This window comes from Streptomyces sp. NPDC005799 (assembly GCF_040630525.1).
Classification (GTDB): Bacteria; Actinomycetota; Actinomycetes; order Streptomycetales; family Streptomycetaceae; genus Streptomyces; species Streptomyces griseorubiginosus_B.
Map to the genome: position 1 here is coordinate 1 of NZ_JBEXXQ010000069.1, position 49,944 is coordinate 49,944.

The window sequence follows — 49,944 nt, forward strand, 5'->3', positions numbered from 1 at the left end:
GCCGGTACCTGGCGGCCCAGATCGAGCTCAAAGACCAGAGTCATCCGGCGAGCCGGGTGGCCCGCCGGGTCAAGGGGCGACTGACCGCCTTCTTCTGCGCCGAGGCCGAGCGGGGCGGGGTGAGCGACCCGGACCTGCTGGCCCGGCAGCTGATTCTGGTCTTCGACGGCGCCAGCGCCCGCGCGGGAATCAAGGCCGAGACGACAGCTGGGCTTGTCGTCCCCACGGTGGCCACGCTGCTGGACGCGGCGGACGTGCGCTGACGTATTGCGCTCGGGACGCCTTCGGCGGCCGGGATGTCTGGCGATGATGCTTTCGACCTGCGGGAACACCGACGAGTGCGCGCTCCTGCGGAGCATGCCTGACCGACTTCTGTCGAGAGCGGCGGTCGTCCGCGGACTTGCGCGTGAAAACCGAACGGTTTACCGTGGTGAAACTGATCGGTTTCTCGGCCGTGGTGCCGAGCCTCGCACCCGCATCCTCAGGAGCACGGATGACTGCCGCGCGCGACGCCGAGGACCGGCCCACTCGTCCCCCGCTTCCAACGAGACTGGCGGCCCACCCGTCAGTACAGGCCGTGCTCGCTCGGCGCGGGACGGATGCCGCGGTGAGCCCGCCGGCGGTGATCGACGCGCAATGGCTGCGCGAGCTGTGCCTGGCGGCCGGGGCGGACGACGTCGCCGCGGTCAGCCTGGACCATCCCGACCTGGCCGGCGAGCGTGCGTACGCGCAGTCCGCGCTGCCCGGCACCCGCACCCTGATCGCGATGGCGGTCCGGATGAACCGCGACAACTGCCGCTCCCCCGCCCGCAGCGTGGCCAACCAGGAGTTCCACCAGACCGACGAACAGGCCAACCACGCCGCCCGCAGCGTCACCCGGGCGCTCCAGGACGCCGGGTACCGGGCACTCAACCCGTCCGTCGGCTTCCCCCAGGAGATGGACCGCTTCCCCCGTGAGCGGATCTGGGTGGTGGCGCACAAGACGGTCGCGGTGGCCGCCGGGCTCGGCGTGATGGGTCTGCACCGCAACGTCATCCACCCGAAGTTCGGCAGCTTCATCCTGCTGGTCACGGTCCTGGTGGACGCGGAGGTCAGCGCGTACGGACAGCCGCTGGACTACAACCCGTGCATCGTCGCGGCCTGCCCGGTCGGCGCCATCGCCAAGGACGGCGCCTTCGACGCCCTGGCCTGCACCACGCACAACTACCGGGAGTTCATGAGCGGGTTCACCGACTGGGCGCAGACCGTGGCCGACAGCGAGGACGCCGCCGACTACCGCTCCCGGGTCAGCGACTCCGAGAACGCCTCGATGTGGCAGAGCCTGTCCTCGCCGCCCGGCTACAAGTCGGGCTACTGCGTTGCCGTCTGCCCCGCCGGCGAGGATGTCCTGGGCCCGTACTTGGACGACCGCAGGACCTTCATGGACACCGTGCTGCGACCGCTCCAGGACAAGAAGGAGGCCCTGTACGTCCTACCGGGCTCCCACGCGCAGGAGTACGCCCGGCGGCGATTCCCGCACAAGCCCGTCAAGGAAGTCACCGGTGGTTGGCATCCCCCGTCGAAGCGCTCCACGTCCGGCGACCGGGAGACACGTACGTCATGAGCGGCGCACAACCCCTTCCCTTCCGCGTCGTGCGCGCCAGGCCTCCGTAAATCGCCATCGGCGTAATCGCCTCCGTACTCGTGCGTCGTGCGCTCGTGCCGGGCGTCGCGACGCTGCGGAGATCCATCAGAAGGGCCCTGGCGTGGACGCCCTCTTCGGCTTCGGTGTACTCGTTTGGTACGACCGTGAGCGACTGCACCGGCGGAAACGACGTCAACAATCCAGCCGTTTCGGCGTAGCGGTAGGTCACCCAGGACGGGCCATTGCTCGGAGTGGCCCTGGTGTGTGTCCGCCCTGTTGGGACGACAGGCGCGCACACCGCAATGGCTCGGCGACGGCCCTTCCCCCGGGCCGTAGCCGAGCCTATGTCTCACACCGCGGAAACCGATCGGTTTTCCTTTTCTTCGCTTCGGGTTAACCTCGCGGTATGACCACCGAAGTGAAACTCAGCCCCAGGGAGCGACTGCTGGAGGCGGCGGCCGCCCTCACCTATCGAGCCGGTGTCAACATCGGCGTCGAGGCGCTGTGCAAGGCGGCGGGAGTGTCGAAGCGCTCCATGTACCAGCTGTTCGAGAGCAAGGACGAACTCCTGGCGGCAAGCCTGAAGGGGCGCGCCGCCGCCTACGCGGCGACTCTCCTGCCCGCGCCGGATGACGGCCGCTCACCCCGCGAGCGGATCCTGCATGTCTTCGCGCAGGTGGAATCGCAAGCAGGGGTGCCCGAGTTCCACGGCTGCCGGTACCTGGCGGCGCAGGTCGAACTCAAGGATCAGAGTCACCCCGCGAGCCGGGTCGCCCGCCAGGTCAAGGAGAATCTGACCGCCTTCTTCCGCACCGAGGCCGAGAAGGGCAAGGCGGTCGACCCCGATCTGCTGGCCCGGCAGCTGAGCATCGTCTTCGACGGCGCCAGTGCCCGCGCAGGAATCGGCGCCGACAGCCTGACCGGGATCATCACGCCCACCGTCGCCACCCTGCTCGACGCGGCGGGCGTGCGCTGACGTATCGCCCGCCCGAACGCTCCCTCACCTCCCGGCGTCCCGGGAAAGCCGGATGGCCGTAAGCGTGTTGCCGAGCATGCCGCACGCGAAGAAGCTCGCGGTCGCGACGGCATCGGCACCCAGCGACAGGTGCACGATGTCCCAGACCCTCATCCAGCCGGCCCGGACGACCTCGCCGATCCGGCCATCGCCCTGCGCCTCGGAAGCCGCCACGGTGACGTATCCCTGCATCTGCATCAGGAGCGTTTCTGGGCGCGTGGAGATCATCTGCTCGTAAGCGGTCCGTCATGGCCTGGAAGGCCCGCTCGTCCCCCTCGATCCTGCCGGCGGCCCTCTCGAAAGCCAGGCGGTGTCGTCCATGCTCCGCACCAGCGCGGCGACGAAGATCGCCCTCTTGTCCGGGAAGAGCCGGAAGACATACGGCTGTGTGACGCCGACCCGGTTGGCGATCGCCGCGGTGGAGGTGCCGTGGTAGCCGGTGCGCGCGAATTCGGCGATCGCCGCGCGGATGACGGCCTCACGCCCCTCCTGTGCGCTGATCCTGCCCATGAGGCCATTCCTCCTGTGGGAACTCGCGGATGGAAACCGATCGGTTTGCCGTAGCGGAAACTAATCGGTTTCGATCGGGTTCGGGAGTCCATGATGACGACAGAGCGGCCGGTGGCACTCGCGATGGGTGCGTCATCGGACATCGGGCAGGAAGCCGCGCTCGCGCTGGGCGCAGCCGGATTCCGGGTGGTTCGGCACAAGCCGTGACACCTCACGCGTCACCCCGCTCGGCGGCGTGACGTTCCTCGACCTCGACGTCGCCAGTGACACGACAGCCGCCACGGCGGTCCAGAAAGTGATCGAGCGGTTCGGGCGGATCGACGTCCTGGTCAACAACGCCGGTGTCGGTTCGATGGGCGCCGCCGAGGAAACCTCCCTCGCGCAGGCCCGGTCCGTCTTCGACACCAACGTCTTCGGACTCATGCGCATGGTGAACGAGGTCCTGCCGCACATGCGCGATCAGCGACGCGGGCGCGTCATCAACATCTCGTCCGTGCTCGGGTTCCTGCCTCAGCCCTACATGGCCGTCTACGCTGCCTCCAGGCACGCGATCGAGGGCTACACCGAGTCCCTGGACCACGAGGTCCGTGACCACGGCGTCCGGGCACTCATCGTCGAACCCGCCTACACCAGGACCGGGTTCGAGACGAACAGCGCGAAGCCCGACACGCCCCTGCACGCGTACGCGAAGCAGCGGCAGACCGTCGACCGCGTCATGGCGCAGGCCGTCAGGGACGGCGACGCCCCCGCCGTCGTCGCCCGGGCGATCCTCACGGCCGTGACCGACCCTAAGCCGAAGCCGCGCTACACCGCCGGCCCCCTGGCCGGACGCGCACGCGTACTGCGCCGCCTCGGCGGAGGCGTTTGTGCAGCCCTGGTTCCAGCGGCTGATCAGGTAGGGCCGCCAGGCGTCCAGTCGGGTCGTGCGGATGGCTTGATCGGCGAGGGCCTCGGGGTTCTCGCAGCGTGCGTAGCGGCGGGCGGTGTGCCGGGAAGGTCATCGCGGTCCCGGACGGAACCCTGCTGTGGTTCTCACGCGCGACACTGGGACGGACTCACGACCTCACCGCGGCCCGCGCCCACGGCATCGTCCAAGCCTGCCTGACCCGGCAGACCCTCGTGCTCGCCGACCGGGCCTACCAGGGTGCCGGCGCCACCGTCCGCACCCCCTACTACCACCACGAACAGCCCGAGCACTACCAGCAGTTCAACCGTGACCACGCCCGGCTGCGGGCTCCCGGCGAGCGCGCCTTCGCACAGCTGAAGTCCTGGCGACTGTTACGGCGAGCCCGATGTTCAACCCGGCGTATCGGCACCGTCGTCCAAGCCATCCACACACTCCTGACCTGCGACTATTCAGGATGAAAGAGGCCCACTGGCCCCGGCTTCGATCAGGTCAGCGGCAGCGAGCCGGACTTGCTCACGCCGAGCCCGTTCCTCGGCCGTCAATCCATCGCCATCGGGATACCTCATTCCCCCGGCAAAGCGCGGCCCACGACAACCGTCACGACCCGACGTAACCCGCACCGTTAAAGATCTCTAGAGCATTCCGATTGATGGTCAGGATGGCGTTGAGACCTGGCCTCTGGATACTCCCACAGGGGATTTCCGTTCGATGACACGACCGTATCAAGCGCCTGCAATTCGCCGCCATAGATCTTCGCAAGGTCATAAAAAGGTCGCACGCCTTCAAGGAGGCGGCAACGTCCGTCGAACCGACTGAACGAACCCCCCACTGAAACTCCTCGGGATGACGCAATCTCGTTCCAGTACCCCCTGAAAAATGAGATGGAACTTACATTCCGTGCCGGGTATTTTCCTCAGATCTTGCCCCGAGACCAGCTCAGCGCGCCTACGCTTTCAGCAGGCAAATTCTTTGAGTTCTGACGTTGCGTGTAGGCGTTGACTGGTGGCTACCTGGCCTGCCACGGTGGGCGTTCGTCATGTCAGTTTGGGGGTGCGCTGAGAGCAGTTGATGGACTTGATGCTGCGGAGCTCTCAGGTGGCGAAAACAGGTGAGCATGGCCACGCACGGGGCGGGGTCGTGCGGTGCCAACTCCGATGCCCTACGACTGGACTCGATGGCGCTGTTGAGTCCGGCCACGTCAGACATGGAGTGAGAGTTAGGCAGATGGGCGTACGCGTCGAGCGTGAGCGCATCGGCGCTTCGCGGATCGCGGGCCATCCAGTGCCGGGCGAGGCCTGGGCGTCCGGCACTGCACTGATGACCCGTAGGCGGTGTATCCGGCGGTTCCAGTGCCGGCCGGCGCTGGTCAGAAGACGTTCTATCGGATAAGTAAGAGCTCCTTTGTTGCTTACCTGGCCGAGAATGTCACTCTGCTTCTCGATCTGCGCCGCGAGGTGTCTCAGGGTGCGAGTGAGATCTTGGTCGTCCAGCTCTGGCCGCAGGCGCTTTGGGGCGTTGCCTCGGGTGAACCGCATGGCGTACAGCTGTTTCCCCGGGAAAGGTTCTATCTGCTTTCGGCTCCAAACGAGGCGATCAGAGCCGCGCCGAGCAGGCCTGCGTGCCCACCCAAGGATGAAATTTCTATGACGGGTGACTGACGCCAGGTCAGTCCATGGGCGACTTGTTCCCGGACTGGCTCCAGTAGATTCGCACCTGCTCCAGTGACCCCGCCCGCCAGCACGACTTTTTGATGGTCCAGCAGAGCTGTCGACATGGTGATGGCATGAGCCAGCGCGTCTGTTCCAGCTCTCCATACCTTGGCTGCCAGGGGATCGGACGGAAGACGCGAGGCTATGTCGGCGGCATGTCTCGCATTCCCTCCTTCTCTGTTGTAACGGCGGGTCATGCCGCCGGCTGACGCGTACACTTCGACGCATCCCCGCTGCCCGCATGGGCAGGACTCTCCATCGGGACGGACAACCACGTGTCCGAACTCGCCCGCATATCCCTGAGCGCCGCGAACGATCTGGCCATTGCTGACGATCCCGGCACCGATTCCGGTACCGATGACCACGACAATGAAGTCAGTGCAGTCTTCGTGTCTGCTGAACTCGCGCTCGGCGATGCAGGCGGCTCTGACATCGTGCTCAAGTTCGACAGGGACGCCGAGCCTGTCGACCAGTTGCTGTACGAGTGGGACGTCGCGGAGACCAAGGTTGGGTGACAGGACGACGTGCCCCCTCGATATGTCCAGCAGCCCGGCGGCACATAGGCCGATCCGTTTTGTTGACGGACGGCACAGGCTCTCGGCAACGCCCAGAACGGCCTCGATGACACCGTTCTGGCCCTTGGTGACGGGGGTAGGCAGCGAAACAGTCTCTTCAGCTACTCCATCGGCGTCGAAACGTGCCGCTTTGATGGCTGTGCCACCGAGGTCAATTGCGACGACATCGCAAGGTCGCTTCATGGGGTTCTCCGTCTGTCAGCAGCTGAACATCATCTACGCGGCGTCTGGATCAGAGAGCGCATTCGGGAAATTGGGAGGCGGATTTTTCGGCTCGTTCTCGACCGGGGGTACGTAGGTTCCACTTGCGAGTGGCGTAATGGAACAGTACGTGATAGACGATGGCGTAGGCGGCTCCGATCGGCAGGAGGAGCCATGGTTCAGTAGCCCTGCCCCAGTTGGGTACGTAGTCAATCAGGTCGACAGAGAACGAGAATCCTGTAACGAGACTAGTCAGGGCCGCCGACATCATGATGCTCCCGTTATAATTCCGGTTCTCCGGCCTGGCTTCGTGCCAAATGGCGGCGGCAGCCGCCGGCAGAGCGAACATCATGATGGGGAAGAACCCTGTCATGAAAGTTCCAGCGCTTGGGTCGTCGGCGAAGATCCTGTTGAGAGCGCCTTGCGTGCCGTTGTCATCGCCGAAGACGGACCAGGCCATCGAGTCGAGTATGTGGTGCAGTCCGAGTGGGATGAGCAGCCTGTTCATCACACCGAAGATGCCGCCGCCTATGACGGTGTTGGACGTGATCAGGTCCCCGAGACCGATGAGGCCGCGGTTGAAAACCGGGTAGGCCAGGCTCAGGGTGACACCGATGACGACCGCGACGAACGCCCTGAGGATCGGGACGAGGCGTCGCCTGCTGAAGAACCCGAGATAGGTGGGGAGCTGTGTTCGGTGGAAGTGCTGCCAGAGGACAGCGGCCATCAGGCCGATGATGATCCCTCCGAGGACTCCGTAGTCGATTGTGTCGGTTGCTTCTGAGGCACCGGTTCGGCCGTCGACGACGACGGGCGACATGGCGGTGAGGACACCGTCGAGAACGAGGTAACTGACAAGGGTGGCCAGCGCAGTGGATCCGTCGGACTTCTTGGCGAAGCCAATGGCGATTCTGACGGCGAAGATGAGCGGCAGATTGCTGAACAAGGCGCCGCCGACTGCGGAGATGACGGATACCACGTCGTGCAGGCCATCGAAACGACCGAGTCTTTGCAGTGCGGCCATGCCTGGGCGAGCGGTGGTGGTGAGGGTGGCGGTACTCATTGCTGCCTTTTGCGGTGAAAGTGAGTGAAAGCCGTGCCGGAACGGTTGGCGGCGGACGTGGGCGCGCGGGATTGGCAGGCTTTCGCTGGGATGCGCGGGGTTGGACGAGAGGGTCGCCTGGCCTACGGTCGTCGTTCGGTCAGGCGGTGGGCGCCTGGCGACCGTGGTGTTCGACGAGTCGGCCTGCGAGTACGGTGGCGTGGCATCGGCCGGTGTCGTCGAGAATGGCCAGATCGGCGACATGACCGGGGACGAGAGAACCCACCTCGTGTGCGATGCCGAGGATGCGTGCGGGAAGGGTGGCCGCTGCATGCGCGGCACGGGAGGGATCAATCCCGAGGGACATGCATCGGCTGACCGCGGCGTCCATGGTCAGTGAGCTGCCGGCAAGAGTGTCGCTGTCGGGCACGGTGATGAGACCGCCGGGTCGTGTCAGTGTGGGCATGGCACCGATACGGGAGTGATGGCCCGGCTCGGTGCCGGCGGCGGGCGCGGCGTCGGTGACGAGCGCGATCCGGCCGGGGGCTGCAGCGAAGGTGAGGGCGACGACGTTGTCGTGAACGTGGACGCCGTCGGCGATCAGTTCAGCCGTCGCGCGGGGGTCGGCGAAGGCGGCGCCGATGATGCCGGGCCGGCGGTGGTGGAGATTGGGCATGGCATTGTGCAGATGCGTGACGACGCGGGCGCCGAGGTCGAAGGCCCGGGTGACGGTCTCCAGGTCGGCCGTGCTGTGTCCGACGGCGGCCACGGCGCCGTGAGCTGTCACGGTCTCGATGAGGTCGAGGCCGCCGCTGAGTTCTGGTGCGAGCGTGATCATCCGGATGACGCCGGGACCGACTGTTTGGTACAGCTCGAGGAAGTAGGCGGGATCCGGAGGGCGTAGTTCCGGGATGTTGTGGCAACCGGGGCGTTCAGGACTGAGAAAGGGACCTTCGAGGTGTGCGCCCTCGAGGTGGCCGTGAAGACCGGGTCCTTCGGCCTGTACCTGTGCGATTGCTTTGAGGGCGGCGGCGGTGGAGTCGGGGCTGTCGGTGACAAGGCTCGCCAGTGTGCGGGTGGTGCCGTGCTGGTGGTGGAAGGCGGCTGCGGCACGAATCTCGTCCGGGTCCGCGCTGTTGAACGATGCGCCCGCGCCGCCGTGGACGTGCAGGTCGATGAATCCCGGGAAGACCCAGTGGCCGCCCAAGTCGATGACTTCGGCGTATTGATCGAAGGGCGGTCGTCCACTGCCGAGTGCTTTGATGCGGCTGCCGTAGACGGTGAGCCATCCCGGTTCGAGTACTTGATCGGGGGTGACAACACGCGCGTTAGTGAGGTGCAGGAGAGTCGGGGTTGGGTTGAGGGCGGTCACTTCACGGCTCCTGCGGTCAGTCCGCTCACGAGGTGGCGTTCGATCACGGCGAACAGCGCGACGACGGGAATGATGGCAACTAGGGATGCGACGAATATGTACTGGTAGTGGACCTGGTACTGCCCGATGAAGTCGTTGATGCCGACAGTGAGCGGCTTGGTGTCGGTGGTGCTGGTAATGGTCAGGGCGACCACGAACTCATTCCAGACGGCGATGAACGTGAAGATGGTCGCGGTCACCAGTCCCGGTCGTGCCAGCGGCAGGACGACCCGCCAGAGCACCTGCAGGTCGGGCAGCCCGTCCATGCGGGCCGCTTCGTCGATTTCCTGGGGAATGCTGGAGAAGAAGGTGTTGAGGATCCACACCGCGAAGGCCAGGTTGAACCCTGCGTCGGTGAGGATCAGTGCGGTGAGCGTGTTCGACATCCCGAGCTGCTGCCATTCCCGGTAGATACCGATGACCAGCGAAATCGGCGCGAACATCTGCGTGATGAGCACCAGCTTCAGGAACGCGCCGCGGCCTTTGAAGCGGTTGCGTGAGGTGTAGTAGGCGGCGGGGATGGCGACGGCCAGGACGAGCAGCGTGCTGCCGACGGACACGATCAGGCTGTTCCGGAAGTAGGTGAGCAGGTCTCCCTGCCGGAAGGCGGCCGGCCAGTTGTCCCACAGCCAGTGCGAAGGCAGATATCGGGCGGGTGAGGAGAAGAGGTCTTGGTCGCTCTTCAGGGAGGACAGGAACATGACGAGGTAGGGCATCAGGAAGATCAACCCCACCAGCACGCCGACGACCGGCAGGAGGAAGCGGCGGGCAGCGGGCCACCATGCGGGGATGGTGACGTCCCACACTGGCCGGTGGGCGCGCTGTCGCGTCCGGGAGGGACGCGCTACCACCGGAGCCACTCGCTTGATGGCCCGGCGCAGCCGGCCCTTCCCTGCGGTCGGTGCCTCCGTCTCGGACTCCGTGAGACGCAGGCTCAGCAACGCGAGCCCGAGAGTAAAGGCGAGATTGAAGACTGCCAGCGCAGACGACTCGCCTATGTCCAGGTTGGTCTTGAAGGCCAGCTTGTACATGAAGGTGATCAGGGTGTCCGCGCCGTAGCCCGGCTGATTGCCCGTGAGGACCCAGATGATCGGAAACGAGCTGAAGACGTAGATGGTGTTGAGGACGATGGCGATGGACAGCGCCGGGCGCAGCATGGGGAGCGTGATCCGCAGGTACGTCTGGACCGGGCCGGCCCCGTCGAGGGAGGCCGCTTCGTAGACCTCATGGCCTATGGACTGGAGCCCAGCCAGCAACACATAAGTGGTGAACGGGACCGAGACCACGACACCGACCAGGGCCAGAGACCAGGGCCGCAGCTGCGGGTCGATGGTCCAGGCGACGGGAGCATCGATGAGATGCAGATCGAGCAGCACCCTGTTGAGGTAGCCGTAGAGCTCGTCATAGACGTACCGCCACACCACAGATGTCATGACCAAAGACGCTGCCCAGGGCAGCAGAAGGATCCATCTGACGAGCCGTCGGCCGGTGAAGTGGCTGGAGAGAAACTTGGCCAGGAACAGGGAGATGATGACGGTCCCGCCGACGACGACCGCCACCCACCGCATGGTGTTCCAGATGACGGAGCCCAGTGCCGGCTCGTCGAAGAGCCGTTGGAAATTGTCGAGGGCTGCAAAACCCTTTGGTAGCCCGAACCCGTTGTAGCGGGTCAGGGACGACTGGATCAGCGCGATGACCGGGTAGAGAACCACGGCTGCCATCAGCACCAGGCTGGGCCCCAGCCACAGCAGGGCGCGGAATCCGCGCAGCCGCTGACGGGCCGGCAGCCTGCGAGGGGAAGCCTTGGTGGTGGGATGCTGCTGGGGGCGCAGGCCAGTTGCCGTATTCATGCCGGCTCACTTTCATGGTTGGGACGCAAAGACCAGCCGCTGGCGTCGAGCACCGACGGCGCTCCCCTTCCCCTGTTTTGCGGGGGAGCGCTGTCGCGGCGCCTACGGATGGGTTCGCAGCGTGGAACGAGCGGTCCAGGGGCCTACCGGTTCGCGGCTTCCTCGGCCCGCTTCTGAATGTCGCCCAGTACCTGGGCGGGGGAGTGTCCAGGCTGCACGGCCAGGCCGATCGTCTGCTTCGTGGCATCGGCGACCTGGGTCCACGACTTGTCACTGGTGGGCGCGAAGCGCGCGTTGGGCAGCAGATCGATGTAGGGACCGAGCACCTTGTCATTGCGCAGCGCCTGTGCGCCGCTGACGGTCGTGGGCAGGAACTTCTCCTGCGTCAAGAAGCCCTGGTAGTTGTCGGCCTTGTAGAAGTAGTCGAGGAAGTCGCGGATGACTTCGACCTTCTTGTCGTTGGGTGACTTGAAAGCCATCAGGACATCCTGGACACCGAGCGTTGCCGACTTCTGGCCGGCAGCCTTCACGGGAGCGGGAGCCACCGCGTAGTCGCTGTCGGCCTTGAGCCCGCCCTTGGCCAGCATGGAGTCGAAAGTGCCGGGGAATCCCATCACCATGCCGACCTTGCCCTGCGCGAACTGCTGCCAGGCGCCATCCGTGCGGTTGGTCGTACCGGGGTTGCTCTGTGTCACCTTGTCGACGGTGGAAAGCTTCCGCAGGAACTCCACTGCCTGGACGTTGGCCGGGCTGTTGACAGCCCACTCGCCGGCGGAGTCCTTCCACCCGCCGCCGCCGTTGAACATCCAGAGCGACAGCTCGCCCTGAGCTTCCTCCGTGCCCAGTGGCAAGGCGTAGCCCGTGTAGCCCGCTTCCTTGATCTTCTCGGCAGCGGCTTCGAACTCCGCCCACGTGGTGGGCGGCTTACTCAGCCCTGCTTCGGCGAAGATCTTCTTGTTGTAGTACATAGCCCTGGCGCTGGCGATGAAGGGCAGGGCGTACTGGGTGCCCTTGTATGTGTCGTCCTTGGTGAAGGCCGGCAGGAAATCCTTGCGTACCGAGCTCGAGACCACCTTGTCGACCGGGTACAGGAGGTCCTCGGCGGCGTAGCCGGCGTACGTGTTGTAGTTGAGGATGTCCGGCTGCTGGTGATTTGCCAGCATCGTGGAGACCTTCTGGTCGTAGTCGTTCCAGCTGACGACGGACAGGTTGACCTTCTCGCCCGGGTGCTCCTTCTCGAACCTGGAGATCAGGTCTTCCCAGTACGCCTGGGACTTGTCGCTGTAGGCGGCGGCCATGAACGTGATCGACGAGGAGTCGCCCTCATCGGCACCCGCTGAACAGCCGGCCAGTACGAGGACAGCGCTCACGGCGGTGGCGGAAATGCATCGGACTCTGAATGACATGGCCGACTCCTGTTGATGATCAGGGACCCTCTGCGGACCAGCTCGGCGAGGGTGGTACGTACCGGTACGGCTGTACGTACCGGTCGGGGGGTGCGTTCAGAGTGAGGCGTGTCCTTGTGTGTGTCAAGTGCCGACGGAGCCGAACATTGGCGGATGCGCGCAAATCCTCTGGGCGCCGTGGAGAGCCGGGTCGGAACATGGCTGGCCGCCCGCGCTGACCTCTGGGGCCCGGCGGGCGGCAGATGGTTCGGAACAGTGCGAGCGGTGCTGGATAACGTTGTCAGGGTGAGGCCAGGAGGCCGCAGTGCGGCTGGGGGCCGGATGAGAACCTGGCGCGGCACGCGTTGATCAACTCGGTGGGCAGAGCCGCCGACGCCAGGTATGTGTGGTGATCCGCATGCGAAGACTGCCGCCGAGCATGGGTGTTGCGGCCTTGCGCCGATATGTCAGCAGTTGGCGGAGTCAGGGTCCGCTCGGCGCTGGAGCCGAAATCTGGGGCCGGATCGTCACCCCTGTCACTTGGCGCCTCCAGTCGCCTGCGCGGTCGGGGTGGAGCCGGCCGCGACCCCGGGGCGGTTGAGCGTGATCGACAGCTCGTAGCGGTCCGGACGGTAGGAGGTGATGCAGTACTCCACCACCTGTTCCTGGTGATGGGCGCGTTGCCGGATGGTGAGCAAAGGAGACCCGGGGGCCACTTCGAGGGCTGTGGCAGCGTCCTGGTCAGCGGATGTCGCATTGATCTGCTGTTCCGACCAGTTGGGTCGCAAACTGTAGTGCTGGGCCAGCAGCCCGTACAGCGACCGGTCCTCCCACTTCTCGATCAGCCCCGGCAGCAGGCGGGCCGGCATATGGGACCGCTCGACACACACTGCCCTGCCGTCGGCGCACCTGATCCGCTCCAGCAGATACATGGGATCGCCCTCGGGAATCTGAAGATGGTGCGCCAGATATGCCGGAGCGGGCATCTCCTCAAGGCGCAAGGTCCGCTGTGTGGGCCGCATCCCGCGCGCGATCATGTCCTCGCTGAAGGAGCTCAGCCGCAGCTGCACGTTGGCCTTGGTCGACGAGACGAACGTTCCACGCCCGGCTACTCGATAGAGAGCGCCGTCAGCCACCAATTGGTCCACCGTCTTGCGCACCGTCATGCGGGAGAGACCGAACCGCTCCTGCAGCTCCCGCTCCGAGGGGATCGGATCGTCCACCTCAAGTTCGGTCGCCAGCATCTCCAGGAGGATGCCCCGAAGCTGGGTGTACTTGGGCAGCGGGCTGTGCGGATTGATACCTGTCACGGAATCTATGCCTCCGGAAGATGATAAGGCGGTCCTGCCGCCGCGAATGGTCACCGCAGACCTCCAGACTACGGTGATACGGACAGGTCGATGACCGTACGTTCACAGCGAACAGTGGCTCCGGTGAGCGCGCTCTCACGTGCAGCTTTGGCAACCTCCAGCACGTGGACGACCTCGTCGAGTGAGACCGGCATAGGCAGGCCGGGCTGTCGTATCGAGCGAGCGACGGCCGGGTAGAAGTCGTCCCATCGGCCAGGCTGCGTCTCCACCCGGGAACTGCGGGTGCCGTCGAACAGGGTGCCCCACCCGTCGGGGTCCTCCCGGGACCAGTCCCCAGCCGGAGGCGTTCCCTCTCGCAGAGCCGCCTCCTGGCAGTCCATCCCTGACTTGACATAGGCGCCCTTGGAACCGCTGACCCGAAACCGCGGCCCGTGATCAGCGGCCATGGCGGATGCCCAGAGGTGAGACCGCACGCCACCCTCGTGTTGCAGCGCCAAGAAGACATCGTCGTCGGCTGTCACCGCGTCCCTGCGCGAGTCGAGTTCGGCATAGACCGTCCGGACCGGCCCGAACAGATGGACGGCCTGGTCGATCAGGTGGCTCCCGAGGTCGTGGAGAGACCCACCGCCTTCTTCGACCGGGCGGGTCTCCCTCCAGGCGCCGGCTCTCGGCTCGGGCCGCCAGCGGTCGAAGCGCGACTCGAAACGGTGAACCCTGCCCAGGGTGTAGTCGGCAACGAGACGGGCCACGGTCAGGAAGTCCCCGTCCCAGCGGCGGTTGTGGAACACGGTGGCCATGCCCCCTGTCCCAGACACGTGGTCCGCGAACCTGCGCGCCTCGGTCGCAGAGAGGGCCAGCGGCTTATCGATGACGACTGGGAGCCCTGCTTCGATGGCTTTGGCGGCGAGCGGAAGGTGCGATTCGTGCGGCGTGGCGATGACCACGAGATCGTAGCTATTGGCATTAGCAAAGATCTCATCTGCCGAGTCGCACAGTTGAGCGAGCGGGTAGGCCTCACTCACGGCGCGTCGGCGAGCCGGATCACGCGTTACGACGCCCGCCAGGGTCAAGTCCTGGCAGGCCTGGATGAGCGGAGCGTGGAATACCGAGCCGGCGGTTCCGAACCCCACCAGCGCCGTACGCAAGGGCTGTCTCATGCTCTCTCTCCTGTGGCTTCGCGTGGTTTGCGCTTCGAGCTTTCCGGTTGCACTTGGCAGGAAGTCGGAGTGCTAGCGAGTGGGTGGTACGTACCGGTACAGCCTACCGTACAGGTATGTACCGAAGTGGTTGCTGTCCAGCAATCACGCGCTCTGGTCGCCCCAGAAGCCGCTATGAGCCCTACTCTCGCGACAGCGATCCCCACCGCGGACTGCAGCCTCAGCCGCTCGCCGACGACGGCCACCGCACCCTGCTGTCCTGGGCCGAGATAGACCCCGACTTCGGCTGCGCCCTCGTCCTTCTCGCGGCCACCCTGGACGACACCTCGCTGGATCGCGCGGGCGCCCAGCTCGTCCTGCCCCGGGACCGCTGCGGCGCCCGCTACGTCAGCGGCATCGAGGCGATCAACGTGGACGGTGGCTACACCGCGTGGACCTGACGGCGACAGGAACAGCATGGTGCAGCAAGATTCGGTGACGTGGAGGCCGTGGTCCTGGAACACACGCCGCACGAGGGGGCCGTACGCCGTCGGTACGGCGCTGGAGGCGGCCGGGCGACGGCTGCCGACACACCGTACCCGGGCGGGCGACCCGGTGCAGCGAATCCTGGACGGGACCGCAGCCCTGGTGGTCATGGGCGGCGCGGCGGTGGCCTACGACGACTTTCCCGGCCGTTGCGACGAATTGGCCCTGCTGCGGGTCGCGCTGGAGGCCGAGGTGCCGGTGCATGAACTGTGCCCGGGCGCGGAGGTGCTCCACCAAGGAGTGGATCGGCTGCCTCCGCCACGCGCACCTTGCCCCCTGCCGCCCTGCGCCCGGTTCCCGGACAGGCCGTCCCGCCTGCCCGCACCGCCAGAGACCGGTACGAAGGTCACCGGCTGCACCCCGCGGGAGTCGACCGGGCGTCGGGGCTGACCGAGGCTGTGATCATCGTCTCTGGCGGCCGCGTCGTCAACGTCGCCGAGGACTTCGCCATCATCGAGGACCTCGCCTGGGGATCCCTATGTCCTTGTCCTTCGTCAAGCTGTTGTGATGATGGCTGGCATGAGGGATGAGGTTGAGGGCCTGGAGCGTGAGGGCCGTCGAGGGTGGACGCCGCTGCACTTCGCGGCCGATGAGCAGGATGTTGCTGCTGTCGGTCTCGGTTGGACGCGGGTGCGCGGGTGGATGCCTCGGACGAGCAGGGCAACACGCCCTGGTGGCAAGCGGTGTTCACGTATCGAGGGGATGGCGCGGTGCTGTCCGCACTGGTGTCTCTGCAGGTCAGGTCACCTTCGCGGGTTGGGGTTTGTGGAAGTTGCCGTCGCGGAGCATTGCGAAGAGAACATCGGCCCGTCGTCGTGCGAGGCAGAGCAGGGCCTGGGCGTGGTGCTTGCTCTGGGCGGTTTTCCTGTCGTAGCCGCTCGGGACGCCGGGTCGCCCAGGAGGCGAACGCATCCGAAAGGGATAGGGCGGTCCGTCTGGGACCGCCCTATCCCTTTCGGTTGACCTGATGGCGGTGTGGAAGGGGACGGCGCCGCCGGTCAGCTGATGGTCTCTGCCTGGTGGGCTGGGGTGGGGTGGGGCACTGGGATTTTCTGTGCGAGCTTGTCGCCTTCGACGTCGAGGTCGGGCAGCAGGCGGTTCAGCCGGGCGGGGATCCACCAGGCTTTCTCCTGGGCGAGTGCCATGGTGGCCGGGATGAAGGTCATGCGGATGACGAAGGCGTCGATGAGGATGCCTACGGCCAGTGCGAAGCCGGCCTGTTTGATCATGGGCTGGGCGTTGAAGACGAAGCCGGCGAAGACGGAGACCATGATGGTGGCCGCCGCCAGGACGACGGAGCTGGCACGGGCGAAGCCGGTGACGGTGGCGTTCAGGGCGGTGGCGCCGTGGACGTGTGCTTCGCGTATGGAGGTCACCAGGAACATCTGGTAGTCCATGGCGAGCCCGTAGAGGACGCCGGTGATGATGATGGGCAGCAGGCTCACGACCGGTGCGGTGGCGTCGAGTCCGATCACGCTCTGCAGCCAGCCCCACTGGAAGACGGCCGTGGTGAGTCCGAAGGTGGCGGCGATGCTCAGCAGGAAGCCGAGGGTGGCTGTCAGCGGGACCAGGAGGGAGCGGAAGACCAGGAGCAGGACGATGAGGGACAGCCCGAGGACGGTGGCCACGTAGAGGGGCAGGACGTCGCCGAGCCGGTCGGAGACGTCGATCGCGAGGGTGGTGAAACCGGCGATGCCGATGTCGGCGCCGTGGGTCGCACGGATCTGCGCGCTCTTGTTCCGTAGGGCGGTGGCGAGATCCTTGGTGGCGTCGTCGTTCGGGCCGCTCCCGGGGATCAGGCTGAGGATGGCGGTGGTTCCGGTCTGGTTCATCCCGGCCAGGGATACCGCCGTGGCTCCCTTGACGCTTCGCAGGTCCGAGGTCACCGCGGCAAGGGTCGCGGGGGTGAGGGGCTGTCCCTTGGTGGTGGAGCCGACGGCGATCAGGAGGGGGCCGTTGTAACCAGGCCCGTACTCGTCGCTGACCAGGTCGTAGCTGCGTCGCTGCCCGGTGTCGGGATTGTAGCTGGCGCCGGAGGGCAGGCCCAGTTTCATGCCGGCGGCAGGCACCGCCAGGATCGCCGGGATCAGGATCGAGGCGGCGAGGGCGGCGTACCGGTGGCGGACCAGCAGTGCTCCCCAGCGGACGGCCCGGGTGCGCTGGGCACCTCCGGTCCGCTCCTGTTCCCTCCGCCGGGTACGAGTGGAGCAGATGCGTTCCTTGACCAGGCCCAGCAGGGCGGGCAACAGGGTCAGCGCGAGCAGGACAGCGATCGCGATCGTGCCGGCTGCGACGATGGCCATGGTGCTGAGCAGCGTGATGCCGATGACCAGGAGCCCGGCCAGAGCGATGATGACGGTGCTTCCGGCGAAGAAGACCGCGCTCCCGGCGGTGCCGAGCGCACGGCCGGTCGCTTCATGGGGGTCCATGCCCTGGTCGAGGATCAGCCGTCGTTCCCGGTTGACGATGAACAGCGCGTAGTCGATGCCGACGGCCAGCCCCAGCATCAGCGCCAGCACCGCGGCCAGTGAGTGGATCTCGAACACGGTGGAGAGGGTGAAGGCGCCGCCGACTCCCACCGTGACACCGGCCAGGGCGATGATCAGTGGCAGACCCGCCGCGATGACCGACCCCAGGGTGATCAGCAGGACAACGGCCGCCACAACGACGCCGACGATCTCCCCGACACCGATGATCTCGGGGATCTCCATCATCGCTGCCGACGGCAGGACTTCCAGGCCGCCGGATGCGGCCTGCTGCTCGGCGGCCCGGATGGTGCTGTCGATCGTCCCGGCAGGAAGTTCGAAGGTCTGCTCGTCGAACTGGAACTGCATCAGCGCCGTTGAGCCGTCGGCGGAGACGACGACGCCCGGCACCGGCTGACCACCCTGCTGCAAGGGGACGGGTGTCTTGCCGGAGGACGGCCGTCCGGCGGCTTGGGCAACCGCTGCCTGCGCCCGCAGCAGTGGGCTGTTCTCGCCCTTGGCGGCCTCCCGGGCCAGCACTTTCCTCGCATCGATGACGTGGTCATGGCGGTACACGGCGTCCACGGCTGCCACCAGCGCGGACCGCGCCTTCTCGTCGTCGATCCGGGCACCCTTCGGAGCCGTGAAGAGCAGCATGCCCTGGCCGCCGGACGCCTCCGGCAGGGAGGTGGCCAAGCCGTCGATGACCTTCTGGGACGGGGTGCCGTCGATGCGGACCTCGTTGCTGAGCTTGACCGGATTGGTCACGAGCAGAAGGACGACCGCCGCCAGCACGGCGAGCCATCCTCCGATGACGTACCAGGGCCTGCCGTAGGCGAACCTGCCCAGCCGGTACAGCAGAACGGACACAGAGTTCTCCCTCTGATCCAGGCAGCCCGACGGTCCGGACCGCACCAAGAAGTGAGAGGGTACTACCGAAGTGATAGTCAACTATCGATGCGGTAGGGTGCTATCGAAGGCAGCGGCCTCATCGGAGATCGGGGAAGTACTCACAGATGGCAACGATGGACAGCCGCGTGCCCCGGCGCCGGGTCGACGCCCGCTCCAGCAGGGAGCGCATCACCGCCGCGGGACGGACGGTGCTGGGCAGAGGCGAAGCCTCCCTGGAACAGATCGCGGCAGAAGCCGGCGTGGGCATCGCCACGCTCTACCGCCACTTCCCCAACCGGGAGGCCATCGTCCGGGCCGTCCTGGAGGACATCCTCGAAACCGACCTCCTCCCCCTCATCGAGCGAGCCGCCGACTCCCCCCACACCCGCAAGGCACTTCAGGACATCGCGACGCATCTGCTCGACCTGATCACCGAGGAGCGGGGACTGGTCACCTTCGCCGGTAACTTCGCCGACGTCGCAGTGGAAGTCCTCCAGCGCTTCAGTGCCTCCCTCCACCCCCTCCTGGTGCGCGCACAGCAGGCCGGTGAGATCCGCCCCGACCTCACCGCCGAGGACATCCCCCACTTCCTCGTCATGGCCGTTGCCGGTCTTGCGCTCCCTGGCGCCACACCCTCACTGCGCGCCCGCTTCATCGCCTTGCTCTTCGACTCGCTCAACCCGGCTGACGCGACGCCCCTGCCACCGCTGCTCGCCGGCGAGAACGACCTGCGCGCCTCGCTCGGCAATGTCGCACGCACGTGATCCAGGCCACCTGACCTGCCAGGTCACCGAAGCCTGCCCCGCATGGGACCCGTGACCGCTGTCCCGCTGAGTAGACGGCGGGGACTCGGGGGGCACGGCGGCTCCGGTCGTGGGGCACCGGCAGAGTAAAACCACCGGTGCGGAGCGCCCGCGCGTGCGGACGTGTTCCTGTACTCGCCGGTTGGATCGGCCGTTGGCCGAATGCCATGCGTTCCCTCAGTTGACGGCGTTGGCCTTCGTCGTCGACGACTGGGTTGATCCGAACGCTTCCATACCCCCGGCGGCGGGGCTCAATGTGTCGACACGAAAGTGATCCGACACGCAGTGCGACTTTCCCTACCAGTCCGGAAGCCCGGGCGAGAGGGACATGTGATGCATGGCACCGAGTGCGTTGCGACGATGGGGGGTCCCGGATGTATGCGAAGTCTCGGCGGACCCCCAGGACGCGTACCAGAGCTAGTCGCCCCCTCTGAACGACCCCCTGTTGGGGGCAGGTACGCGAGCAACAAGGGGCGCAAGATTCTGCGGTGTGCCCGTCGGCATGTGCACGTGTGAGAACGCGGTTCCGAACACCGTGACCGTGATCTCCTCGACGGCGAGGGGTGGGTGGGCGTAGGTGTCCCACGTCTCGGAGAACTTGGCGTGCCGGGAGAGCGCCTGCACGGTCTTCGGGTCGTGCTTGCCGGAACCGCCGAGCGTGGTGGTGTAGAAGTGCTTGAGGTCGTGGAAACGGGTTCTTTCCGGAAGTCCGGCTTGCTTCACTGCCCGTCGCCACTTTTGATGGAAATCGGTGTGCAGCACAGGCCGGCCGAAACGGTTCGTGACGATCAGGCCCTCGTCCGGTGGCTCGACGTAGCCGCGTGCCTGGCGTCGGCGCTCGGCAGCTGGCGAGACGAGTTCCGGCTCGGAGAAGCGTGACGTGTGCTGTGTCAGCCGCTCGATCAGGAAGTGATCCACGGGCAAGGTGGCGTAGCTGGACTTGGTCTTGAGGCGCACGGCTTTGCCGCGCTGCCGTTGCTCTTCGATGTGAAGCAGGCCGTGGTTCCAGGCGACCTGGCTTCGCTTCAGTCCGAAGGCCTCGCCCTGGCGCAGCCCGGCGCAGGCTCCGAGCCAGATCAGGACCTCATAGCGCGGCGCCACCTTTCGCATCGCGGCTGCGACTGCCGCGACCTGCCCAGGAGACAGGGCGACCTTGACGCGTGGCGTCACGTCCGGGAGATCGATCCGCGCCACGATGTTGGGAGGGAGCGGGACGTCCTCGTCCAGCATGTAATGCATGAGGATGCGCCAGGTCTTGAAGATCTGTACGACGGTGCAGGCCGAGTCGAGGCCTTGCTTGTCGAGGAGGTAGTCGACGAAGGCCATGGAATCGGGGCGGCGCAGGCTGCTTGCGATGCGGTGGCCGGCGAACGGCAGGATGTGACTGCGGAGATGGCTTTCGTAGGTGTCACAGGTATTGGCGTTCTTCTTCCGCTTGCGCCTCCTTTCCATCATCTCGGTTGCGAACTTTTCAACCTCCAGTCTGCCCGGATTACTGTCGCGCGATGTCTGCGCTTCGACCTCAGTGAGTACCTTGTCCAGGAAGTCGCGGGCTTCCTGCCAGGTGGAAAAGGCTGGCCGCTTCTCTTTTCCTGAGCAGTCGGTGTACCGGGCCTGCCAGCGATGGCCTCGGCCGTGGTCCGCAGATGGATACAGAGGCTGCTGTGGCGTACCGCAGCGGCACGGTGTGTCGCCGAGTTGTGGTTTCGGGTATCTCTTGTGCCAGCGGTCGAACGGCTCGATTGGCTTGCTCATGCGCCCTGCCCACGAAACTTATCTCCACGCTGGCTCTGTCACCGGCCCTTTCGGACTGGGTCGGCGACGTACGCGACGGCGTTGTTCCTGTCCTCCAGGGCGATACTGTCCACTACAACCAGTAGTTATGCACAGCTGTTCATGGTGCACGCAAAGGTGTGACGGTCGAGTCGCGGTGTGCCAGCACGTGAACCGTCACCCGACCCGCGACTCCTGTCCCTGGGTATGCAAATCCGTCGACTCAGGGAGGAGCGGGGATACAGCTTGGAAGAACTTGCAGAACGCAGCGGGCTGAGCTTTCGCGGCCTCATTTATATCGAGCACGGGCAGCGCAGCCCCAGCGTTCTTACTCTCTTGGATATCGCTTCAGGGCTCGAAGTCGAACCGGGGGAGCTCGTCAATCACATCGCCCAGGAAGAATCCGGTAAATCTGCCCCTGATGGTTTGATGTGACAATCCGAGAATCCTGATTTCATTAGGCGGTGCTGGGTCGCGGCCTGTCCTCGCTGTCTCGCGGTTCTTCCAGAAGCTTGCAGATGTGGTGTACAGGAACCCGTCGAGGTGCCCAGGCCTCTAACTGCCACTGCCACTGCCACTGCCACTGCCACTGCCACTGCCGCGCCGACCGGCCTGTTGTCGGGCTGGCCGTGGGCGCTCCCCCTCCGTCGCCTTTCAGGCACGCCCGGGTGACCTGGCAGACGAGCCCCGGCCCGGGAGGCGGCCGCCGCGATTCGGTGTGCCCATTTCCAGCAGTGGGGACGTATTTCATTCGCGGGGCGCAAGTGGAGGGTTCAATCGTATGATGCGTCAGAACCGCGTGCGGGTGGGGAACTTGAGGCGGTTGCAATCGCCTGTGTCGTCGAGGGCGCGGGCCTCAGGCTCTCGGGGGCGTCGTTGTACTTGGCTTGTCTGTACGCGGAGAATTTCCGGATCTTCGGTTCGCTGCCGCAGAAGGACGGCGACCCGGACGCCAGCCTGTGTCTGGAGTTCGGTCCCGCTACGAACGTCCTCGTCGGTGAGAACGACAGCGGTAAGACGGCCATCATCGATGCGATCCGCCTGTGCCTGCTGACGACGGCGGCTGACTTCTACCGGATCACGCGTGACGACTTCCACGTCGGACCGGGCGGCCGAGCCGGCGCCTTCAAGATCACTTGCGGTTTCAAGGATCTGACGACGGAAGAGCAAGGGGTCTTCCTGGAACTGCTCACCACCGACGACGACGGCGACGTCGCCCTTTATGTCACCGTCAAAGCGGAGCTGATGGAGCCGCTGCCTCCCCACAGGGTCTCAGTTACCACGCGTACCGGACGCGACGGGCAGGGACCCGCTCTGGACGGTGCTGCACGCGAACTGCTGAAGGCCACCTACCTGCGCCCGTTGCGGGATGCCGAGGCCGAACTGCGTTCCGGCCGGGGATCGCGGCTGTCGCAGATACTCGCCGGCTACCCGGCCATGCGCGCACAAGGCGAGGACGACTTCGACGAAGATAGCGACAGCGCCACCACCCTGGTCGGCATCCTGCGCCGCGCGGAACGCCACATCGGCGACAACGCGGCGGTGGCTGCGGCCCGGAAAGACATCAACACCGGCTACCTGAACAAGTTCTCCATCGGCTCCGACGTCCTGCGCGCCGAGATCGGCGTCGCCGGTGACGCCACTCTGGCCCGTGCGCTGGAGCGGCTTGAACTGACGCTGTTCGCGGGAACGGGGGAGTGGACCAGGCATGGTCTGGGCTACAACAACGCTCTGTTCATGGCTGCCGAACTGCTGCTGCTCGGCAACAGCGCCTTCGCCCCGCTGCTGCTGATCGAGGAACCCGAAGCCCACCTCCATCCGCAGTTGCAGACCCGCATCATGGACCTCCTGCGGGATCGTGCCGAGGCCGCCCAGACGGCGGGGACGCCGCCGGTCCAGGTCATCCTCACCACCCACAGCCCGAACCTGGCCTCGGCCATCCCAGTGGAACACCTCACGCTCGTCGCCCGCGGATCAGCCTTTCGCCTGGCCCCGGGACTGACCTGTCTGGACGAGGGCGACTATGCCTTCCTCACCCGCTTCCTCGACGTGACCAAGGCGAACCTGTTCTTCGCTCGCAGCGTCGCCATCGTCGAAGGCGACGCCGAAGCCATCCTCCTGCCCGCTCTCGCGCAGACTGTCGGCCGGTCGTTCAGCGAATGCGGCGTCAGTGTCGTCAATGTCGGCGGCGTCGGTCTCTTCCGCTACAGCCGGATCTTCCAGCGCGAGGGCGAGCAGATACCGGTCGCAGTTGCCTGCATCCGGGACCGGGACCTGGTGCCCGCCGGCACTTCGGAGGAGGTGCGCAAGCATCTGAAGTGCTCGGCGGAGATGACCGGGCAGCAGATCGCTGAGCATGTTGCAGCACTGAAGGAAAAGGACAGCGGCCACGTACGCACCTTCGTCTCCGACCACTGGACGTTGGAGTACGACCTGGCCGCAGCCTCCTGGACCATGGCGACCCTCATGCACCAGGCCGTCCGCGCTGCTGTCGCCTCCAAGACCACCTGGCCCACCGCGGACAGGCTCGCCGAACTGGACCGCCTGGCGCAGGAGGAGGTCAAGAAGTGGCGAGAGAGCAACGTCCCCCTGGAGAAGGCGGCCTTGGACATTTATGAGCCGCTGCGGATGGGCCGGGGCAACAAGCCGATCGCCGCCCAACACGCGGCCCGCCTCCTGCAGACCACCTCGGTGACCGATGGCGATCTGCCGCCCTACCTCGTGGCCGCCTTCACGTATCTGTGCAGCGAGGTCTGAGCAATGATGAACCTCTACGCCCCTGACGTCTTCATCAAGGACAAGGTCGAGGCACTCGCCCAGCAACTCGGCCTCGAACTGCCGCACCAGGAGCAGTGGGACTTCATCCAGAGCGCGGAATCCCTGGATTTGCAAGCAGCTCCCGGCTCGGGCAAGACCAGCCTGATCGGGCTCAAGCTCGCGCTCCTGAGCCAGGGATGGACCTCGCCCACGCGCGGCATCTGCGTCCTGTCCCACACCAACACGGCCAAGGACGAGATCACCAACCGCCTCACCGCCACACCGGCGGGACGCCGCCTGCTGCAGTACCCGCACTTCATCGGCACGATCCAGGCCTTCACCAACACCTTCCTCGCCCTGCCGGCCCTACGGTCCCGGGGCATCGAAGTCCAGACCGTAGACGACGACACGTATGCGGACGAGGCCCTCCGGCTGCTGGAACGCCATCCCCGTTTCCGGAAACTCAACACCGCACTCGGGCACCGCACGAACGGCCCCGCACTCGTCGCCGAGGCCCGCTACGTCTGCGACGCCGGAGACCTGATCGCGACGGGCCCTGATGGCACCCTTCCCTTCAAAGCATCCAGCGACAGTGGCCAACAATTCGCCGCGCTCAAAGAGGTGCTCACCGAGCGAGGCGTCTTTCGCTACCACGACATGTTCGCCCTCGCCGAGCACCACCTCTTTCATCACCCCCAGCTCGCGCTGGCTGTCGCCTACCGCTTTCCCTTCGTCCTGCTGGACGAAATGCAGGACACCAGCGACCTCCAGCAACGCCTGCTCGACAGGGCCTTCGCCTCGCCGGGCACGGTCGTCCAGCGTGTGGGTGACGTCAACCAGCGCATCTTCGCCGACGCACCGAATGCCGCACAGCCCTCGTCGTTTCCCTTGCCGCACGCCGCCCAACTCCCCGTCAGCCGCCGGTTCGGCAGCAAGATCGCAGCACTCGCCAGCGACCTCACAGTCCACCGCCGCCAATGCATCGACGGCGCCGGCCACGATGGGACCGTCGCCCTCCTGCTCTTCGACGACGACACCGTCGCCGAGGTTGTACCGGCCTTCGAACGGATGGCAGCGGCGACCGTCCCCCGCCAACTGCTGCTGGACAACCCGCCCCGTGTCCTGGGCGCCCGCCTCACGCGGGGAAGCGCCAAGGCCTTTCCACAATCCCTTTCCTGCTACGTACCCGGCTTCACCGCCACGCCGGTCCAGACAACGGGCAGTTTCATCACGACGGCACGTACCGCCCAGGCCCAAAGGCAATCCGGCGACAACCACGCAGCCGTCACGCTCCTATGGAACGCAATCCGTGACGTAGCCCGACTCGCCAGTTCCGGCGGCCTGCCCCCGCTGAGGCGACTGGACCGAGACCCGGCCACCGCCGGAGGCCGGGCACGCCTGCTCCTGCACGACATGCTGACGCACCCACTCGACAGCCACGTCGAATGGACTGTCCTCACCGCCCGTCTTCTGCGGCTGCTGCCCGACCTGACCCAGAGCCCCTTGAAGGGCGTCGCCCGTCTCATCGACCCCCTTGCCCACATCCCGTACGCCGCCCAGCCAACGCCCGTGCCCAATGCGTCGGCTGATGCGGACCAGGCAGTGGTGGCGTCGGTTGCGGGATCGATCCAGAGCGCCAAGGGCGAAACCCACGCGGCCACGCTCATCCTCGAATGCCTGGAACGCAGCGGCAAGAAGTACGACGTACACGAGGTCCTCGGACTCCTGAGCCGACAGCAGGATGCCTCCAAGGCCCTGGTCACGATCCAGCGCGCGGCACAACTCGTCTTCGTGGGCGCCACCCGCCCCACCCACCTACTCGCCTTCGCCGCGCACCACACACGAGCCGAACCGCACATCGAGGCGATGACGGCCCGCGGCTGGTCCGTCCACGACATCCACTCGCTCAAGGAGATGCCCATCTAGCCACAGGGGACTTGGGCGTATCCGCAAGGCGCGGGCGCCGGATCCTCCTCTGTGATGCGGGTGAACAGGGCGCCGCTGGGGACCCGGAGTTTTCGGAGCAGCAGAAGCACCTTGGGCGGCTTCAGCTCTCTCGTACACAAGGGTATGTAGAGGGATGAAGGGCTCATATAGGCGTAGTTCATCCTGTTCTGTATTTGCGCCATTCTTGTCGACTGCTGCGGCCCGGTGCGGCAATCCCGGCTGGCCTATGCATTTCGAACTGGTTAACGCTTGCTGGATGAGACCTGGGCCTGCTGGTGGACAGGCCAGCAGTATCCGGCCATTGGGTATGACACGGTGTTTGACCGTGCAAAGTCGGATTTCAGACGCTTACGCGAGCTTTGGTTGCTCTCGGTCCAGTACCTCTCGCACGCTGTCCCAGGCCTACTCCAGGCGTGAAGATCGGGGGACCATGAGTCAAGAGCTGGACGTGATGGTGTTGGCCACTCACGGGGCGCAGGTGCTCATCACAGAGATGCTCACCGGCGGCTGGCAGCTTCTGCGCGAGAAGATTGCGCGTTTCCTGCGCAGGGACGGCCAGGAAACGTCAAGCCGTCAGCTGGAGATGCTGGACGAGATCGAGCGAAGCCTGCCTGAGGCGTCCCAAGCAGACCGGGACGCGATCCAGCAACGTCTGGTACGGCAGTTTGCCGCCTACCTCGACCGCTTCCCCGAGATGGCCGACGAACTGCGCGAGCTGCTGCCGACCAAGGACGAAGCCTCTTCACCTCCGTCCACGATGGCCGCGTACAACAACACGAACAGCCAGATCCTGCAGTCCCTCGGCGACATCGATGCTGGAGACGGAGGCATCAACTACGGCGTTCCCTCACGGAAGGTGGAGCGCTGAGGTGACTGTTGCCGCTGCGAGCGCCGAGAGAAACGGTGGCGTGCCCGCTCACCAGCTCAGCGCCGCCGATATCTCGGACTCCGTCCTGTACATGGCCGGGCGGGACATCAACCTCCACACGCGTCAGACGCTAAGCACGGTCCCCGTGACCCGTGATGAGCTGGCAGCAGTCAGACGTGCCTGGGCGAAGCGTGACCGGCAGGGGGACCTCCTGACGACGCCTCCCGCGGTGCTGGAGTTCCTGAAGCAGCAGGAACCGGTCGTGGTGATTGCCGGACCACGCGGCATGGGCAAGACCGCTGCTGCGGTCAAGTCGCTCAGTGATTACGGCCGTGACCACGTCGGCGAGCAGGCGGAGGCGCCGTGGGTCCTGGAGCACGTCCTGCCGGACTGGGAGCAGCCAGGTGAGGGGCTCTTGCCGGCCAAGCGCCGCCGCGGCTACATCCTCGACGTCTCCGAGGAGATCGACGGGTGGGCCGACCCCGTGGCAGTGGCCAAGAAGATCGTCGGTCACGGAGACGCCTTGCTGAAAAAGGGCTCGCGCCTGATCGTCATCACCAGCCAGGACGGCTGGCCCGCCAGCCAGACTCCGGGGCTTGGCCGGATCGTTGTCCGTGCCACGGCCGCGCCGTCAGGCAGGGAGATCGTTCAGACCCATCTCGCCCGACTGTATCCGTCGGTGTCTGAGCGGGCCTGGCTGACGGCAAACGCTGACGACCAGGGCCACGTTCTGACCGACCTGTTGGGCGTCGACATGTATCCAAGCGACGCTGCGGCCCTGGCGTTGGAACTGAGCAGAATCGACGACTCTCCCCAAGCGGTGGAGACGGCGCGTGCCGCCGCCACACACTGGCGGGACGTCGTCAAGAAGGTGTTCACCGCCACCCGCGAGAACGCAGATGACCGTGCCTTGCTGCTGGCAGCCATCGCGCTCGAAGGCCTCGCGCCGCCCGACGTTCTCGCGGCCTCCCGCCTGCTGCTGAAGGAGAAGACCTCCAAGAGCGTCCGCCAGATCCTTACCGGACCCGACCTGGTGACACGCCTGGAGGAAGTCGAAGCACGTGTCGCTTCCGGCAAGGTCTCCTTCGCGCACAAGCCCGGATACCCCAACGCAGTTCTCGGCTATGTCTGGCGTCAACTGAGCGACGTGCAGAAACCTCTCCTGGCCTGGGTGAAGCTTCTCACCAAACACGGTGCACTCGGGTTCAGCCGGCTCTCCCAGATCGCTGACCTCCTCGTGCAACTCGCGACCGACGAACAGGATCTCGGCCCACTCGACGTCGCCCGTGCCTGGGCGACGTCCGGAGACCAGGCAGGCCGCGAGGCAGCGGCGTCGATGCTCGCCACGGCCGCGGCCGACCCCACCTTGGGGACCGTGACCCGCGCCAGACTACGAGACTGGGCCCAGCAGGATGTGGACCCGGCACGGGTTACGGCCGTGGTCTGCCAGGGCAGCTTCGCCACCATCTATCCCCGTCAGGCGCTCACATGCCTCCGCCACATCATGGGACGCCCCATCGTGGATGAAGCCGTCGCCGACGGTGAGAAGGCCCTGCGGGCCATGGCAGAGAACGATTCCCTGCTGCCACAGGTATGGGAGGCGATCACCGGCTGGATCGAAGGCAAAGCAAAGCCAGCCGGATGCCGGGCCTTCCTCGCGCTCCTCGACCCAAAGGCCGCACCGTCCACCGTCACCCTCCTGCTGAACGACGCCTTGGCGCACCCTGAGACCGCCGACGAACTGGTCACCGGCTGGTGCGCCTGCCTGGCGGATCCAGCCCTGGCCGATCGCTGCGAACGGCTGCTTGAGAAATGGGCCGAAGCAGTGGCCGACCACGATCTCGCTGACGACGCAGTCGTCCACGTTCTCGACCGAGTCGTCGATGAGCACATGGTCACCGGGCCGATGGCCGCATTCCTGCTCGGCAAGGAAGGCGTCGCCTACAACTTACCCGCCGTCATCGCCATGCGCGAACGACTCATGCTTCGCCGCCACGAACGACGACACCACACCCCGAACGCAGGAGACGAGGGGACTGCCGCACTATGACGTACCGATCGGCACGATCGCGGCGGCGTGCTCTCAGGCGCGGCATCACCGAGTTCCCAGCTGTTTTGTCCAGCCTGCAGCCAGGCATTCGCTTCACTACAACCATCACCGCTTTCCCCGAGGCCGGCCCATCCGGTGCCTACGACCCCGATGTACTCGCGGACCAAGTCCGCATCGCCCTGCGGGCAGCGGCAGCGGACACGGTACGGCACATGGACCCAAGGGACTTGCCGGCAGCCCAGGATGCATGTGCGCGAAGCCTGCGGCGCTCACGCCTCATCGACACAGAATCCGGTCTTGAGGTGAGAGCCGAGTGCCGTCTTACGCTCGCATCTGACGATGATGAGGCGGTCCGGGCACTGCTTGAGGCCAGCAGGAAGCAGAGCATTCAGGAAGCCCTGACACGCCAACGCAACCGGGCCCTTGTACGCGAGCTCGCGCACCCAGCGGGGGTCTTTGCCTGGTGGCTGCAGCAGGCAGCGCAGTCGGCGGCCGGACTGGCGGATCCCCCGAGCGACGAGTACCTGCGCCAGATAGCCGATCGCCTGCGGAACTACCCCCCTGACGATGAGGAGCCGTTCGAGGCCCAGGTGCTGGAAGTTCTGCGGGACTTCCTCACCACTTTCTCCCGCAACGAGCAGAAACGCATGTTGCTCAGCCTCCTCGCCGACGGCATGCGGGCCGCTCGGCAACCCGAACACGCTGTGGCCATCGAAGTCATCGCCGCTCAGAACGGAACGGGGTCACGCGGTCCCGGAAGCCCATGACCACGTTACTGAGGTGGATCCTGGCGCCCCTCACCAGCTGCAGTGCCCTCCGACTGATGTGGACGAGCCCTGACAAGCCGTCCTTCGACGTCGCTTGGCGGCAAGCACGTATCCGGCGGCACCCGGATGAGACCCCCTTCCGGCAACACGGTCACGGCATCCCCGGTACGCGGCGTCCCTCCGCGGCAGACGATCGGCGCACTCAGAGCAGGGACTGATGCCGTTCACGCAAGCGGCAATGAATAAGCCGCTGGCAGCCTCACCGCGTCGAGGTGCCCGAGGAGAGCCGCTCGTCGTCACATGGCCTACCCGTCATTGCTGGGAGCGGTCATCTTCGCAGGCAGCACACCTTGACGAATGCCCAATGTGACCCACGCAAGGCGCTTGCCGTCCAGTCGGCATCGTGACCGCAGCCGTGTCCAAGACATGCGCGCGACCAGGTCGCAGGAACGGCCGAGAAAGCCATCAGGAAGCGTCTTTCTCTCGTTGTTTGAGGTCGGGCGGGTAGCCCTTTGCGCGGAGCCAGGTGTCGAGGGCGAGAGCGACGATGTCTCCGTGCGGTACGCCGGTGTCGGCGTTGTAGCGGCGGATCCGGCGTTGGAGCTGGAGGGTTTCGGGGATGGCGTGGTTGAACTGTCCGCGTTTGGTGTGCCGGTTGCTGATGACGTCCAGGGTGTCCGGGTGCGGAGTGAGAACGTCATCGGTCTGCTGGGGCTCGGCGTCGAGTGCGTCGGCGATTTCACGTAGTCGGCGGGCGTAGAGGGAGTGATCAGGCACGAGAGCTGCTCCGGTCGGTCCGGATAGGCCGATAGCTATCCGCCTATTGGTCTATTGGAATAGTCGGCACGGGGCGGCCGCCCCCTTGTGTGAGGGTGGCCGCCCCGTGCCTTGCGGTCGGGTCAGAATCCGCGGGTGGTGAGCCACTCGTCCAGTGCGACCGAGACGATGTCGCCGATGGGCAGGTGGTCGAGTTCGTTGTCCAGGGCGAAGCGCTTAAGCCGCTTCTTCAGCTTCAGCGCCGCGGGGACCGACGAGTCGAGACTCTCGCGCGCGATGATGCGCTGGTTGAGAACGACGGCGGTCTCAGGAATGTCCTTGGGACGGCCAGATCCCTGAGCCCACGGTGTTCCTTCGCTGGGCGCTGCCTGCGATTGCACATCCTGTTCCTGGTGAGCCCGTGGAACATCGCTCCTCACCGGGAACCCGTTGCCACCTGCCGCCGGAGAATCTGCAGGGCGAAGCGCCACCTCGGCGCTCCAGGCTGCGCCAGGAGCCGCGGCCGTCCCGTGCTGCACAACGGGTGCGGCTGGCTGCGTGGGCCGGATGGCAGGTGCTGCGGGCTCGGCAGCGGGGGGAACAGGCGGTACCTCCCATTCCATCGACTGACCGGGGGATTCCGTCCCCGCCTCGGTGGCGGCGACGGCCGGGCGAGCTGGCTGACTGGCGGCCTGCTCCGGGACGGGGACGCTCGGTGCCTCAGCAGTCGGCGTGGCGGACGGCTGTGCCGCTTCGGGCATCGCTTCGGCCCGGCCCTGTGCCGACCTCTCGGGGTTGGGAACGGTGGAAGGAGCGGGCTGAACCTGCGGCTCGCGTGCAGCGGGACGGTCTTCACCCGGGGTAGCGGCCTGTTCGGCGGCGTACTGCTCGGGGGTGAGCTCGGCGGCCGGGGGCGGGGGCGGCGGGGTCGTCTTGCTGGCTCCGCCCAAGGTGCGTCCGCCGGTGCGGCGGGCCGGGGGCTTCGGCCTCTCGTTCTTCTCGGTCATGCCTGGGTCAGCTCCTTCATCAGGTTGGCGTACTCGCTCAGTTCGGTCGGGATCTCGCCGAAGGCCTCCATGTAGTGGACCCAGGAGTGGATGGTGGTGTCGGCGAGCGGGAACGGCTCGTCGCGGTCGGGGCCGATGCCCTCGCCCTGGGCGGGGTCGAGGAGCTGGTCCTTCGCTCGGCTGGGCAGGCTGGTGCGGTCGTCGGCCTTGACCATGACGACGTGGGCGGTGACGTCGTGGGTGTTGCGGGCGGCGGCGCGTTCGGCCTCGTCGAAGGTGGCGACGAGCTTGCGGCGCTCGATCTTGGTGGGGGCGACCGGGACGAGCAGCAGGTTGGCCTCGGTGACGGCCTCGTGGAAGATGCGGGCGCTGCCGCCGCCGGCGTCGACCACGATCGCGCCGAACTCGGCGCGCTTGGCACGGATGTACTCGGCGATGTCGTCGAACGGGTACCGCTCGACCACCAGGTTGGCCGGGATCTCGAAGCCGGCGGCCTGGGCGACCTTGAACCAGTCGTAGGCGGACTGACTGGTCGCGTCGGCGTCCAGCAGCAACGTGGGCAGGCCGAGGACGACGGCGTAGTAGAGGGCGATGAACCAGGCCGAGGTGGTCTTGCCGGTGCCGCCCTTGAGCATGCCGACGACGATGACGAAGGCGTCCCAGACGTGTTCTGTGGCCGCGGCCAGGGTCTTGTGGCGGGTGTTCTCGTTCACGTGTGCTTGATCTCCTGAAATTAAGGAAGGGGTGTTGTCTGGTTGCGCGCGTCGGGGAGCGGGCCGACGACGGGGGTGCCCGTGCTGTCTTGTGGCGGCCGGCATGGCGCACGGCCGCCTTCTTGATCTGCCAGGCAGGGCGGCGAACATCCGCGCGGACGAGGGAGCTCATGGCCGCTTCCTCGGGTCGTGGGTCGGTCCGTGCGTGTGTTGGGGCCGCATGCGCGTGCCTGCTTGGTGCAGGAGCCGATAGACGGTGGCGACGGAGTAGCTGTGCTCGCGCGCGAGTTCCGGCACCGTGGCTCCGGCCTCGTAACGGGACCGCAGGGACAGCGCGACCTTGTACCGGTCGGCGGCCCGGGCTGCCGCGCGCATCCGCAGGGTCTGCTGGGTGGTGCGCACGGTGCCGCCGGCCTCGATCAGCAGGCGCCGGGCACCGCGCCTCGTCTCTCCCGCCGCCGCGGCGAGTTCGGTGAGGGTTGCGCCTCGCTGCTCGTAGAGGGTGCGCAGATGGGCCGCGAGGCGCTTGCGGGCTTGTGGGTTCTGCCGCATCCGGCGGGTCTGCCAGGAGGTGCGCATGACGGTCCCGGCGTCGTGCAGCCGGTTGAGGACGGTGCCATACGACAGGCCGCTGGCGGTGACGAGCTCGTCGACCGTGGCGCCGGACTCGTACTGCTGGCGCAGGGCCTGGGGCGTCACCTCGTTGCTCGCGTCGGAGGTGATCGGGGGTTTTGGGTTCATGCGACGGACTCCCATTCGCTGAGGGCTTCGGCGTGGGCGGCGGCCAGCTCGTCATAACTGCGCTGGTCGGATGGGGTGATGAGGATCAGGCGGCCGTCGGTGGCGACCCGCCAGTCGGCGGCTGGACGACCGGTGAGCGGGTCGAGGACGCGCCCGTCCGGGGTGTGCCACGTCGCCGGGATCTCGTCGGGGCGAGGTGCTGGGACCAGGACCTGACGGCCGTCACGCACGAGCACCACGGCCCTGCTGCGGTGCTCCGCAAGCCGGTCCAGTGCCTGCTGGTAGGCTGCCCGTTCCGCCGTGTGCCGGGCCTTGCGTCGGGCCGCGATGCCCCAGGTGCCGTGTTGCTCGGCGATGTTGGCCCAGCCCTGTGCCGGCGTGTGGCCGTTGCCAGCGTCCGGGAGGCGGATACCGAAGCCCTCCAGCGCACGCGGTGTGAGGGTCCAGGTCTCTCCGGTGTGCTGGACGAGGCCGTGGTCGGCGAGGCGCCGCAGGGCCCGGTAGGTGGTGGCGCGAGAGACCGAGGACGTACCGACGAGCCCGCTGACGGTCTGGTGGGGGTGCTGGTGCAGGGCGCTGATGATCACGAGGGCGGCGCTGCCGAGGGCGTGGTGGGCGAAGGCGTCGTGGCCCATGAGATGGCCGAGGACGGTGGAGTCGATGTCGGCCGTCGTGGCCGTCTCAGGGGTGGTCCACTCCTCAAGTGCCGGGTCGGGGGGGAACTGAGTGGACCGGAAACGAGACAGCAGAGCGTGGTCGCCGTGACCGGGGATGGTGCCCTCGCCCAGGTACCAGGTGGAGCCCTCCCGGCCATGGCCCACCCGCAGACGCCGCAGCCAGCCCCGCGGGCGGAGGACCGTCTCGTAGACGAGCCGCAGTGTCGTACGGGAGACCCCGGCTTCCTCCGCGGTCTGCCGCTCACTGGCGTGGTGCAGGGGCCCGCCGGCGATCTCGGCGAAGTTCAGGTGCGCCCGCAGCACCCGCAGCGCGGTCCGTCCCCGCTCCCCGCGCCACGGCGTCGTCTCGATCCGGTCGCGCAGTGCGGCGAGGACTTCGTACGCCTCGTGCCGGGAGCCCAGTGCCGTGGTGGTGCTGATTGCGTCCGAGGCGCTGGCCCACACCCGGCGGATGTAGTCCAGGGCGCGCGACTGACCGGAACGCAGTGCGATGTTGCGGGTGTGCCGTCCGCCTTCGTGCTCGGGGTGCAGCAGGAGCTGCGTGAGCTGGTCGACGGTGCCGCCAGCACGGGCCACGTGGCAGGCGATGGCCGCGGTGATCCGATGCCCGTGCTCGGCCCCGCCCTGATGGTCACTGCGCAGGACCACGCTCCGGCGGTCGGAGCCGAGCCTGCTGTAGCTTCCCGCCGCGTAGCGGCCGGTGAGGTCTCCGAGCAGAACCAGGTCAGCCGCGGCCCGAGGCAGCCCATGAAGACCCAGTCGCTCGCTCGGGTGAATTGGACGTCGGGGTGAGTCCGTCTGGTGGGTGTGGTGTGGCACTGTGAGGTCGTCTCGCAAGGACGTGGACGCCACCCAGGCCCGCTAAAACCACGGGTGGTGTCCGGAACCGACCTCCAATCGGTGCCAGCGATGCCTCCAGGATTGCCGTCCTGGAGGCGTTCGTATGCCTGGCTCCGAAGCGGAGGCAGGCGTCCCCATCGCGGCTCGACCGAGAACGACTCGGAGTGCCGTCAGAGGAGTCCTGACCCGTTCGACACCGCTCTGACCTCGGCCGATTCGGGGCCAGACAGAGGGCGATTGCCTCTGACTGGCTCCGAGCAGCTCGGGTCGAACCCGGGTCGAATCAGAGCGGTTTCCTCTGACTGCCTCCGATCGCCTCTGCAACCCGTCCTAGCAGGTCACAACCGATACGGCTCACAAAAGCGCAGGTCAGAAGGGTGCTCAGGAATACCCGGCGTACAGCCCGACTCGTCTGCCGCTAATGGCCTCTGACCAGCGTTTTAGCTGGTCAGAGGCTCTTTTTCGTGGATTCAGGCCCTACGCTAGAACCCGTTCCGTACGGGTCCATACCGGGGTTCACGGCTACGTACGTAGCCATGAAAGTAGCCATGGCACGGGGGTCTACGAGCCTGCTTGATTAGGCCCTTCACCTGCGGCAGGACGCCGCTGTCCTGGGCCTTTGATGGGATGGAGCTTCCCGTCGGAACATCGCGCGGCGGGGCGTGATCAGGTTGTACCTCTCTGATTGCCCTGGATAGATCCGCGGTTCTGCGGGGCGCAAACGCGCCAGCGGGGCTGAGGCCGACATCGGCCTCAGCCCCGCTGAGGGTTCTGCGCTCGCGCCCGGAGAGGCGCTGAGGTCACGCCGCGACAGACTCGGCGGGCCGCGACGGCCGCGCCGTGAGGCCCGCGGCGATTGCGCCGTGCGTGTCCGCGTGGTCCCGCAGGAGGTGGCTGTACGTCCGGCGCAGCTCCTCGACGGAGTCGCCGACCCACGCCGCCACGGTGTGCTCCGGGATTCCGTTCTGAAGGCACGTGGAGATGAAGGTGTGCCGCAGGTCATGGAACGTGGGGAGCTTCCCCTCCTCGTCCTTGATCCCCAGCTTCCGCAGCGTGGGCTTCCACGCGTCGTCGTTGAAGTGGTTCCGGCAGATGAGGTTGTTGCGCGCGCTCCAGAACAGGGCACGTGCCGTGCCGCGCTTGCACTCGGTGAGCGTCTTCTTGTGCTCCCACAGGACGTTCTGGGTGACCCGCGGCGGCTGCCGCTCCATGAACTCCTCCAGGGCGTCCACCAGGTACGGCGGCATCGGGACGTCTTTGGTGTTCAGGCGCGGGCTCGTCTTGAGCCTGTCGACGAGCGTGGGGCTGTAGCGGGTCTCCTTGGTCCGGAGGATCTGCCGGCGCACGGTGAGCAGCTTGCTGTCCGTGTCGATGACGTCCTCGCACACGGCCAGGGCCTCTGCTTGGCGGAGTCCGCACGCGAACCCGAGCATGGGTATGAGGCGGTACCGCTTGGGAAACTCGTCGTAGATCGCCCAGCACTCGGCCGGGCTGAAGACGTAGGAGGTCGACTCGGCGACGTAGGGCCCGTCTACCTCGTACGTGGGGTTGGATGCGATCTTTCCGTTCTGGAGGGCATCCTTGAGGATCATCTTGAAGACCTTCCAGTGCCCCTCCGCGGTGGAGTTGGCGAGGTCTTTGTTGGCCTCCATCTCCTGTACCCACGCCTCGACTTGGGCCTTCCTGATGGTGCGAAGGCGCTTGCTTCCCCAGCGGGGGTTGAGGTGGACGCGGACGGCGGACTCGTAGCTGGCGACGCTGATCTCCTTGGCGCGTCGTCGGCCCAGCCAGTCGGCTGCCCACTGCTTGAAGGTGAGGTTCGTTTCGACGGGCTCGGGGGTTGCGCCGGGGGCCATTCCGTCGAGGATCGCTTGCGCTTGAGCCTGCGTCAGGCCGACTGATTCGGGGATCGTCGCGCGCGTGCGGCTGCCTTCGTCAGTCGTGCGGTTGTAGGACCAACTATGGCCGCACCCGCCCTTCTTCGGCCTGTTCTGGTCAGGGCAGTCGCACCTTTTGTAGACAGTGGGCTTGCGTGCCACGGGACGCCTTTCGCGATCTTGGTCGTTTCTCAGGTGACTCCCTGGCCAGGGGAGTTGGACTGTACGTAGGCGTAGCCATGGCAGGTCAAGTCGTTGCGTCAGAGGCTGTGTCGTCGGTGAGGGCCCTGTATTCGCAGCTATAACTCACGTGCCGGCGCCAGATCTTCATTCCGTGCGCGCGTCTAGCCATGCCTCGAAATCGCGTTCCCGTACGCGGAGAATTCGATCGCTGATGCGCACGACGGGGATGTCCCAAGTTCTGTAGTTGTCGAGCACCGTGCGCTTTGGGACTTCCATGCGCTCGGCAATCGTCTCGAAACTCAGCAATGTATTTGAACCGCCGCGAGCCATGGTCGTCCTTGTTCATCCGTAGGCGCCCCCGGGCGGACTGTTCCGGCCGGATGGAGCCGGTTGCGTTCAGTCCGGCACCGGTAAGTACGTGGATTACCGGAATCTGTTACACCTGTGGAGACGTACGGCGCCTGCAGGGGCCTGGCGCGGATCCGGGGCGCCCGTCGGGTCGGCCGTCGGCGACGAGACCGTTGGCGTCTGGGGTCGTCGTTTGGTGGCCGCGCGCGTGACGATCGACGCTGATCGAGCAGTGCGGGCGGGCGTGTGGTGCCAGGGGTCTGCCTGTGTGGCAGGTTAGTGAGTGGCGCGCGGTTTCGTAGGCCTGTTCGATGCGATCCGTAAAGGATTGGTTATGCTGCCTCAGCGCCGCATCGGAACGTGATCGTCCGTTGGTGGGGGAACTGGGAAGGTGGGCCCGAGTGCGGCGTCGTAGCTGATCACCACAGCACCGGCTTGGGGGGATAACACGCCGTGACCGACACTCTGGAGGCCCTGGTCGCACGCGCCGCAGCAGGCGGGGACGACGGGGCTGACGCCATTGGGGCGTTGTACGACGAACTGAATGACACCGTGTACCACTGGGTGCGGTTCTACATCCGGGACGGGCACTTCGCGGAAGACCTGTGTCAGGAAGTGTGGCTGAAGGTCGCTCAGAACATCGGCAAGTACCGCGCGGGGACGAGTCTGCTGGCTTGGCTGCGCACGATCACGAAGAACACCGCGCTTGATCACCTGCGCTCGGTGCAGCGGCGGCCCTCGGAAGTGCTGTACGCCGATCATCTTGAGCTCGACCGGCCGCGCTTTGACCAGAGCCCGGAGGAGCACGCTGAACGGCGGGCACTGGCTGAGGCCGTTGCCGCCCGCATGCAGAAGTTGCGTCCTGAGCAACGCGAGGTCCTGATCCTGCGGTTCTTCGACGGGCTGACCCCTGGCCAAACCGCGGAGATCATGGGGAAGAGCGACGGCGCGGTCCGTACCCTCACGGTACGAGCCCTACGCAAACTCGCCGAAGTCATGCCGGCCGGGCAGTCGTCTCCCCAGCTGATCGAGGAACTGCTGACGGCGGTAGCGGGCAGAAATAGGGTTGTCGGAACACGGGCAGAGACACGAGAGGCGAGGGCGCATGTCGCGACGCGCTGAGCAGAGCGAGCGCCTAGAGCGGGCGCTGGATGGCGGGCCCACCCCTCACGATGAGGAGACCCGCGAGATGTTGGCCGCCGCGGGTGCGCTGCGGCCCGGTTACCAACGCAGCCCTTCGCGGGTGCGCGATGCCAAGGAAGCGATGCTTCGCGAGTTCGCGCGCGTCCAGAACCCGCAGGAGGTGCGGGAGGACGCCGGATCGGGTGACGGCCTGGATGAGCCGGAGCTCCATCGTGAGGAGATCGAACTCCCCGATGGTGCTCAGCTCGTCCTCACCGACATCGAAGACATCACGCCTGAGCGTGCCGAGAAGACGGCCGCGCGTATCGCTCGGATCTTGAACACCAGGGAAAGGGACCGCCAGAGTTGAGCAGCGCAATGTCCGCGGGCCGCGGCAGCTGGGGTCAGTCGTGACCGAGTCGCAGCCTCGCGTCCGAATCCACATCCTGACCCCCGAGGACGAGGACGATGCAGAGCTCACCGACCTGGGCCTTGTCAACCTGGGGGGTGAACGCCTCCTGTTCTTGAAGCCCCAGAGCTTCGACTCAGCCGTACGGCAGGTGCGTTCTGCATTGCCTGATCTCCCACTGGAGCAGGTCGAACGCATGGTCCGTGAGCACCCGGAGTTCAAGGACTTCGGTGAACTGCTGGGAACCGTCAAGCCAGCTCCACCACTCGACATCACCCCCATGCCCGACGAGCCCCTCCTGCCCGGACGCCCGCGCGGCCGAGCGAGGCGGTGGGTAATCGCCGCGGCGTTGCTGCCTGCGCTTGCAGGGAGTTGGGCGCTGGGCTACCTCACCGCCGGCAGCCCAGCAGGAACCTCAGCGAGTGCACCGGACAAGAGCTCGTCGCCGAGTCCTTCCGGCGCCTCGGCCGGGCAGTCCTCGGCGAAGCCGTTCGTCGGCTCGGAGTTTCTGGACTTCTCCGAGGCTGGCCAGATCGACTGCGAGCCGATCGCCAATCTCGAAGCAGAGTGCACGGACGCTGACGGCATGGTGATGGCAAGCAAGGCGGCCATCGGACCGGACAGTACGATCTTCACCTTCTCGTACGGCTCAGAGCGCATAGGGCTGAGGATCTTCGCAGACAAGGACTATGCGAAGACGTGGGTCCGGCAGGACGGTACGACCGAGCTGTACCCCAATCTCTCCCGATCCGGCCGGTACGTGCTCTGGGGCACGGACAAGGGGCGGTTGTCGGAGTACACGGACTTGATCCAAGACACGGAAGCCAACTCGTCGGCGAAAGCGAACGTGTCGGGCTTGGCGGCGCCGCTCCCGCCTCGTCTGGCCGCGCTCACCCTAGGTACGTTGGGGCTGGACAGGCTGGACGTGGAGACCATCCTGCACTCGCCGCAGAGCGCTGCGGTCGACGAACCTGTTCTCCTGGCCGCGCAGTCTGTGCTCGGTGTCCAAATCGCCGCCCCGTGGTTCACGGGCGGCGACGACATCGTGGCGATCGCTGCTGGTCTCGATCAGCCGCCCGTGGTGTCCTTGCCTGTGCACACTGCGGACATGGAGCCCCCGGTTGTGCCTGTGGTGGACGGCTGCACTGCTTCCACACCGACAGCGAGCACGGAAGGGACGCAGCCGACTACGACGTCGCCAGCTCCCACGACCACCACCCCGTCGACGGAGCCGAGCACCCCGACAGACCCGACGGAGCCGTCCACCGGGGACACGACGCCGAGCGAGCCTCCCGCAGAGACGGCTCCCACGGCCCCGGAGCCGTCGGACCCTCCGGCTACCGACCCGGTGGAGGAGACGCCGGCTGCTCCCGTCGAGGAGACCCCGGCCCCGGCCGACGAGTCGCCGACCACCCCGGTCGAGGAAACCCCGGCGCCCGCGGAGACGCCGGCCGCTCCCGCCGAGGAGACGCCCGCGCCTGTCGAGGACACGCCCGCCCCGGTCGAAACGCCTGCAGAAGGCGCCGAGCCCCCCAGTCAGGCGGCAACTCCGCCGTCAGACACCACGGACCAGGTCGACGACGGAGACCTGCTCATCCTGGACTCCGCCTGGACCGTCGCCGCCGCCTGAACAACCCCGAGGGGCCCCGGACATCAGCCCGGGGCCCCTCGAGTGCGTAGCGGTCAGAACGGCGGATCTTCAGGCGCTGGTCCCGCCCACGGGTCATCGGCAGCGGGCCGCCCCTGCGCCGCGGCCGCCGGGCGCTGAGCGCCGCCCCCGCTCTTGGTGACCTTCGCGGTGGCGTTGCGCAGGCTCGCGCCGACCTCTTCGACGTCCAGCTCGAACACGGTGCGCTTGACGCCCTCACGGTCCTCGTAGGACCGCTGCTTGAGGCGCCCCTGGACGATGACGCGCATGCCGCGGGTGAGGGACTCGGCGACGTTCTCGGCCGCCTGCCGCCACACGGCGCAGGTCAGGAACAGGCTCTCGCCGTCCTTCCACTCGTTGGTCTGCCGGTCGAAGGTGCGGGGAGTCGAGGCGACGCGGAACTTGGCCACCGCGGCGCCGGAGGGAGTGAAGCGGAGTTCGGGGTCGTCGACCAGGTTGCCGATGACGGTGATGACGGTCTCGCCTGCCACTGACAGGGCCTTTGAGGGACGGGGCCGGCCCGCGGGTGCGGGCCGGCCGGGAATGGTCAGGAGAACAGGAGCTTCCAGGTCTTCGGTCCGGGGATCCCGTCGGCGTCGCCCGCCAGCTCCTTGTGGGCGAGCTGGAAGTCGCGGACGTTCAGCCGGTCCGCCTCGCCCCACTTCGGGCCGGGGCCGGAGGTGTAGTGCTTGCCGTAGCCCTTCCGGACGAGCTGCTGCCCGAGCAGGGTGATGGACGCGTTGGACTTGCCGGGCCCGAACTTGTCGGCGCCGGGGAACGGCGGCGCGGGCTTCGGGGTCGGCTTGGTGGTGGAGCCGCCGGTCGAACTGCCCTTGAGGGCCGCGGCCTTGCTCTTCGCCTTCGCCAGGAGCGTGGTGATGTCGATGTCACCTGGATCGCCGTGCACGTTCTCCGGGGGGTGCTGGTGGCCGCACACGCCCGAGAAGCCCCGCCACTCGGCGAAGGTCATGCGCGCCTTGCTGTTGCCGTACGAGGCCGGGTAGGGCAGCCACTCGCCGGGCGCCTTCAGCGGGACGCCGTTCTTGACGTTCTGCCAGGCCAGGAAGTCGGCGAGGTCGTCGAGCGCCCAGTCCGGGGCGTCCGGCCAGTAGATGTAGTGCACGCCCGCCTGCAGCTTGCCCCAGGTCTTTCGGTGCGCGGCGTCGCAGGTGCCGACGAGCTCGACCTGGACGACGTCGTCGGTGTTGGTCTCCACGCCGCCGGCCTTGTTGACCAGGGCACGCGCGGAGCGGTCGAACGCGTAGTGCTGGTACCAGTCCAGCCGCTTCTTGTCGAAGTTGGGCTTCGCCGTGATGTTCGGCGCGACAGCGCCCTTGGAGTAGTCGACGAGGGTGGTGCCCTCGGTGGTGTGCAGGAGGACCTTGTCGGGGTCCATCAGGTCGCCCTTGTAGCTCCCCGAGAAGTCGTACGCACGGCTGGCGCCCGGGTAGTAGGTGGTGGTCACGGTGCTTTCCTCCGTTGCTGTTGAGCAGGGAGGGAGCACCGTGCAGGGCCGTGGTGGTTAACGTCGCGTCGTGGAAATTCAGTCGATGACCTCGGCGTCGACGACACTGCCGTCCTCGAGTTCGGGCGGGAACTCGACGGCGAACAAGGTGCGGTCCAGGCGCTCGGCGAGCGCGGACAGGTCGACGGGCCCTTCCTCCTGGCCCGCAGGGACGTCGCCCAGGCCGGTGATCTCGACCGCGACGATGGCGTCCTTGCCGTAGTGCTCGCGGTGCTGCCGCTCGAGGTACCACGCATCGGCGCGCCAGTCGGGCGCGGTGCGGTCCTCCACGGTCTCCTCGACGATCTCGCCGGTCACGGAGTCGCGGAACTTGCGGGTGGTGACCTTGGTGACGATGCCGCCGTCGGCGACCCGGCGGATGTTCATCATGGCGCGCGCGGCCGCGGTGGCGCGGGCGGTGCGGACCTTCTCGTACAGGGCCGCGTACTCGTCCTCGTCCGGATCCGGATTCTCGCCTGCCTCGCGGGCCTCGACCTCGGCGCGGCCGCGGGCCATCCACGCCAGGAAGCTCGAGCGGGAGATCCCGGCCATCTCGGCGGCCAGCTCGACGGCGACGCCCGTACGCGAGGCACCGACGAGGCGCGCCTCGACCTCCTCGGAGAGCAGGCGTGGGCGACCGCTGCGGCTTTGTGGCCGGCGTGCCTTGCGTCGGGTGGACATGGTGTTCCTCGGAGGGCGGGTCAGCGGCTGGAGGTGAACGTGTGCCCGCAGGCCGGGCACGTCGTATGCGGGGCGCGGCCCTCGTCGTCGGGGCTGAGCTCATCGCCGCCGTGCTCCCCGTCGTCCGGCAGGTGGAGCAGCGGGGTCTTGTCCTCGCGGCCGCCGCCGGGAAGGGTCTCGGGGTCGACCTGGCCGAGTAGCTTGTCCATCTCGTCGTATGGGATGGCCAGGGAGTCGAACAGCTCCGCGTCGCCTGTCGCCAGGTCCTCGAGGACCTCGGCGAGCTCACGGGGATCCCATCCGCCCTCACCAGGAAGCCGGTTGAGCTTGATGGCCAGGGCCTCGGCCTCGGCGTCGTTCTTGGACGACCAACCGCGCAGGACGGGGATAAGCCAGCCGCCGTCCTCGTCGGTGACGATGCCGCTCGGCGTGCGCATGCCGCGGGACTGCATCTCGATCAGGGACTCACGGCGGCCGTGGCCGTGGAGGGTCTTCTGGGTCCGCTCGTCGACGACCGGTATCTCCACCAGGCCGTGCATGTCGATCGAGGCGATGATGAGCTCGAGTTCGTGCCGCTTCGGGTTACGGGGCGCCGGCGACAGGTCAGTGAGCGGCACGTAGGTGATGAAGCGCGGCGGGGCGGCGATCGTCTCGGTCACGGCTGGTGCGGTCCTCTCCCATGCGTCGGTGTCCGGCAGCGGGAGAGGGTTGCGAGCCCGCGGACTTCAACCGCGGCGCCCTGCCTCGCAAGCAGGGCATGCCGTCATGGCCGTCCCTCGCCCGCCGCCGGGCCGGTTCCGCCCTCGTTCCGGATGGGGCGGAGCCGGGGCCCCGCCGCGTTCGGTGACGTCGCCGAATGCTGCAGAGCCGCTCCGAAGGTATGAGGGCGCACCGTTAACGTCGCGCCCTCCACAAGTCATTTACCTGGGTGTACTATTCGGATCGGTTGGGAGAGCAACCCAGCTACCTGGGCCTAGGTGTAACAAGAATCGGCCGGCGACGTACCTCCATGCGACGCCCCGCGACACCCCGCCCGGGAGGACCAAACCCTGGGCCACGGCGTCCGGGGAAAGAGAGGAACGCCCAGATGTCGAACGACGTCGCCGACGACGACCAGGCCAAGGAGCACACCGGGCTCCCCCTGAAGTCCCTCGCGCTGGTCGGCGCGCTTGCTCGCGCCATCGAAGACCACCAGAAGGACGTCATCAAGCCGAAGAAGGACGCCCCGAAGGAGCCTCTCATCGAGGGCTTCGTGGAGAACCGGCAGTCGGACCTTGTCGTGGAGATACGCGGCGAGGAGGTGGGCCGCTACAAGGTCAACCTCACCAAGGACCGGTTCGAGATCGCCGATCAGAGCAAGTTCGACGCCTATGCGGAGGACAAGGGCGAGATCGACATCGTCATAACTGCCAAGCCGGCGTTCGTCGAGGCGTCCCTCAAGCACGCCCAGCGCGACCCGGAGACGGGCGTCATCTTCGACTCGCGGACCGGCGAGGTCATCCCGGGGCTCGAGTTCGTGCCGGGCGGGAAGCCCACCGGCACTGTCACCTTCACCTGGAAGAAGTACAAGGGGCAGCCGGTCGGCATGGGCGTGCTGCTGGCGGCGTACCGGCGTGGCGATCTCGACGAACTACTGCGGGAAACCCCGGAGTTGCTGCCCGCGAGGCAACCCGGCGCTAGCGACGAGTGACGACGGCCGCCCGGGTCCGGCCCACCGTGGCCGGGCCCCTCTCCCGAGGGACCAGCACGATGATCAACACCGCGACCGTTCAGACTCAGAAGTTCTCCGACCGCGCTCACCGCATCCTCTTCGAACTCGCCCTGCACCCTGATGGCGAGTGGGTCGACGTGACGTCCATCTACAGCAGCCTCGGACTGAACTCCCACCAAGTGCGTGGCGCCCTCACCGAACTCCGCACCGCGGGCATGGCCGAGAGGAAGCGGCGCATGGCCCGCAGCCAGGCCACCGGCCGCCGGACGCACCGCACCTACTTCCGCCTGACCGAGGACAACGCCAGCGAGGCCTGCGCATGAGCCGCCTGCCCAGCCCCACGGCAGTCCGTCACAACCGGCGTCGCCCCTACTACGTCCACGTGGAGTCGACGACCGTCCGCAACACACGCCTCAGCTACCGCGCGCTAGGGCTGCTGACCTACCTTCTTGATCAAAAGGAGGGGTGGCAGGTTCGGTCCGACCAACTCTCCAAGGGTGAGGGCCGCGAGGGACGTGAAGCTGTAAGGACCTCGCTGCGCCTGCTGGCCGCGGAGGGCCACTACCGCCTCGAACGGCGTCGACTGCGCAACGGCAAGGTCGTCATGGGCACGGCGGTGTCTGAGTTTCCCGTGGACCAGTGGAAGAAGGATCACGAGATCTTCAGCACTCAGAGGGATCCGGCCGTCCCCGTGGTGGAGCAGGAGGACGGCACGTTCTTCGTCGAGTACCCCGATGGCACCCTCGGCAGCGACGGGTTCGAGACCGACCCCTACGACGAGGCGGAACCCCCTGCCGACCTGGCCCCTGAGCCGGAGGAGGATCCGGCCGAGGGGGAGCCCCTCGCCGAGGAGCCGCCCACCGCGCCGCCGAAAACGGCCCCCCGTGCCCGGCGTCCCCGCCGAACCGCGGCCCAGAAGGCTGCTGATGATGCGGCGAAGGATGCCGCAGCCGTTCGAAAGACCGAGGAGAAGGCTGCCCTGGCCGAGGCCGCTGAGGAAGTTGCCAAGTGGTGGTGGGAGGACGCCGAGAAGCACCTCGGCCCGTTCGTCGGCAAGGCGAACGGATACGTCGCCATGCGCGGCATGGTGACCAAGGCGCTCGAGAAGGGCTACACCAAGCGGCAGTGCGCAGATGCCCTCCGGCACGCACGCAAGCATCTGCCCAGCGCGCAGCAGTGGCAGAACGCCCTCGGGGTCATCACGAACCGCATCGTCCCGAATCAGCCCAACGGACGGGTTCCATACAGCGATTCGGCGACCTGGGGTGACCAGGGCGACGATCCGCAGACCCCGCCCGGCGGCACTCTCGACACCCCGGCAGACGACTTTGACGACGCCACATTCGGCGTCCTCGCACGACAGTAAGGAGCGCCACGATGTCGGTCACCGCGGACACCCCGACGACTGCGCCGGCCCGCGGCATGAATGCGCTCGGCGACCTGAGCGCGCACCTCTTGCGCGTGCTGGAGAAAAACGGCGCGGACATGTCGCAACTCGGCGTTCCGCCCCAGCCAGAACCGGAAGACGGACTGTGGGAGGACGTGGCCGTGCCACAGGCCAGGGCACGACGGAACATGTGGCGCAACAGCATCATCGACGCCGCCCACGATGACTATCTGGCGTTTCGCTTCGATCACCTCGATGAGGCACAGAAACCGAAGACGCTTCAGCGCTGGCTCGACTCTCTGATCGAGGCGAAGAAGCTGGACGCACGACCGGCGGTCCTGAACATGATCCTTCCGGGGAACATCGGCAGCGGGAAGACCGCAGCAGCCATCTCGGTCGGGAACGAGGCCGCGGAGCGGGGGCTGTGGGCGCTGTTCGTGAAGCACGCGACCTACTTGACGTGGCGTCGCCCGGACTCGGCGCCACACAACATGAAGGCCTGGGAGGTCCGGAAAAGGTTCGTCGAGTGCGACCTGCTGGTCCTCGACGAGCTGTGCGGCGAAATGGACGTCACCGCTACCGAGTTCGCTCGGAAGGAGACCATCGACCTGATCGATGCCCGGATCGCGGCCGGACGGCCCACGGTGTACACCACGAACCTGCGCAGCCGCAGACAGCCGGGGAGCCAGGCGATGGGCGTGGTGGACATCCTGGGGGAGAGGCTGCTGTCCCGGCTCGGGTCTTCGGCACACCTGGCGAAGATCGTTGCGCCGGACAGACGGAAGCCGACGAAGCCACTGGACTGGTAACCGGGGGACTGAATAGCCCTGCATGTCCTGGTTCTTGACGGGGCGTGAGTTGCTAACGAAGGCACGCGAGGCGAAAGACGCTATATCGTTTAATCGACCCGGAAGGCTATGAGCATACGCCGACCGGGGAGACCCGAACGAGAGGAATGGTGTCTTGAAACGTCTGTCCCCCCGCTCCCACGCGGACGAGAAGCCGAAGGCTTTCGATGACTCCGGCGTACCGCCGCTCAGCGGCCGGGAGCGCTTCGGTGCCGGGCTGACCGCGCTGGGCGGGGCCGCCGTCGGCGGCCTCGGTTTCTACGCATCGTTCGACGCCGTGTCCAAGGCGGCCGCGTCCTGGGGCTTCACCGAACCGTGGGTCCTGCCCGCCGCCATCGACTCGGCCATCCCCGTCTTCACCGGGGCCTACCTCTTTCTCATCCGTATGGACATGCCGCTGTGGTGGGCACGGCTCGTCCCTTGGGCCCTGAGCCTGATCACCTGCACGCTGAACGTCGCGTCTGGCGACTCCCTTTGGTCCAAGGTCTCCCACGGGTCTATGTCCCTGCTTTGGGTCGCGGTCTCCGAGATCGCCGCGCACATCTACGCCGTCCGTATCGGCGCGGCCACTGGGCGTCGTCGCCACATGGACAAGGTTCGGTGGGCCCGCTGGATGCTTTCCCCGCTACCCACCTTCCTTCTCTGGCGTCGCATGCAACTGTGGGAGGAAGGCTCGTACGACACGGCCCTGCTGCTCGAGCAGGAGCGAATCGTCTACCAGGCGCAGCTCCATGGCCGATTTGGGCGGGCGTGGCGCAGGAAGGCGCCCGTGGCGTCGCTGCTGCCGCTGCGACTGGTCAACGCCGGAGTCCCGCTCGCCGAGACGGCCCCGGCTGGTCTGCGGGCGGCGGGCATCGAGCCCACAGGCATCTTCGCTTCGGCGCCTGAGCTGCCCGTAGTTCCCAAGCCGGCCGCTCCGCGCCCGCTGCTGGGCGCCGTGCGCGCCCCGGCCACACATCCGGTTCCGCCCGTTCTACCGGCCGTCAAAAAGCCACGTCCGCGCACGGTCACCGCGCCCCCGCAGCCGCAGGGAGGCATCCCACAGTGGAGCACTGAGGGTGAGCTGTACGAGATCATCAAGGACGTCATCGACAACGGACGGCGTGAAGTGTTCAACGGGCCGTTGACCGGCAAGGCCATAGGACTGGTTCTCGGCAAGCACGAAGGGGAGGGCCGCAAGGTCCGTAGCCGCCTCATCAAGACCTACGCCGCGACCAAGGGCATCAGCATCCCGGACAAGGCCAGCATGAGCCAGGTCTTCGCGTTGTTCGGCCAGGCGCTGACGTCAGTCAACCCGTAAGGCATCCTGCCCCTACCCGTACCGAAGTGGCGGGCTCCCCACCTGGGGTGCCCGCCGCCTGCATGATCGGACCCTTCCGCATGACACCGGAGACCCTGGCGCGGATCGCCACCGCCCGCGCCGCCCGTGACCTGTCCGACCTCGCCCGGCTTCTACTCGCGGACACAGCCACGACCATCAGCACGACGGAGCGCATCGAGAAGGCCCGCCGCTTGCGGCATGTGGCCAACGAGGTCGTCGACCTGGTGGTGCTCGCCGAAGCCCTGGGCGGTGCGTCCTGGGAGGAGATCACTCAAGCGCTCGGTCGGCGGGAATCGGGCACCGTGGAGCGAGAGTTCGCCGAGGCCGTCACCGCATGGGGCTCCAAGTCCGAGCAGGAGCTGGAGCGTGCGGCCGAGGGACACAGCGCCCTTGACGAGTGGTACGCCCGGCACCGGGAGGACCTGGAGCCGGAGCTCGCAACTCCTGTCGCGAATCTTCTCAACAAGCATTGAGCTACCCAGCCAGACCGGTAGAATAGTAAGCCGATGGCAACGGCGAGAGGTTAAGCCCACCGCCATTGCATCCTCCGCGGGAGAGCACCCGTGGGACCACGAAGTGAAGGAACACCCAGATGCCTGGTATCACCACGCCTCAGCGCGAGCGCAGATCCCGTAAGCCGACCGGCCTGCCCAACCCGCCGATGATCCTCCTCGCGGGCCCGGAGAAGACCGGCAAGAGCCGAGTCGCCGCTGAGGGCACCAGCTCCGACCTGATCGGGATGACGTACTGGATCGAGATCGGCGGTTCCGAGGGCACCGCCGACTATTACGGCCGTATCCCCGGCGCCCGGTACGAGATCGTCCCGCACGAAGGCACCTACCAGGACATCCTCGACGCCGTCCGCTGGGCCGTCGCGCAGCCGCCCGCCGTCGAGGGCAAGCGGAACATGATCGTGTTGGACAACGGCACGAACCTGTGGGACATGCTCAGCGACGAACAGGCCCTCTACGCCCGGTGGCGGGCGGAGAGGAAGGCGCAGGAGCAGCGCCGCCGCGGCCCTAACCCCGACCTCCCCGTCACCGTGGACCCCGACCTGTGGAACCGGGCGAAGGACCGGTGGGGCGAGATCCTGTGGCTTCTGCGTCGGCACTCCGGCCCCGTGATCATCATCGCCCGCCAGGAGCTCGTCACCTCGTTCGAGAACGACAAGCCCACCAGGGACAAGACCCGCAAGATCAAGGCGGAGAAGAACCTCCCGGCCGCGGTCGACGCCATCGTCGAGCTCCACGCCCTGGGGGAGGCGTACCTCACTGGCGTCCGCACCCTGCACTGGGACGTCACGCCCGGCCAGACCGAGCGGTTCGAGAATTTCAGCATCGACACCCTGCTCCGTCGCATGGGCTTCCACGAGGCCGCCCCCGCCCGCCAGGTCACCGAGACCCGGCCGGAGGCGTACCTGGACGAGCAGCAGGCCCAGCAGCAGCGCCCCCCTCAGCAGCGGCAGCAGCAGCGTCCCCCGCAGCAGCGCCAGGACCAGGGGCAGGCGCCCGCCCAGAAGGGGGACCAGCGGCCGAAGCTGACCGGCGACCAGGCCGTCGAGCTCATCCGGAAGGCGCTCGCCGACGAGACCAACCCGGAGGCCGCGCTGCAGAACATCCGAGGGCAGTGGGGCATCGTCACCCTGCAGCAGATCCGTACCCACACGCAGCAGTGGGGCGAGATGAGCGCGGACGCCCTGATCACCCGCTCCCTCGAGTACGCCAAGGGCCGCGCCGAGTGGAAGCGCCAGAACGGCGGCGCCGGACAGCAGACCGGTTCGGACCAGCAGGAGCAGCACCCCGGCACTCCGCCGCCGGGCCAGGCCGGGCCGGACGGTGCCCGCGAGCACCAGGCGCACCAGGAGCCGGAGCCGCCGGCCGAGGACGACGCGCCCCCGCCGCCGGACCCGGAGGCCGAGGAGCTGCCGCTGGACGAGTCCCCGGAGGAGACCAGCGCGGCCGAGGAGCCGCAGGACGTGCCCGCCGCCCGGCCCCCGGCCGCGCCCCGGGCTCCCCGCAACAGCCGGAACGAGGGCATCGCGCTCAAGGCATTGAACGCCGAGGCGGACGTCCAGGCCCGGATCAAGATGATGACTGTGGGTGAGCATCTCGGGCCGATCTCCGAGACGGGCGACCCGTCCCTGACTGTGCTCAGGGACTACCTCCAGAAGCATCGGCCCGCGATCATCGCTCAGCTCGAGCAGGAGGGGCACGCGGAGCTCGCTGCCTACTACCGGAGCGCTCCGGCGGTGGACCCGCAGATTCAGGAGCGGTTCGCTTCGTACTTCGCGAGCGCGCCCGCCGGGCAGTGAAGTGACGTGAGGTGACGCGCGCCCGGCCCCCTTCGGGCGCGCCTCCTCAGCGCGCTTCCCCTCCCCTCTCCCGTCACCTCACATCACCTCGCGCCAGGGCGCGCCCGCGCCTGGCCCTGTTCCTCGAGCGCGCGCCCAGGTGACCACGCGCCGTTCCTCCGTGCGTTCCAGCGCGCCCGCGCCGTCCGTCTGGCGCGCCGATCTGCGCGCGCCCAGGCGCGTCTCGAGACCGCGCGCGCCCACCCCTGCCGCGCCGCGCGCCGACCCGGGCGCGCCTTCAAGCGCGCGCCCAGGCGCGCCGATGTGGCGAGCGCGCGC

At 67.0% G+C, this 49,944-nt stretch carries 42 protein-coding genes and 6 pseudogenes; 24 read left to right on the plus strand and 24 right to left on the minus strand.

Annotation, left to right across the window (positions count from 1 at the left end):
* The 3 genes and pseudogenes from ABZ453_RS43620 to ABZ453_RS43630 form a co-directional block, all read left to right on the plus strand.
* Positions 1-263 (plus strand): annotated as a pseudogene (locus ABZ453_RS43620) (TetR/AcrR family transcriptional regulator); the annotation flags it as partial.
* 230 nt (positions 264-493) lie between these two features.
* Positions 494-1,603, plus strand: coding sequence for a (4Fe-4S)-binding protein (locus ABZ453_RS43625; RefSeq protein ID WP_359024428.1), 1,110 nt, complete (start codon positions 494-496; stop codon positions 1,601-1,603).
* A 427-nt stretch (positions 1,604-2,030) separates the two neighbouring features.
* Positions 2,031-2,600, plus strand: coding sequence for a TetR/AcrR family transcriptional regulator (locus tag ABZ453_RS43630; protein WP_359024430.1), 570 nt, complete (start codon positions 2,031-2,033; stop codon positions 2,598-2,600).
* A gap of 24 nt (positions 2,601-2,624) precedes the next feature.
* Here the strand turns inward: ABZ453_RS43630 and ABZ453_RS43635 are convergent, their stop codons facing one another.
* Positions 2,625-2,867: a hypothetical protein gene (locus ABZ453_RS43635; RefSeq protein WP_359024432.1), complete on the minus strand. Its 243-nt coding sequence runs from the start codon at positions 2,865-2,867 to the stop codon at positions 2,625-2,627.
* Between the two features lie 18 nt (positions 2,868-2,885).
* On the minus strand, positions 2,886-3,149 hold the full coding sequence (locus tag ABZ453_RS43640; protein WP_359024434.1) for a TetR/AcrR family transcriptional regulator: 264 nt from the start codon (positions 3,147-3,149) through the stop codon (positions 2,886-2,888).
* Between the two features lie 93 nt (positions 3,150-3,242).
* Between ABZ453_RS43640 and ABZ453_RS43645 the strand changes: the two are divergent.
* A pseudogene (locus ABZ453_RS43645) lies at positions 3,243-3,999 on the plus strand (oxidoreductase); the annotation flags it as partial.
* Positions 4,000-4,142: 143 nt separating this feature from the next.
* Positions 4,143-4,514 (plus strand): annotated as a pseudogene (locus ABZ453_RS43650) (transposase family protein); the annotation flags it as partial.
* Between the two features lie 1,106 nt (positions 4,515-5,620).
* On the opposite strand, the gene ABZ453_RS43655 reads toward ABZ453_RS43650, so the two are convergent.
* The 7 genes from ABZ453_RS43655 to ABZ453_RS43685 form a co-directional block, all read right to left on the minus strand.
* The gene (locus ABZ453_RS43655) at positions 5,621-6,523 is read right to left on the minus strand and encodes an ROK family protein (protein ID WP_359024436.1); all 903 of its coding nucleotides are present in this window, start codon (positions 6,521-6,523) and stop codon (positions 5,621-5,623) included.
* 49 nt (positions 6,524-6,572) lie between these two features.
* A complete protein-coding gene (locus ABZ453_RS43660; protein WP_359024438.1) occupies positions 6,573-7,604 on the minus strand; it encodes a PTS transporter subunit EIIC in 1,032 nt (343 codons plus the stop codon).
* 139 nt (positions 7,605-7,743) lie between these two features.
* Positions 7,744-8,955 carry an N-acetylglucosamine-6-phosphate deacetylase gene (gene nagA / locus ABZ453_RS43665; RefSeq protein WP_359024440.1) on the minus strand — a complete coding sequence of 404 codons (1,212 nt, stop codon included), beginning with the start codon at positions 8,953-8,955 and terminating at the stop codon, positions 7,744-7,746.
* Complete coding sequence (locus ABZ453_RS43670; protein ID WP_359024442.1) at positions 8,952-10,844, minus strand: ABC transporter permease subunit; 1,893 nt, start codon at positions 10,842-10,844, stop codon at positions 8,952-8,954. The genes nagA and ABZ453_RS43670 overlap by 4 nt, the downstream gene beginning before the upstream one ends.
* A 143-nt stretch (positions 10,845-10,987) precedes the next feature.
* The gene (locus tag ABZ453_RS43675) at positions 10,988-12,214 is read right to left on the minus strand and encodes an extracellular solute-binding protein (RefSeq protein ID WP_359024444.1); all 1,227 of its coding nucleotides are present in this window, start codon (positions 12,212-12,214) and stop codon (positions 10,988-10,990) included.
* Positions 12,215-12,765: 551 nt separating this feature from the next.
* Positions 12,766-13,593, minus strand: coding sequence for a GntR family transcriptional regulator (locus ABZ453_RS43680; protein ID WP_359024445.1), 828 nt, complete (start codon positions 13,591-13,593; stop codon positions 12,766-12,768).
* 14 nt (positions 13,594-13,607) lie between these two features.
* Positions 13,608-14,696: a Gfo/Idh/MocA family oxidoreductase gene (locus ABZ453_RS43685; protein WP_359024447.1), complete on the minus strand. Its 1,089-nt coding sequence runs from the start codon at positions 14,694-14,696 to the stop codon at positions 13,608-13,610.
* 236 nt (positions 14,697-14,932) lie between these two features.
* Between ABZ453_RS43685 and ABZ453_RS43690 the strand changes: the two are divergent.
* Positions 14,933-15,136 (plus strand): annotated as a pseudogene (locus tag ABZ453_RS43690) (hypothetical protein); the annotation flags it as partial.
* A 418-nt stretch (positions 15,137-15,554) separates the two neighbouring features.
* Positions 15,555-15,688 (plus strand): annotated as a pseudogene (locus ABZ453_RS43695) (electron transfer flavoprotein subunit alpha/FixB family protein); the annotation flags it as partial.
* A gap of 271 nt (positions 15,689-15,959) precedes the next feature.
* Here ABZ453_RS43695 and ABZ453_RS43700 read toward each other — a convergent pair.
* A pseudogene (locus ABZ453_RS43700) lies at positions 15,960-16,120 on the minus strand (IS110 family transposase); the annotation flags it as partial.
* A 99-nt stretch (positions 16,121-16,219) separates the two neighbouring features.
* Positions 16,220-18,556: an MMPL family transporter gene (locus ABZ453_RS43705; RefSeq protein ID WP_359024449.1), complete on the minus strand. Its 2,337-nt coding sequence runs from the start codon at positions 18,554-18,556 to the stop codon at positions 16,220-16,222.
* A gap of 146 nt (positions 18,557-18,702) precedes the next feature.
* On the opposite strand from ABZ453_RS43705, the gene ABZ453_RS43710 reads away from it, so the two are divergent.
* Positions 18,703-19,341, plus strand: coding sequence for a TetR/AcrR family transcriptional regulator (locus ABZ453_RS43710; protein ID WP_359024451.1), 639 nt, complete (start codon positions 18,703-18,705; stop codon positions 19,339-19,341).
* A 456-nt stretch (positions 19,342-19,797) separates the two neighbouring features.
* Here the strand turns inward: ABZ453_RS43710 and ABZ453_RS43715 are convergent, their stop codons facing one another.
* The gene (locus tag ABZ453_RS43715) at positions 19,798-21,135 is read right to left on the minus strand and encodes a site-specific integrase (protein ID WP_359024453.1); all 1,338 of its coding nucleotides are present in this window, start codon (positions 21,133-21,135) and stop codon (positions 19,798-19,800) included.
* Positions 21,136-21,360: 225 nt separating this feature from the next.
* Here ABZ453_RS43715 and ABZ453_RS43720 point away from each other — a divergent pair, with 225 nt between their 5' ends.
* The 6 genes from ABZ453_RS43720 (at position 21,361) to ABZ453_RS43745 (ending at position 29,542) form a co-directional block, all read left to right on the plus strand.
* On the plus strand, positions 21,361-21,588 hold the full coding sequence (locus ABZ453_RS43720; RefSeq protein ID WP_359024455.1) for a helix-turn-helix transcriptional regulator: 228 nt from the start codon (positions 21,361-21,363) through the stop codon (positions 21,586-21,588).
* 447 nt (positions 21,589-22,035) lie between these two features.
* Entirely contained in the window at positions 22,036-23,910 is a 1,875-nt protein-coding gene (locus ABZ453_RS43725) for an AAA family ATPase (protein ID WP_359024457.1), read from the plus strand.
* 3 nt (positions 23,911-23,913) lie between these two features.
* A complete protein-coding gene (locus ABZ453_RS43730) occupies positions 23,914-25,836 on the plus strand; it encodes a UvrD-helicase domain-containing protein (RefSeq protein WP_359024459.1) in 1,923 nt (640 codons plus the stop codon).
* A gap of 451 nt (positions 25,837-26,287) precedes the next feature.
* Positions 26,288-26,725, plus strand: coding sequence for a hypothetical protein (locus tag ABZ453_RS43735; RefSeq protein ID WP_359024461.1), 438 nt, complete (start codon positions 26,288-26,290; stop codon positions 26,723-26,725).
* A gap of 1 nt (position 26,726) precedes the next feature.
* Positions 26,727-28,775 (plus strand): hypothetical protein, encoded by a 2,049-nt coding sequence (locus ABZ453_RS43740; RefSeq protein WP_359024463.1) that lies wholly within the window; start codon positions 26,727-26,729, stop codon positions 28,773-28,775.
* Between the two features lie 212 nt (positions 28,776-28,987).
* Positions 28,988-29,542: a hypothetical protein gene (locus ABZ453_RS43745; protein WP_359024465.1), complete on the plus strand. Its 555-nt coding sequence runs from the start codon at positions 28,988-28,990 to the stop codon at positions 29,540-29,542.
* A gap of 465 nt (positions 29,543-30,007) precedes the next feature.
* Here ABZ453_RS43745 and ABZ453_RS43750 read toward each other — a convergent pair whose 3' ends face one another.
* The 7 genes from ABZ453_RS43750 to ABZ453_RS43780 all read right to left on the minus strand — a co-directional run bounded on the left by ABZ453_RS43750 (position 30,008) and on the right by ABZ453_RS43780 (position 36,666).
* Complete coding sequence (locus ABZ453_RS43750; protein ID WP_359024467.1) at positions 30,008-30,319, minus strand: hypothetical protein; 312 nt, start codon at positions 30,317-30,319, stop codon at positions 30,008-30,010.
* 122 nt (positions 30,320-30,441) lie between these two features.
* The gene (locus tag ABZ453_RS43755; RefSeq protein ID WP_359024469.1) at positions 30,442-31,305 is read right to left on the minus strand and encodes a hypothetical protein; all 864 of its coding nucleotides are present in this window, start codon (positions 31,303-31,305) and stop codon (positions 30,442-30,444) included.
* Positions 31,302-32,018, minus strand: coding sequence for a ParA family protein (locus tag ABZ453_RS43760; protein WP_359024471.1), 717 nt, complete (start codon positions 32,016-32,018; stop codon positions 31,302-31,304). The genes ABZ453_RS43755 and ABZ453_RS43760 overlap by 4 nt, the downstream gene beginning before the upstream one ends.
* A gap of 168 nt (positions 32,019-32,186) precedes the next feature.
* Positions 32,187-32,759 carry a helix-turn-helix domain containing protein gene (locus ABZ453_RS43765; protein WP_359024473.1) on the minus strand — a complete coding sequence of 191 codons (573 nt, stop codon included), beginning with the start codon at positions 32,757-32,759 and terminating at the stop codon, positions 32,187-32,189.
* The gene (locus ABZ453_RS43770; protein WP_359024475.1) at positions 32,756-34,084 is read right to left on the minus strand and encodes a transcriptional regulator; all 1,329 of its coding nucleotides are present in this window, start codon (positions 34,082-34,084) and stop codon (positions 32,756-32,758) included. The genes ABZ453_RS43765 and ABZ453_RS43770 overlap by 4 nt, the downstream gene beginning before the upstream one ends.
* 992 nt (positions 34,085-35,076) lie before the next feature.
* Positions 35,077-36,132, minus strand: a complete 1,056-nt coding sequence (locus ABZ453_RS43775; RefSeq protein ID WP_359024477.1) for a tyrosine-type recombinase/integrase — start codon at positions 36,130-36,132, stop codon at positions 35,077-35,079.
* A 348-nt stretch (positions 36,133-36,480) separates the two neighbouring features.
* The gene (locus ABZ453_RS43780) at positions 36,481-36,666 is read right to left on the minus strand and encodes a DNA-binding protein (RefSeq protein WP_133041342.1); all 186 of its coding nucleotides are present in this window, start codon (positions 36,664-36,666) and stop codon (positions 36,481-36,483) included.
* A gap of 471 nt (positions 36,667-37,137) precedes the next feature.
* Here ABZ453_RS43780 and ABZ453_RS43785 point away from each other — a divergent pair, with 471 nt between their 5' ends.
* From ABZ453_RS43785 to ABZ453_RS43795, 3 genes are all read left to right on the plus strand, one after another.
* Positions 37,138-37,806 (plus strand): sigma-70 family RNA polymerase sigma factor, encoded by a 669-nt coding sequence (locus ABZ453_RS43785; protein ID WP_133041343.1) that lies wholly within the window; start codon positions 37,138-37,140, stop codon positions 37,804-37,806.
* Between the two features lie 67 nt (positions 37,807-37,873).
* Positions 37,874-38,176: a hypothetical protein gene (locus ABZ453_RS43790; RefSeq protein ID WP_359024480.1), complete on the plus strand. Its 303-nt coding sequence runs from the start codon at positions 37,874-37,876 to the stop codon at positions 38,174-38,176.
* 40 nt (positions 38,177-38,216) lie between these two features.
* Positions 38,217-39,845 carry a hypothetical protein gene (locus tag ABZ453_RS43795; RefSeq protein ID WP_359024482.1) on the plus strand — a complete coding sequence of 543 codons (1,629 nt, stop codon included), beginning with the start codon at positions 38,217-38,219 and terminating at the stop codon, positions 39,843-39,845.
* A 53-nt stretch (positions 39,846-39,898) separates the two neighbouring features.
* Here the strand turns inward: ABZ453_RS43795 and ABZ453_RS43800 are convergent, their stop codons facing one another.
* The 4 genes from ABZ453_RS43800 to ABZ453_RS43815 form a co-directional block, all read right to left on the minus strand.
* A complete protein-coding gene (locus ABZ453_RS43800; RefSeq protein ID WP_359024484.1) occupies positions 39,899-40,354 on the minus strand; it encodes a single-stranded DNA-binding protein in 456 nt (151 codons plus the stop codon).
* Positions 40,355-40,410: 56 nt separating this feature from the next.
* Positions 40,411-41,328: a peptidoglycan-binding protein gene (locus ABZ453_RS43805; RefSeq protein ID WP_359024486.1), complete on the minus strand. Its 918-nt coding sequence runs from the start codon at positions 41,326-41,328 to the stop codon at positions 40,411-40,413.
* A gap of 78 nt (positions 41,329-41,406) precedes the next feature.
* Positions 41,407-42,048, minus strand: a complete 642-nt coding sequence (locus ABZ453_RS43810) for a hypothetical protein (protein ID WP_359024488.1) — start codon at positions 42,046-42,048, stop codon at positions 41,407-41,409.
* Between the two features lie 20 nt (positions 42,049-42,068).
* Positions 42,069-42,707, minus strand: a complete 639-nt coding sequence (locus tag ABZ453_RS43815) for a hypothetical protein (RefSeq protein WP_359024490.1) — start codon at positions 42,705-42,707, stop codon at positions 42,069-42,071.
* A 428-nt stretch (positions 42,708-43,135) separates the two neighbouring features.
* On the opposite strand from ABZ453_RS43815, the gene ABZ453_RS43820 reads away from it, so the two are divergent.
* The 7 genes from ABZ453_RS43820 (at position 43,136) to ABZ453_RS43850 (ending at position 49,626) form a co-directional block, all read left to right on the plus strand.
* Positions 43,136-43,738 (plus strand): hypothetical protein, encoded by a 603-nt coding sequence (locus tag ABZ453_RS43820; RefSeq protein ID WP_359024492.1) that lies wholly within the window; start codon positions 43,136-43,138, stop codon positions 43,736-43,738.
* Between the two features lie 59 nt (positions 43,739-43,797).
* Entirely contained in the window at positions 43,798-44,082 is a 285-nt protein-coding gene (locus ABZ453_RS43825) for a hypothetical protein (protein WP_359024494.1), read from the plus strand.
* Positions 44,079-45,125, plus strand: a complete 1,047-nt coding sequence (locus tag ABZ453_RS43830) for a hypothetical protein (protein WP_359024496.1) — start codon at positions 44,079-44,081, stop codon at positions 45,123-45,125. The genes ABZ453_RS43825 and ABZ453_RS43830 overlap by 4 nt, the downstream gene beginning before the upstream one ends.
* Positions 45,126-45,136: 11 nt before the next feature.
* Entirely contained in the window at positions 45,137-45,955 is an 819-nt protein-coding gene (locus ABZ453_RS43835; RefSeq protein WP_359024498.1) for an ATP-binding protein, read from the plus strand.
* A gap of 154 nt (positions 45,956-46,109) precedes the next feature.
* Positions 46,110-47,294: a DUF2637 domain-containing protein gene (locus tag ABZ453_RS43840; RefSeq protein ID WP_359024500.1), complete on the plus strand. Its 1,185-nt coding sequence runs from the start codon at positions 46,110-46,112 to the stop codon at positions 47,292-47,294.
* Between the two features lie 62 nt (positions 47,295-47,356).
* Positions 47,357-47,788 carry a hypothetical protein gene (locus tag ABZ453_RS43845; protein ID WP_359024502.1) on the plus strand — a complete coding sequence of 144 codons (432 nt, stop codon included), beginning with the start codon at positions 47,357-47,359 and terminating at the stop codon, positions 47,786-47,788.
* Positions 47,789-47,907: 119 nt separating this feature from the next.
* Complete coding sequence (locus ABZ453_RS43850) at positions 47,908-49,626, plus strand: hypothetical protein (protein ID WP_359024504.1); 1,719 nt, start codon at positions 47,908-47,910, stop codon at positions 49,624-49,626.
* A gap of 78 nt (positions 49,627-49,704) precedes the next feature.
* On the opposite strand, the gene ABZ453_RS43855 is transcribed toward ABZ453_RS43850, so the two are convergent.
* The coding region (locus ABZ453_RS43855; protein WP_359024506.1) for a hypothetical protein at positions 49,705-49,944 on the minus strand (240 nt) is incomplete at its 5' end.

Bases quoted from the DNA above. Each gene is read 5' to 3' on its own strand.
- ABZ453_RS43720 (WP_359024455.1), top strand. From the start codon at position 21,361: ATGCAAATCCGTCGACTCAGGGAGGAGCGGGGATACAGCTTGGAAGAA.
- ABZ453_RS43630 (WP_359024430.1), top strand. From the start codon at position 2,031: ATGACCACCGAAGTGAAACTCAGCCCCAGGGAGCGACTGCTGGAGGCG.
- ABZ453_RS43710 (WP_359024451.1), top strand. From the start codon at position 18,703: ATGGCAACGATGGACAGCCGCGTGCCCCGGCGCCGGGTCGACGCCCGC.
- ABZ453_RS43660 (WP_359024438.1), bottom strand. From the start codon at position 7,604: ATGAGTACCGCCACCCTCACCACCACCGCTCGCCCAGGCATGGCCGCA.
- ABZ453_RS43835 (WP_359024498.1), top strand. From the start codon at position 45,137: ATGTCGGTCACCGCGGACACCCCGACGACTGCGCCGGCCCGCGGCATG.
- ABZ453_RS43830 (WP_359024496.1), top strand. From the start codon at position 44,079: ATGAGCCGCCTGCCCAGCCCCACGGCAGTCCGTCACAACCGGCGTCGC.
- ABZ453_RS43790 (WP_359024480.1), top strand. From the start codon at position 37,874: ATGTTGGCCGCCGCGGGTGCGCTGCGGCCCGGTTACCAACGCAGCCCT.
- ABZ453_RS43640 (WP_359024434.1), bottom strand. From the start codon at position 3,149: ATGGGCAGGATCAGCGCACAGGAGGGGCGTGAGGCCGTCATCCGCGCG.
- ABZ453_RS43845 (WP_359024502.1), top strand. From the start codon at position 47,357: ATGATCGGACCCTTCCGCATGACACCGGAGACCCTGGCGCGGATCGCC.
- ABZ453_RS43850 (WP_359024504.1), top strand. From the start codon at position 47,908: ATGCCTGGTATCACCACGCCTCAGCGCGAGCGCAGATCCCGTAAGCCG.
- ABZ453_RS43655 (WP_359024436.1), bottom strand. From the start codon at position 6,523: ATGAAGCGACCTTGCGATGTCGTCGCAATTGACCTCGGTGGCACAGCC.
- ABZ453_RS43765 (WP_359024473.1), bottom strand. From the start codon at position 32,759: ATGAACCCAAAACCCCCGATCACCTCCGACGCGAGCAACGAGGTGACG.
- ABZ453_RS43825 (WP_359024494.1), top strand. From the start codon at position 43,798: ATGATCAACACCGCGACCGTTCAGACTCAGAAGTTCTCCGACCGCGCT.
- ABZ453_RS43735 (WP_359024461.1), top strand. From the start codon at position 26,288: ATGAGTCAAGAGCTGGACGTGATGGTGTTGGCCACTCACGGGGCGCAG.
- ABZ453_RS43635 (WP_359024432.1), bottom strand. From the start codon at position 2,867: ATGATCTCCACGCGCCCAGAAACGCTCCTGATGCAGATGCAGGGATAC.
- ABZ453_RS43625 (WP_359024428.1), top strand. From the start codon at position 494: ATGACTGCCGCGCGCGACGCCGAGGACCGGCCCACTCGTCCCCCGCTT.
- ABZ453_RS43820 (WP_359024492.1), top strand. From the start codon at position 43,136: ATGTCGAACGACGTCGCCGACGACGACCAGGCCAAGGAGCACACCGGG.
- ABZ453_RS43775 (WP_359024477.1), bottom strand. From the start codon at position 36,132: ATGGCCCCCGGCGCAACCCCCGAGCCCGTCGAAACGAACCTCACCTTC.
- ABZ453_RS43780 (WP_133041342.1), bottom strand. From the start codon at position 36,666: ATGGCTCGCGGCGGTTCAAATACATTGCTGAGTTTCGAGACGATTGCC.
- ABZ453_RS43715 (WP_359024453.1), bottom strand. From the start codon at position 21,135: ATGAGCAAGCCAATCGAGCCGTTCGACCGCTGGCACAAGAGATACCCG.
- ABZ453_RS43755 (WP_359024469.1), bottom strand. From the start codon at position 31,305: ATGACCGAGAAGAACGAGAGGCCGAAGCCCCCGGCCCGCCGCACCGGC.
- ABZ453_RS43685 (WP_359024447.1), bottom strand. From the start codon at position 14,696: ATGAGACAGCCCTTGCGTACGGCGCTGGTGGGGTTCGGAACCGCCGGC.
- ABZ453_RS43745 (WP_359024465.1), top strand. From the start codon at position 28,988: ATGGACCCAAGGGACTTGCCGGCAGCCCAGGATGCATGTGCGCGAAGC.
- ABZ453_RS43810 (WP_359024488.1), bottom strand. From the start codon at position 42,048: ATGTCCACCCGACGCAAGGCACGCCGGCCACAAAGCCGCAGCGGTCGC.
- ABZ453_RS43670 (WP_359024442.1), bottom strand. From the start codon at position 10,844: ATGAATACGGCAACTGGCCTGCGCCCCCAGCAGCATCCCACCACCAAG.
- ABZ453_RS43730 (WP_359024459.1), top strand. From the start codon at position 23,914: ATGATGAACCTCTACGCCCCTGACGTCTTCATCAAGGACAAGGTCGAG.